Source organism: Corynebacterium sp. MSK008, from assembly GCF_030232585.1.
Taxonomy (GTDB): domain Bacteria; phylum Actinomycetota; class Actinomycetes; order Mycobacteriales; family Mycobacteriaceae; genus Corynebacterium.
In genome coordinates, this window is sequence record NZ_JASPJX010000004.1 from 168,407 (window position 1) to 216,257 (window position 47,851).

Annotated in this window: 42 protein-coding genes; 13 read left to right on the forward strand and 29 right to left on the reverse strand. The window is 64.1% G+C overall.

All coding sequences use genetic code 11. The features are described from left to right. On the reverse strand, positions 1-2,629 hold a 2,629-nt coding region (locus QP996_RS04810; protein ID WP_284871503.1), incomplete at its 3' end, for a YPDG domain-containing protein. A gap of 787 nt (positions 2,630-3,416) precedes the next feature. Between QP996_RS04810 and QP996_RS04815 the strand changes: the two genes are divergently transcribed. Further along, a complete protein-coding gene (locus QP996_RS04815; protein WP_284871504.1) occupies positions 3,417-4,721 on the forward strand; it encodes an AAA family ATPase in 1,305 nt (434 codons plus the stop codon). Positions 4,722-4,732: 11 nt separating this feature from the next. Beyond that, the gene (locus tag QP996_RS04820; RefSeq protein ID WP_284871505.1) at positions 4,733-5,383 is read left to right on the forward strand and encodes a retron system putative HNH endonuclease; all 651 of its coding nucleotides are present in this window, start codon (positions 4,733-4,735) and stop codon (positions 5,381-5,383) included. A 9-nt stretch (positions 5,384-5,392) separates the two neighbouring features. Here the strand turns inward: QP996_RS04820 and QP996_RS04825 are convergent, their stop codons facing one another. Then, entirely contained in the window at positions 5,393-6,682 is a 1,290-nt protein-coding gene (locus QP996_RS04825; RefSeq protein WP_284871506.1) for an adenylosuccinate synthase, read from the reverse strand. 52 nt (positions 6,683-6,734) lie between these two features. Between QP996_RS04825 and QP996_RS04830 the strand changes: the two genes are divergently transcribed. Together QP996_RS04830 and QP996_RS04835 are read left to right on the forward strand one after the other, a co-directional pair. Continuing rightward, positions 6,735-7,529 (forward strand): hypothetical protein, encoded by a 795-nt coding sequence (locus tag QP996_RS04830; RefSeq protein WP_284871507.1) that lies wholly within the window; start codon positions 6,735-6,737, stop codon positions 7,527-7,529. A 327-nt stretch (positions 7,530-7,856) separates the two neighbouring features. Beyond that, on the forward strand, positions 7,857-8,726 hold the full coding sequence (locus QP996_RS04835) for a PRC and DUF2382 domain-containing protein (protein ID WP_284871508.1): 870 nt from the start codon (positions 7,857-7,859) through the stop codon (positions 8,724-8,726). Between the two features lie 218 nt (positions 8,727-8,944). On the opposite strand, the gene QP996_RS04840 is transcribed toward QP996_RS04835, so the two are convergent. The 9 genes from QP996_RS04840 to adhP form a co-directional block, all read right to left on the reverse strand. Further along, positions 8,945-10,117: an FUSC family protein gene (locus QP996_RS04840; protein ID WP_284871509.1), complete on the reverse strand. Its 1,173-nt coding sequence runs from the start codon at positions 10,115-10,117 to the stop codon at positions 8,945-8,947. Between the two features lie 90 nt (positions 10,118-10,207). After that, positions 10,208-11,242: a class II fructose-bisphosphate aldolase gene (gene fbaA, locus QP996_RS04845; protein WP_284871510.1), complete on the reverse strand. Its 1,035-nt coding sequence runs from the start codon at positions 11,240-11,242 to the stop codon at positions 10,208-10,210. 48 nt (positions 11,243-11,290) lie between these two features. After that, positions 11,291-12,487, reverse strand: coding sequence for a glycoside hydrolase family 76 protein (locus QP996_RS04850; protein WP_284871511.1), 1,197 nt, complete (start codon positions 12,485-12,487; stop codon positions 11,291-11,293). 222 nt (positions 12,488-12,709) lie between these two features. After that, positions 12,710-13,381: a TrmH family RNA methyltransferase gene (locus tag QP996_RS04855; protein WP_502870114.1), complete on the reverse strand. Its 672-nt coding sequence runs from the start codon at positions 13,379-13,381 to the stop codon at positions 12,710-12,712. Beyond that, the gene (gene pyrE / locus QP996_RS04860; protein WP_284871512.1) at positions 13,374-13,901 is read right to left on the reverse strand and encodes an orotate phosphoribosyltransferase; all 528 of its coding nucleotides are present in this window, start codon (positions 13,899-13,901) and stop codon (positions 13,374-13,376) included. Before pyrE ends, QP996_RS04855 begins: the two co-directional genes overlap by 8 nt. A 5-nt stretch (positions 13,902-13,906) precedes the next feature. Beyond that, positions 13,907-14,815 carry a TtfA family protein gene (locus QP996_RS04865; RefSeq protein ID WP_284871513.1) on the reverse strand — a complete coding sequence of 303 codons (909 nt, stop codon included), beginning with the start codon at positions 14,813-14,815 and terminating at the stop codon, positions 13,907-13,909. 29 nt (positions 14,816-14,844) lie between these two features. Continuing rightward, on the reverse strand, positions 14,845-15,687 hold the full coding sequence (locus QP996_RS04870; RefSeq protein WP_284871514.1) for a sulfurtransferase: 843 nt from the start codon (positions 15,685-15,687) through the stop codon (positions 14,845-14,847). Between the two features lie 21 nt (positions 15,688-15,708). Next, positions 15,709-16,131, reverse strand: a complete 423-nt coding sequence (locus QP996_RS04875) for a DUF4265 domain-containing protein (protein ID WP_284871515.1) — start codon at positions 16,129-16,131, stop codon at positions 15,709-15,711. 10 nt (positions 16,132-16,141) lie between these two features. Then, complete coding sequence (gene adhP / locus QP996_RS04880; protein ID WP_284871516.1) at positions 16,142-17,173, reverse strand: alcohol dehydrogenase AdhP; 1,032 nt, start codon at positions 17,171-17,173, stop codon at positions 16,142-16,144. A 128-nt stretch (positions 17,174-17,301) separates the two neighbouring features. On the opposite strand from adhP, the gene panB reads away from it, so the two are divergent. After that, complete coding sequence (panB, locus tag QP996_RS04885; protein WP_284871517.1) at positions 17,302-18,120, forward strand: 3-methyl-2-oxobutanoate hydroxymethyltransferase; 819 nt, start codon at positions 17,302-17,304, stop codon at positions 18,118-18,120. Positions 18,121-18,277: 157 nt separating this feature from the next. Here panB and panC read toward each other — a convergent pair whose 3' ends face one another. The 3 genes from panC to QP996_RS04900 form a co-directional block, all read right to left on the reverse strand. Then, a complete protein-coding gene (gene panC / locus QP996_RS04890) occupies positions 18,278-19,072 on the reverse strand; it encodes a pantoate--beta-alanine ligase (RefSeq protein WP_284871518.1) in 795 nt (264 codons plus the stop codon). A gap of 206 nt (positions 19,073-19,278) precedes the next feature. After that, complete coding sequence (gene clpB / locus QP996_RS04895) at positions 19,279-21,825, reverse strand: ATP-dependent chaperone ClpB (RefSeq protein ID WP_284871519.1); 2,547 nt, start codon at positions 21,823-21,825, stop codon at positions 19,279-19,281. A 1,049-nt stretch (positions 21,826-22,874) separates the two neighbouring features. Continuing rightward, positions 22,875-24,203 (reverse strand): sodium/glutamate symporter, encoded by a 1,329-nt coding sequence (locus QP996_RS04900; RefSeq protein WP_284871544.1) that lies wholly within the window; start codon positions 24,201-24,203, stop codon positions 22,875-22,877. A gap of 80 nt (positions 24,204-24,283) precedes the next feature. Here QP996_RS04900 and QP996_RS04905 point away from each other — a divergent pair, with 80 nt between their 5' ends. Further along, the gene (locus QP996_RS04905; protein ID WP_284871520.1) at positions 24,284-25,297 is read left to right on the forward strand and encodes a ferredoxin reductase domain-containing protein; all 1,014 of its coding nucleotides are present in this window, start codon (positions 24,284-24,286) and stop codon (positions 25,295-25,297) included. On the opposite strand, the gene QP996_RS04910 is transcribed toward QP996_RS04905, so the two are convergent. Further along, entirely contained in the window at positions 25,287-26,117 is an 831-nt protein-coding gene (locus QP996_RS04910) for a carbon-nitrogen hydrolase family protein (RefSeq protein ID WP_284871521.1), read from the reverse strand. The genes QP996_RS04905 and QP996_RS04910 overlap by 11 nt on opposite strands. 91 nt (positions 26,118-26,208) lie before the next feature. Here QP996_RS04910 and QP996_RS04915 point away from each other — a divergent pair, with 91 nt between their 5' ends. The 3 genes from QP996_RS04915 to QP996_RS04925 are packed head-to-tail and all read left to right on the forward strand — an operon-like array spanning position 26,209 to position 29,425. Then, the gene (locus QP996_RS04915; RefSeq protein ID WP_284871522.1) at positions 26,209-26,460 is read left to right on the forward strand and encodes a hypothetical protein; all 252 of its coding nucleotides are present in this window, start codon (positions 26,209-26,211) and stop codon (positions 26,458-26,460) included. Continuing rightward, entirely contained in the window at positions 26,457-27,602 is a 1,146-nt protein-coding gene (locus QP996_RS04920) for an alpha/beta hydrolase (protein WP_284871523.1), read from the forward strand. The genes QP996_RS04915 and QP996_RS04920 overlap by 4 nt, the downstream gene beginning before the upstream one ends. 56 nt (positions 27,603-27,658) lie before the next feature. Further along, positions 27,659-29,425 carry a pyruvate dehydrogenase gene (locus tag QP996_RS04925; protein WP_284871524.1) on the forward strand — a complete coding sequence of 589 codons (1,767 nt, stop codon included), beginning with the start codon at positions 27,659-27,661 and terminating at the stop codon, positions 29,423-29,425. Between the two features lie 135 nt (positions 29,426-29,560). Here the strand turns inward: QP996_RS04925 and QP996_RS04930 are convergent, their stop codons facing one another. Continuing rightward, positions 29,561-29,722 (reverse strand): hypothetical protein, encoded by a 162-nt coding sequence (locus QP996_RS04930; protein WP_284871525.1) that lies wholly within the window; start codon positions 29,720-29,722, stop codon positions 29,561-29,563. Between the two features lie 232 nt (positions 29,723-29,954). On the opposite strand from QP996_RS04930, the gene QP996_RS04935 reads away from it, so the two are divergent. Next, on the forward strand, positions 29,955-30,536 hold the full coding sequence (locus tag QP996_RS04935; RefSeq protein WP_284871526.1) for a hypothetical protein: 582 nt from the start codon (positions 29,955-29,957) through the stop codon (positions 30,534-30,536). A 7-nt stretch (positions 30,537-30,543) separates the two neighbouring features. Here QP996_RS04935 and QP996_RS04940 read toward each other — a convergent pair whose 3' ends face one another. The 5 genes from QP996_RS04940 to exaC form a co-directional block, all read right to left on the reverse strand. Next, positions 30,544-30,954 carry a heat shock protein transcriptional repressor HspR gene (locus tag QP996_RS04940; RefSeq protein ID WP_284871527.1) on the reverse strand — a complete coding sequence of 137 codons (411 nt, stop codon included), beginning with the start codon at positions 30,952-30,954 and terminating at the stop codon, positions 30,544-30,546. 24 nt (positions 30,955-30,978) lie between these two features. Next, positions 30,979-32,160, reverse strand: a complete 1,182-nt coding sequence (dnaJ, locus tag QP996_RS04945; RefSeq protein WP_284871528.1) for a molecular chaperone DnaJ — start codon at positions 32,158-32,160, stop codon at positions 30,979-30,981. A 146-nt stretch (positions 32,161-32,306) separates the two neighbouring features. After that, on the reverse strand, positions 32,307-33,002 hold the full coding sequence (grpE, locus tag QP996_RS04950) for a nucleotide exchange factor GrpE (protein ID WP_284871529.1): 696 nt from the start codon (positions 33,000-33,002) through the stop codon (positions 32,307-32,309). 30 nt (positions 33,003-33,032) lie between these two features. Next, a complete protein-coding gene (dnaK, locus tag QP996_RS04955; protein WP_239307546.1) occupies positions 33,033-34,874 on the reverse strand; it encodes a molecular chaperone DnaK in 1,842 nt (613 codons plus the stop codon). Positions 34,875-35,118: 244 nt separating this feature from the next. Further along, positions 35,119-36,639 carry an acetaldehyde dehydrogenase ExaC gene (gene exaC, locus QP996_RS04960; protein WP_284871530.1) on the reverse strand — a complete coding sequence of 507 codons (1,521 nt, stop codon included), beginning with the start codon at positions 36,637-36,639 and terminating at the stop codon, positions 35,119-35,121. 143 nt (positions 36,640-36,782) lie between these two features. Here exaC and QP996_RS04965 point away from each other — a divergent pair, with 143 nt between their 5' ends. Both QP996_RS04965 and QP996_RS04970 read left to right on the forward strand, forming a co-directional pair. Then, positions 36,783-38,186, forward strand: a complete 1,404-nt coding sequence (locus QP996_RS04965) for an AI-2E family transporter (RefSeq protein ID WP_350309508.1) — start codon at positions 36,783-36,785, stop codon at positions 38,184-38,186. 45 nt (positions 38,187-38,231) lie between these two features. Beyond that, the gene (locus QP996_RS04970; RefSeq protein ID WP_284871531.1) at positions 38,232-38,756 is read left to right on the forward strand and encodes a type 1 glutamine amidotransferase domain-containing protein; all 525 of its coding nucleotides are present in this window, start codon (positions 38,232-38,234) and stop codon (positions 38,754-38,756) included. 296 nt (positions 38,757-39,052) lie between these two features. Here the strand turns inward: QP996_RS04970 and QP996_RS04975 are convergent, their stop codons facing one another. From QP996_RS04975 to QP996_RS05010, 8 genes are read right to left on the reverse strand one after another with little or no spacing between them, the layout of a single operon-like run. After that, positions 39,053-39,619 (reverse strand): nucleosidase, encoded by a 567-nt coding sequence (locus QP996_RS04975; protein WP_284871532.1) that lies wholly within the window; start codon positions 39,617-39,619, stop codon positions 39,053-39,055. Positions 39,620-39,625: 6 nt separating this feature from the next. Next, entirely contained in the window at positions 39,626-40,549 is a 924-nt protein-coding gene (locus QP996_RS04980) for a sulfite exporter TauE/SafE family protein (RefSeq protein ID WP_284871546.1), read from the reverse strand. Between the two features lie 10 nt (positions 40,550-40,559). Next, positions 40,560-41,198: a sirohydrochlorin chelatase gene (locus QP996_RS04985; protein WP_284871533.1), complete on the reverse strand. Its 639-nt coding sequence runs from the start codon at positions 41,196-41,198 to the stop codon at positions 40,560-40,562. Between the two features lie 5 nt (positions 41,199-41,203). Beyond that, positions 41,204-42,493 (reverse strand): sulfate adenylyltransferase subunit 1, encoded by a 1,290-nt coding sequence (locus QP996_RS04990; protein WP_284871534.1) that lies wholly within the window; start codon positions 42,491-42,493, stop codon positions 41,204-41,206. Continuing rightward, on the reverse strand, positions 42,493-43,407 hold the full coding sequence (gene cysD, locus QP996_RS04995) for a sulfate adenylyltransferase subunit CysD (protein ID WP_284871535.1): 915 nt from the start codon (positions 43,405-43,407) through the stop codon (positions 42,493-42,495). The genes QP996_RS04990 and cysD overlap by 1 nt, the downstream gene beginning before the upstream one ends. A 17-nt stretch (positions 43,408-43,424) precedes the next feature. Continuing rightward, on the reverse strand, positions 43,425-44,204 hold the full coding sequence (locus QP996_RS05000; RefSeq protein ID WP_284871536.1) for a phosphoadenylyl-sulfate reductase: 780 nt from the start codon (positions 44,202-44,204) through the stop codon (positions 43,425-43,427). Continuing rightward, positions 44,201-44,461 (reverse strand): hypothetical protein, encoded by a 261-nt coding sequence (locus QP996_RS05005; protein ID WP_284871537.1) that lies wholly within the window; start codon positions 44,459-44,461, stop codon positions 44,201-44,203. The genes QP996_RS05000 and QP996_RS05005 overlap by 4 nt, the downstream gene beginning before the upstream one ends. Continuing rightward, positions 44,458-46,122, reverse strand: coding sequence for a nitrite/sulfite reductase (locus QP996_RS05010; RefSeq protein ID WP_284871538.1), 1,665 nt, complete (start codon positions 46,120-46,122; stop codon positions 44,458-44,460). The genes QP996_RS05005 and QP996_RS05010 overlap by 4 nt, the downstream gene beginning before the upstream one ends. Positions 46,123-46,360: 238 nt before the next feature. Here QP996_RS05010 and QP996_RS05015 point away from each other — a divergent pair, with 238 nt between their 5' ends. Further along, entirely contained in the window at positions 46,361-47,728 is a 1,368-nt protein-coding gene (locus QP996_RS05015; protein ID WP_284871539.1) for an FAD-dependent oxidoreductase, read from the forward strand. Positions 47,729-47,851: the final 123 nt, after the last annotated feature.

The window sequence follows — 47,851 nt, forward strand, 5'->3', positions numbered from 1 at the left end:
CCTTGTCGGTGAAGGTCGGAGGATCGATCTTGACATCGCTGCCCGGCTTACCAGAACCATCCTCGTAACCAGGCTCGTAGATCGTGTCCTGGTTCGGAACCTTCGGGTTGCTGTCTTCCCCATCCGGGATGCCGTCGTTATCGTCGTCATCGTCCTCGAGATCCGACGTACCGTCACCATCGGTGTCCAGCTTGAAGTTCGCATCCGTCTTATCGGTGGTCTGGTCCGGGTAGGTCACCGTGACAGGAACATCGAACTCCTCAACGGTGTCCTTGTTCAGCTTGGACTCATCCGGGAACGTAACGGTGATCTCACCAGTGTTCTCGTCGATCTTGACGTCGTATCCCTCAGGAGCAGTGAAGCCGTCAGTGATCTTGAACTTCGAACCCTCAGGAGCGGTTACGTCCTTACCGTCCTTGTCAGTAAAGGTCGGCGACGACTTGGTTTCCTCACCCGGAACAACCAGCTTATCCTCATAAGCAGGGTCGAAGATCGTGTTCTGGTTCGGAACCTTCGGGTTGGTGCCGTCTTCTTCTTCCTTCTCGTCCGTGACGCCGTCGTTATCGTCGTCATCGTCCTCGAGATCCGACGTACCGTCACCATCGGTATCCAGCTTGAAGTTCGCATCCGTCTTATCGATGCTGCGATCCGGGTACGTCACCGTCACCGGAACATCGAACTCCTCAACGGTGTCCTCGTTCAGCTTGGACTCATCCGGGAACGTAACGGTGATCTCACCAGTGTTCTCGTCGATCTTGACGTCGTATCCCTCAGGAGCAGTGAAGCCGTCAGTGATCTTGAACTTCGAACCCTCAGGAGCGGTTACGTCCTTACCGTCCTTGTCAGTAAAGGTCGGCGACGACTTGGTCTCCTCACCAGGAACAACCAGCTTGTCCTCGTACGAAGGGTCGTAGTTCCTAGCGTTCGAACCGTCGACTAGCACGATGAACGAGTCAGCCGACAGATCATTCTCACCGTTGGTGACAACAGCCCAGTAGTAGCTGCCGTCGGCCGCATCATCCGGGACATCGAAGGTGGCGCACTCACCCAAATCATCCTTCGTCGTGCCAGAAATCTCACACTTCTTCAGGACCTTGCCCGAACCATCACGCCATTCCAGGACCCCGCCCGTGGCCGGCAAGTCACCCTTCAATTCGACCTCGGCGACATCGCCAGGCATCGCCGGGTTGGCCACATTGTCAAAGTTGGTGATGTCCAACTTCACCGTGTAGTACGGCACAGCAGCAAAGTTCACGTTGTTCATGCGGTTGAACTCAGCGCCGACCAGACCTGCGTTGTTCCGGACCGGCACCGAAGTCGGTGCCCACTGCGGGTTAAACGCCGGGTACTGGAACACCGGCTGGGTGTATCCACCCGTGTACGTCGGGATCTGGTTGCCCGCCGGATCCTCAACCCACATGTACATATTTTCCTGCGGATTCGAACGATCCTCAGAGTACTGATCCTCCGGGAAACGCAGCGTGTAATCACCGTTTTCATCCGTCTTGGCCGAGACAGTGCCAGCCACATACTCCGGGTGCTCAGCCAACATCTGCTTCGTCAAGGCCACGCGCTCTTCCTTGTTCGCCGCCTTGATCGCCTCGTTAGCCTGCTCGCCTTCCGGGGTCAACCACGTTGCATACACCGTGTAGCCTTGCGCCTTCGGATCAAACGCTGGCGACGCACCGGTAAACAGCTGACGCTCATTACCGGTTTCCAGCCACACGTTGCCCGACACCGTTCGCTTCGACGTGCGGTCATAATGTGCACCCGGGTTCGAGATCGGACCGCGATCGTCGACAATCCGCTTGCCCTCCGGTGCCAGCATGTACTTATCCGCCGGAATCTCAAAATTCCACGTAGCAGTGCGCTGCATATTGCCGTTCGTGCCAACCTCGCCCGGGAACTCTCCCATGCCAGAGCCAGAGCCTTTGTCATACGCGCGCGGAATCATGCCCGGAGCAGAACGCAACGGCACCAGTTCGTTACCGTCTTTCGACGTCGCCGCTTCCGTCCACACACGGTACTTCTGGGACGTCAAGGTCCGGAATTCGTGGACCTTGCCCTTCGCATCCGTCCACTGCGGCACTGCAAACGCATACATGCCACGCCCACCAGTACCAGCGGCACCCGGCAGCTCGTGCGTGACAGCCGAATAAATCGGCGAAACGGCACCATCATTGTCCACCCACTGGAAATACACCTTCTGGCCGTCGGGGATGGGTTCAAATGCGTCATACGTCGCTGTAAGCTGACCACCACGAATCGGGTTCACAATCATCGCGCGACCCGACACAACATTCTCTGCCACCGTCGTAGTAGCAGCGAACCTGTTGGCGTTATCGATCTGACCCGAGGCAATCGCGTCAACATCGTAGATATCCATCCCGGCACCGTCAGTCTCACCAGAATCCAACGTCGGCTGCGTCACACCCGGATTGCCATCGCCACCGATATAGACGTGGTTTGGATCAACACCGGCATCCTGCGCGAATGCAACCGGCACAGCCGCCGGGGCATCCTGCTGCGCGAATGCAACCGGCTGCGCAAACGGCGCAACCAACGCAAACGACAGTGCCGCTGCAGCCACGGACGTGCCGCGGCGACGAGCGATGTAGTTCTTCTTCATAAAAGTCCCTTTCGAGGAATCTCTGAAACAACAGAACGCTGATCCCATGACATTTGTATAGCTAGGCAACTGTCTATAAGGGCCAACATGGACAAGCGTACGGACACTCCCAGGGGGTTGCAATGGCGTTGCTATTCATATTTACGCACGCCACGAGGCGAAAGCCGTTGACGAAATTGGCGTACTTCCAGTGCAAAACGGTCAAATGTCCATGATCATCTCTACGTAAAGCCCAGGATCCCAACATGGTCAGTGTCCGAGAAGCACCGTTCTTAACAGACTGCTGAGCGGAAACAGGCGTGCCCACTTCCCCACCTATCCAAACCAGGTGAACGCTGTCCCGCCAGAAGAACCCCAGCTAGAAAGTTCGAAGCACAAAACTTCCTGGAAGGGGCTGTTTAACCACAGGGGCCGTGACCTCTCTTGTCGATACAATAAAACGAGGCGAATCTTAACTTTCCCTAAGAACGTGACGCGGTTCTGCGTTTTTCACACTTATGGGGGTGACCGGAGGGGCGTCGAGAGGCAAAGGCCACGCCCCATGGCGTGCTACTTCCTCCCGGAAGGACCCCTACTTCGCTGCAACCGCATAGACCCTGCGCTATCACAGCTTCCGTGAGCTAATTGCCCGGCGGCGGTGTAACCGGAACGCGAATGCGTCCAACACTGCCTCGACCGTTTACGCTACAGCTGTTCAGCGCTTCTGCGTGGTGTTCCATCGCCTCGCTGGATGTGCACCTGTGATTCAATTGGCCAACGAGATCATGCTGACGGCAAGGAGACCCGAATGAAGCTCAAATCATTGACCATGGTCAATTTTCGTCGCTTCGAAGAGCTCTCAGTCCGTTTCCACCCAAAACTGACCGTGATCGCGGCCAGGAACGGCAAGGGCAAAACCACGGTCCTCGAGGCAGCAGCACTAGCACTCGGGCCCTTTGTCGGTGCGTTCGATGAGAGTCGCGGAGAAAACATCAAACGCACGGATGCACGATTTACGGGTGACGAGACCCAGGGTCAGAACGAGCAAGCGTTTCCAGTCATCCTCGATGCTAGATTCGATGATCCTCGGATTCATTCACTCCGAGAGTTAAGAAGTGGGAAGGGATCCACTACCACTCGGGGTTCCAGGCCACTCGCGGACTACGGCAAACACCTGCAGCATGCCGTACGAAAATACGAAGACGTTGACCTGCCGTTGGTGTGCTACTACAGCTCCAAACGACTCTGGGTGCACCACAACAGCACTTCATCCAAAGCCGTAAGCAAGAGCCGCACCGCTGGCTACACCGACTGCCTGTCTGCGCTTTCCAGCATCAACCAGCTCACACAGTGGGTCCGGAAAGCAGAACTTGTAGATCTGCAACAGCAACAGCGCGCTAAAGGCGGAGTTATAGGACGATCCTCCAACCTTGCGGGCGTATCCCGAGCCGTGGCAAACGTGCTTGCTGACGAAGGGTGGACAGACTTCCACTACAACTTCAATTTGGACTCCCTGGCCATGCACCATCCAGACCACGGAACATTGCCGATCACCATCATGAGCGACGGCATCCGGGCCATGACCTCTCTTTCCGCGGACATCGCGCGACGCGCATGCCAGCTCAACCCACACCACGGTCCCGATGCGCCACGCGTAACCCCCGGCATTGTGCTGATTGACGAAGTCGACCTCCACCTGCATCCCGAATGGCAACAGCGCGTCTTGGGCAGGCTGCAGGAGACGTTTCCCCTTATACAGTTCGTCGTCAGTACGCACAGCCCACAGGTACTAAGCTCCGTCTCCAGCGCGAACATTAGAACGATCGACCGAGAAGGCGAGCACTCATGGAGCGCCGCTTCTCCCGTTGACGAAATCAAGGGGCTCTCCAGCGAAGTAGCCCTCTCGGAAGTAATGGAGGTCAGCCCCACCCCTCCCGTACCGGAAACCAAAATCCTGGACGAATACACCGAACTAATCGAGCAGGGGCTGGCCCAATCCGAACAAGCAAAGAATCTCCGAGCAGTACTGGAAAACACCTACGGAGATACCCACCGCGTCCTTCGAGATGCAGACCGCAGAATACGTTTTCAATCGCTGAAGTCGAGAAGCTAGAGGGGGAGCCCATGCGGCGTTTGGAACGACCAGAGGCACCAAAAATTCTGGAACAGCTAGCGAAACATAGCACCGAATGGGACGCGCTCAGCGCCGAGGATCGAGCGCCAATCCGGAAGGCACTCGATGCAATGTCCGAGCGTGGCAACCGAACCTTTTGCAACTATTGCGAACAGCTAATTGCTCACGCCAAAAAGGGGCATATTGAGCACCTAGCCTCTCGCAGCAAGCACTCAAAATTGATATTCGACTGGCACAACCTCTATCTCAGCTGTAAAGAACCGGAACACTGCGGTGAATTCAAGGATTCGGGCAAAGGGGTCCCATATTCCCCCGACCAACTTGTCCGTCCCGACCAGGAGGACCCTGAAGCCATCTTTCGATTCTTCTCAACTGGGAAGGTGCAACCGCGCCCCGGCCTCGACGAACAAACCCGAGAACGAGCGGAAAAGACCATTGAGGCTTTAAACCTCAATGCGAAAAAACTTGTCAACGCGCGCTCTGCAACAGCGAAACAAGCTGAAGCGGTTATTTTCGAAATCCTTGAAGACCTAGAAACCCTCTCCAACGAAGAACGCGCAGTATTCCTAGAGGATGAGATCCGCTCCTTCGAAGGGTCTCCCTTTCTCACTACCGCGCGTCAGTTCTTCCTCGAAAGTTAGCGCCACTGGCTATCGCTCCATTACGTCGTTGCGCACGATGGTCTGGTCGCGGCCCGGGCCGACGCCGATGTAGGAGATCGGCGCGCCGGAGAGCTCCTCCAGGCGCAGCACGTAGTCCTGGGCCTTCTGTGGCAGGTCATCAAAATTACGGCACTCGGTGATGTCCTCGTCCCAGGCCGGCATGGTTTCGTAGATCGGTTCGGCGTGGTGGAAGTCGGTCTGCGTTAGCGGCATTTCGTCGAAACGCTTGCCGTCCACGTCGTAGGCCACACAGATGGGGATCTCCCCGATGCCGGTGAGCACGTCCAGCTTGGTCAAGAACAAGTCAGTGAAGCCGTTGACGCGGGAGGCGTAGCGCGCGATCACACTGTCATACCAGCCGGTGCGGCGCACACGCCCAGTGTTCACCCCCACCTCGCCGCCGGTGACCTGGAGGAACTCACCCCACTTATCAAACAGCTCCGTGGGGAACGGGCCGGCGCCCACGCGGGTGGTGTACGCCTTAATAATGCCGAGCACCCCGGTGATGCGAGTGGGGCCGATGCCGGAGCCCACACACGCGCCGCCGGCGGTCGGGTTGGAGGAGGTGACAAACGGGTAAGTGCCGTGGTCCACATCCAGCATGGTGGCCTGGCCGCCCTCCATGAGGACGTGCTCGCCACGGTCCAGGGCGTCGTTAAGCACACGCTCCGCATCCACCACCATGGGCGCGAGACGCTCGCCGTAGCGGCCGAAGTAGTCCATCGTCTCCTCCACGGAGATCGCGCGGCGGTTGTACATCTTCACCAGCATCTGGTTCTTCACATCCAGCGCGGACTCGATCTTCTGGCGCAGGATGGACTCGTCGAAGATGTCCTGCACGCGCAGGCCCACGCGTGCAACCTTGTCCGCGTAGGTGGGGCCAATGCCGCGGCCGGTGGTGCCGATGGCGCGTTTGCCCAGGAAGCGCTCCTGCACGCGGTCCAACTGCTGGTGGTACGGCGCCACCATGTGCGCGTTTGCGGATACCTTCAGGCGCGAGGCGTTCGCGCCGCGGGCTTCAAGGCCGTCGATCTCCTCGAACAGTGCCTCCAGGTTCACCACCACGCCGTTGCCCAGGATCGGGGTGGCGTTCTCGCTGAGCACGCCGGCGGGCAACAGCTTCAGCTCGTACTTCTCCCCGCCCACCACAACGGTGTGGCCCGCGTTGTTGCCGCCGTTGGGTTTCACTACGTAATCGACCTTGCCGCCGAGGATGTCGGTCGCTTTGCCTTTGCCCTCGTCGCCCCACTGGGCGCCCACAATGATGATGGCGGACATCGCACACTCCTTATATATGGCGCAATAACGGCCATATTGTAGCGTGAGCGCCATGCGGCTCATCCACTGCGCGTGCAGCGACGCGCCCGTCATCCCCGGCGCCCAGCGCTTCGACCTTCCGCAGCACCCCAGCCAGCGGGACCTGAAGGTTTTGGCGGACATTGCGCGCGAGGTGCTGCCGAAGGACCCCACCCCGTCTCTGGACGAAATCCAAGCCAGCCCCAACGTCTCCCATCTCGGGGAACCGTCGTTCGCGCCGCAGCAGCCGGAAGAGCCGGTGCGCGTGGTGGTCTCCGGCGACGACCGCGCCCTGGGGCTCGTGCTCACCCGCCTGATGCGGGCGGATGTGATGTGGGTGGAGGTCGGTTACGTGCCCGTCGATAGGCAATCGCCCGCAGCTGTGATGTGGGGCGCTGGCGATGTGGCGCTCGCGGTCGAGGGCACGGTGCGGCCGATGCCCTGCGTGCGCACGGATTTCGGCGAGGTGGTCGCGGGGTCCGCCGAGCTTTCTACTGGCGACGGCTCCGCGCCGTACGTGGGCGAGGTCGTGGTGGACTCCGACGTGCTCGTCGGCGGCGGCGAGTACGGCGCGCGGCTCGTACCCACCGTCGATGCGCCCGGTCTGGTCGCGGTGCCGTTTGTCAGCCCGCTCGTGCCCACGCGCCGCTTCCTGCGGCGACAGCCCGTGCGCCGCACCGACGCCTCCCGGGTGCTCGCGGGCCGCGCACTGCAATCAGGGGGCGAGGAAATCGCCGTGCTTATCGACGGCATCCGTCGCCCCCGCCCAGTCTCCCGCGTCACGTTCTACCGCCATCTGCGCGACATCCAGAGCGTCCGCGAGGGCTAAATTCCAGAACGTGATTTATCTCACAGTGGGATTTTTGTGGCGATTGGTTAGCGTTTCGTTACCTCGCCGGTACTGAGCCTTGTTGTGGGCTTTGACGGTTTGCGTGGCGTCGATAGGCAAAAATGCACGTCAGGGGGCTGTGACGAGGACTACATGAACTCGACGGGTTTGTCGCTCGAACTTTCGTTCTAGAGGGCGGTTTTGGACGGTCGTCCAAACGCGGCACGGGGGACTCCCCTACATTCGGATTTGTTCCCGCAAGGACCGATTACACGGAAACCGCGGTAGCAAAACAAATTTACTAGCCAAAACCTTGAAGGAGAAATCATGGCTGACTTCAACCGCATCGAGGACCTCGCAAACGCAACCGCATACGACGTCGACGGCGACAAGGTTGGCGGCGTCAAGGACGTTTACGTCAACGACACCACCGGCCAGCCGGACTTCGTTTCCGTCAACCACGGCCTCTTCGGTGGCGGCGACTCCATCGTCCCGCTGCGCGGCCACACCCTGCGCGACGGCGAGCTGCACCTCGCATTCCCGAAGGAGCGCATCGAGGACGCACCGGACCTGGACGAGAACGGCCACCTCACCACCGAGGACCAGGACGCGTTCTACCGCCACTACGGCCTGGAGAACACCCAGGACGTGACCACCTACGAGACGGACAACCGCTTCGCACAGGCTGGTGCCGCTGGCGCTGCCGGTGCAGGCGCTGGTTACGCTGCTGGCGAGCGCAACGTCGAGACCGACGCTGAGCGCCGCGATGTCGTTGACGCTGACCGTCGCGACGTTGCAAACAACGACGAGATCGTCCGCTCCGAGGAGCAGCTGAACGTCTCCAAGGACCGCGTTGAGACCGGCGAGGTTCGTCTGCGCAAGTACGTGGTCAACGAGACCGAGACCGTCGAGGTTCCGGTTGAGCGCGAAGAGGTCCGCGTTGTCCGCGAGCCGATCACCGACGCTGACCGCGCTAACTACGACGGCAACATCGGCGAGCAGGAAGCTTCCGTCACCCTCTCCGAGGACCGCGTGAACGTGTCCAAGGAGTCCGTCCCGGTGGAGAAGGTTTCCCTGGAGAAGGACACCGTCCGCGACACCGAGCGCGTCTCCGAGGACGTCCGCAAGGAGCGCTTCGAGACCGACGGCGTTGTCGAGGGCGACGTCAAGGGCGACATCGACACCAACAAGCGCTAAACACTAAGCGCTAGACGCCTTAAACCCCGGCTGGGATTTCCCAGCCGGGGTTTTCGCTGTGCGCGAGGGCGGGGGTGGGCGAGGCAGCCACCACACCCAGACCGCCCCCTTTCACCGCGGATCCAGCTAGTAGGACCCAGCTATCTCGCTCTGAGAGGCGATTAGCTGGATCCTTGTAGCTGGATCCGCGGAAGACGGGGCGGGGAGACCCGAGCGCCCTAGTCGAAGTCGAACGTTTCCGGCTCCACCTTCGGCGTCTTCGAGGTGGGTGCGAGGGCCGCGAGCGCCGATTCGTGGGACATGCCGCACACCATTAGCAGGTCCACGATTAGCGAGCGAGTCTGCGCCAGGATCGCGTACGCGGACAGCACCCCGTCTTCCGGGATAACGTCCATACCCGCCTCCTGCGCGGCCTGGCGCAGTTCGTTGACGCACTGCGGAATGACGGTGGCTTGGGCAACGCGTGAATTGACGTCGTAGACCTCGGAAAGCTCCAGACACACCTGGGAAAGGGTGTCCAGGAGTTGGATTTGGGCGGGGGTGGCGGAATCGTTGTCGTCGGCAAGCACACGCGCCCGGCGTGCAAGCACTCGCGCCGTACGCACCGCATTATCGACGGGCGGGATCACGCGGGCGAGCGAGTTAATGTAGCGGCGCGTACCCCACAAGAACGGCGAGACACGCGACGTTTCCTGCCCGGCCTTCACCGCAGAGGCGAGGTCATCGATGCCGGTTTGGGAACCGCGGATGAGCTCGAGCGCCTCGTCGATGACGTCGGGGTTGTTGTCGCGCAGGCCGTCCGAGACATCGTCGAGCACCGACGACATAATTCCCAGCACCTTCGACACCTCGGCGCGCGCCGACTGCATCGGCGCCTGCGGAATCAGCGCAATCGTGACCATCGCGACCAGGCAGCCGATAATCGCGTCCACGGTGCGGTCCAGGCCAGTGACCTCCGCGCCCGGCGGCATGATTGTGGCGATCAGGATCGCGCCGATCGCGGCCTGGTTGTTCACAAGGACTGAGCTAGAGAAGAACGACGCGATCAGCAGTGAACCGGCGACGATGACCGCGATCTGCCAGCCACCGTCGCCGAGCCGGTAGAAGATGAGGTCTCCAACCAGGACACCGAGAATGCAGCCAACAGCCATATCCACGGACTTAGAAACACGGTCTCCGCCCGTCATGCCGATAATGATGACCGTCGAGATCGGGGCGAAAAACGGGCGCGGGTGGCCGGCGACGTCACGGGCCAAGAAGTACGCGAGGCCGGCCGCTAAACCGATCTGCAGGATCGGGAGCAGACGCTTGCGCACACGTTTCAGGCGCGCCTGCAACGATTTGTCCACCAGCTGGAGACGCTCGCGCGTACTCATCCTCTGCTTCGCCATGGTTAGACAGTTTAGGCGGGAAGGCAAACAGAACCGGGGCAAAAGGAAAACCTCCGGGGAGGGCCGGAGGTTTCGTCGAGAAGCAAATGCTTACTTGGACACAGACTTGCCCACGGAGTGCAGATCCTGGCACGCCTCGATGACGCGCTCGGACATGGCCTGCTCGGCCTGCTTCAGGTACGAGCGCGGATCGTAGGTCTTCTTGTTGCCCACCTCGCCGTCGATCTTGAGCACACCGTCGTAGTTGGAGAACATGTGGGCCGCGACCGGGCGGGTGAACGCGTACTGGGTGTCGGTGTCCACGTTCATCTTGATCACGCCGTAGCGCAGGGACTCCTCGATCTTCTCCTTCTCAGAGCCGGAGCCGCCGTGGAAGACGAAGTCGAACGGCTGGGCGCCCTCGTCCAGGCCGAGCTTGCGGGCGGCGACCTTCTGGCCCATGTCCAGGACCTCCGGGCGCAGCTTCACGTTGCCCGGCTTGTACACGCCGTGGACGTTACCGAAGGTGGCGGCCAGCAGGTAGCGGCCGTTCTCCCCGGTGCCCAGCGCGTCGACGGTCTTTTCAAAGTCGGCCTCGTTGGTGTACAGGTTCGCGCCGGCCTTCGCCTCAACGCCGTCCTCCTCGCCGCCGACAACGCCGATTTCCACCTCGAGGATGATGTTCGCCGCGCGGGCCTTGGCCAGCAGCTCCTGAGCGATCTCCAGGTTCTCGTCGATCGGCACCGCGGAGCCGTCCCACATGTGGGACTGGAACAGCGGCAGCTCGCCGGCGTCCACGCGCTCCTGGGAGATGGCGATGAGCGGACGAACGTAATCGTCCAGCACTTCCTTCTGGCAGTGGTCCGTGTGCAGCGCGATGTTGACGTCGTAGTACTCCGCCACCTCGTGCGCGAACGCCGCCAGCGCCTTTGCGCCCGCAACCTTGTTCTTCACGCCCAGGCCGGAGCCGAACTCAGCGCCGCCGAGGGAGAACTGGATGATGCCGTCAGACTCCGCCTCGGCAAAACCCTTGATCGCCGCGTTGATGGTCTCCGACGAAGTGCAGTTAATCGCCGGGAACGCGAAGCCGCCCTTCTTGGCGGTGTCCAGCATCTGGTTGTAGACCTCGGGGGTTGCGATAGGCATGGGAATCCTCCTGCTAGGGGTTGCAGTTACGCCCCCAGTATGCCCCTTTTACGGCTGCGCTGCAGCCACCCTCGCCGCCGCCTCCAGCAGCATCCAGCCGGACAGCTGGACGGACAGGTCGCGCTCGTCGATACGCACGAGCCCCACCGCCTCGCTTATCGACGAAGGCCCAAGCCCGTAGTTGTGCGGCAACTTCGCATCCTGCGTCCACTCCGCGGCAAAAACCGGCAGGCCGTCGACCTCCAGGCGGTGCGACCAGAGCGACTCCGCCGACTGCATGACCAGCCGCGCCGCGATCTTGCGCGTGGCGATATTCTCCTTCGAATCCTCCGGCAACCGCAGCGCCACCTCCGCCAGATAGCGCGCGAGGATGCCCTTGAACAGGCCGCCGTCGCCCTCCCCGGACTCCTCCGGCGGGCTCAGCAGCACGCCCTGCGGGGTGGCCAAGTGCAGCGTAATGGCCTGCACGATCGCGCGGATATGGGTGATGTAGAACATCGACGCGTCCGCACGCTCCGAGTAGACGAAGGAATCGATCTGCTCGTCGTGCGCCAGGCCCACGTCCTCACGCAGCGCGAGTGCGATCTCAAGGCTCGCGCCGAGTGCGGTGCCCTGGTTGTAGGTGTACACCTTATCGACGACCTCCGGTCCGCTCATGCGCATCCGGATGCCGTCGTCAAGCAGACCGTCCTCACGCACCAGATTGTCAAAGATCCAGTCCACAATCTCGCGCGCCTTATCCAGGCGGCCGGTGCGGGCGAACAGCAGCGCAGCGGTGGCGTTCGACGGCACGTTGTAGAACGTCTCTCCGCTCCGCCAGGGCAGCACACCCGTGACCGGATCGATGCCAGCGAGCAGGTCAAACTCCAAGTCGTCCAAATGGCGGTTGCGCTTGATCCCGCCGATCTGGGTCGCCCGGTTCCACGCCAGGGCCAGCCACGCTTTGTCGTCGTAGTGCACGTTAGTGAGCAGCTTGCCCCGGTTGCGGCGCTGCACCCCGCGCAACGTGTCCGCGATCCGGCGGCGGCGCGATTTTGTCTCCCGGCGGGCTGCGGCGTCGACCTGGCAGTCCAGGTACTGCGCCTGCCACCAGTAATGCCAGTGCCAGAAAGAGCGATCCTTCGGACCCGGCGGCCACGCCACCACCGCTAGATTCGTCTTGGGCAGGCCCCAGAGCTTTTGCGCGTGGCGTTCATTTACGGCAGATTCAGCCAGGTCAGCGCGGTGCGCCCACGTTTCCGGCACAGGGGACTCCTCAGGTTCAAACGGTTCGTACCTATATTGCCAGAAGCGTTGGTTTCGTTTCACCGGTTCCGGCGGGTTTTAGGGGGTGGCGGCCGCCTACCTAAACGAAACATGCAAAAGTTGACATTTGGGACGGTCGTTCAATTTTAAACGTGCAGGTCAGAATCTTATCAGTTTTGACGCATGTAAAGTTTTACAAAACCGGGGCGGGAAGGGGCACCGCTACCACGCCTGGGAGAGGTCCGCGTGCTGACGGATCCAGGCGTGCATGGCGATGCCGGCCGCCACGCCGGCATTGATGGAGCGGGTGGAGCCGAACTGGGCGATCGAGCAGGTCATCACCGACGCCTTTTGGGCTGCCTCGGTCACTCCCGGGCCCTCCTGGCCGAACAACAGGACGCACTCGCGAGGCAGCTCGGCGGTCTCGAGCGGAACGGAGCCAGGGGTGTTGTCGATGGCGACCACCGGGATGTCCTCCGCGGCGGCCCACTCCATGAGGCCGGCAACCGTTTCGTGGTGGCGGATGTGCTGGTAGCGGTCCGTGACCATCGCGCCGCGCCGGTTCCACCGTTTCCGCCCGACGATGTGCACCTCGCGGGCCAAAAACGCGTTGGCGGTGCGCACCACGGTGCCGATGTTCATGTCGTTTTCGAAGTTCTCGATGGCCACGTGGAACGGGTGCCGGCGCTGGTCAAGGTCGGCGACAACCGCGTCCAGCGACCAGTAGCGGTACGCGTCGACGACGTTGCGGCGGTCGCCGTCGCGGAGAAACTCCGGGTCCAGGCGGGGGTCGTCGGGCCACTCCCCTTCCCAGGGGCCGACGCCGTGGCGGCCCTCGTTCCATTCAGTGGGGCCGCGGAGCTCCCCATTAGACGAGTCAGACAAGTTAGGCAAGGCCCAGGTCTTCGAGTCCGAGGAGGAAACGGTACTCCAGGCCGGCGTCGCGAAGCACCTGGTCAGCACCGGTTGCACGGTCGACGACGGTGGCCACGGCGACCACCTCAGCGCCCTCCTCGCGACAGGCCTCGACGGCGGTGAGCGGGGAGTTGCCGGTGGTGGTCGTGTCCTCGACCACCAGCACGCGCTTGCCTTTGATAGCCGGGCCCTCGATGCGGCGCTGCATGCCGTGCTTCTTGGCCTCCTTGCGCACCACAAAGGAATCGATCGGGCGGCCGGGGGCGTGCATGACGGCGGTGGCGACCGGGTCGGCGCCCAGGGTGAGGCCGCCGACGGCGTCGAAGTGCAGGTCGTCGGTGAGCTCGCGCAGCAGCTTGCCGATCAGCGGGCTGGCCTCGTGGTGCAGCGTCGCGCGGCGCAGATCCACGTAGTAGTCCGCCTCCTTGCCCGAGGACAAGGTCACCTTGCCGTGCACCACTGCCAGCTCTTTGACCAGCTCAGCGAGTTTTTCCTTCATCGTTTCTACTCCTTGTCGTCGAAAATTGAGCTCGGGCCCTGCATGCGGCGCACCCGGGTTAAGTCCACCACGCGGCGCTCGTCGCCGGCGATGGCTTCCACGTCATCGCCGCCGATGGTGTGGTCGGCCACCTCGCCGCGTTCGCCGCCGGTGGTGCGGGTGGGCAGCTCCACGGGGTCCTCGGGGCGCTGCATCACCGGCTCGTCCTCCGCCTCAGGTACGACCGCGGGGGCCTGGCCTGGGATGTCGCGGGTGGGGAATGGGAGGGTGAGCGGAGCGTCGTCGAGAGGCGGGAGCGTCCGGGCCGCATCCGCGAGCAGCGCCAGCGGCGCCAGCGTGGCGTCCCAGTCCTGCGGGGTGGCGTCGCGGCCCAGCTGCGCAATCGCCCACGCGCCCTCGAACCAGACGGCCTGCACGGCTGCAGGTAAACGTTCGAGTGCGGTGAGCACTCGCCTATCGACGAACCTCCGGCCCGCCCCCGCCTGCGTCGCAAAACACGTGAACCCGTGGTGCGTGTCCAGCTCCACCAGGTCGTCGGAGCCTTCCGCCGCGAAGTCCGTGCGGCGGAAATCCACCACCGCGCTTGATTCGGCGCCGGTGCCCATGGCGATGACAGTGGCCTCGCCCAGGTCAGCCACGTGCGCGTCGTGCCCGTAGGCACTGCCTGTGGCCACGTTGCGGGCGGACGCTCCCCCGGCGGCGGCGCCGCGCGACCACTCGCTGGCCAGCATGTCGTCGCTGGACGCGAACGCGTAGCCGTGCTCGCGGGCCCAGGAGCGGCGGGTGCGCTTGCTGGGCTTGGCCGGTTTAGCGGACTTTTCGGGTTGTGTGCTGCGCTCGCGGGCGTCGGATGCGAACAGCGCCGCGGCGGCAAGCAGCGCCGCGAGTGCGAGAACAAACAGCAGGATGACCATCGCGGCCTATGCTACCGCGCGGCCCGACACTAAATGTCCGTCGCCACCGGGTTGTCGCGGTTCGCGCTCCACTGGGACCACCCGCCCACGTAATGCGTGAGCAGCGGCAGGCCGGCGTGCTCCATCGCGGCCAACAGCAGGGCGGAGTGGTTGCCGGAGCCGGAGTAGGTGATCACGCTGGCCGGGTCCGTGTTTTGGGTAACCCCCAGCTGGGAGAAGCGGTCGCGGATCTCGTCGGTGCCCTTCACCTTGTGGGTTTCCGGGTCGAACAGGTCGTTCACCGGCAGGTTCCGGGCACTGGGGATGTGCCCGGCGCGCAGATCCAGGATCTCGCGGCGGCCCTGGAAACGGCGGGCCCCTCTGGCGTCGATAAGCAATCCCTCGAATGCCCTGACGTCCTCCATGGTTGCGGACGGCAAGCTGCCTTCGGTGAGCTCGACGTCGCGTGGGACGACGATACCACCCGGGCCCGCGACCGTGGGGAAGCCTTCGCCATCCCAGGTGGCGAAGCCACCGTCGAGGATGTGCACGTCCTCGACCCCAGCCCAGCGCAGGATCCACCACGCGCGGGCGGCGAACAGGCCGTTGCCGCCGTCGTAGATGAACACCGGGCGGCCGTCCTCAATGCCCCAGCCCGCCGCGGCTTTGCGCACCACGTCGATGCTGGGCAGCGGGTTGCGGCCCACAGTGCGGCCGGGCATGCCGGCGAGCTGCACCGACGGGTCGCAGTACAGCGCCGTCGGGATGTGCTCCGATTGAAATTTGGACCACGCTTTGCCCTCTTTCGGCTCCCACAGCGCGGCGATGATGGTCTGTTTTTGGCCAGTCTGGATTCGCTCGTTGAGTTCAGCGGCGGAGACAAAGACGCTCATGGCCGCAAGTGTAACGGTGATTTACGCCATGTACCCGGGAGCGAGCTGGATTGTGCCCTGCTCCTCCAGGCCGCTGAGCCACTCCGTGATCCCCTCACGCGGGCAATCCGCGCCTATGCTGGCCGCGAGCATGCCGCCCGGGCCGAGCTCAACCCGGCACCCGAACGCCAAAAGCGTCCCGGCGATCTCGTCCGGGTCCAGGCCCTCCGGGTCCTCCGGCAGCACACGCACCGTCGACGCGCCGCCGCGCACCACCACGCGATCCACGTGGAACGCCCCACCGACCGTCACGCACTCCACGATGTCGCCCATCGCGAGCGCCGTATCGACGAACGGCACGCTCGCCACCACAAAATGATTCTGCCCAATTTGGTGCGCCTGCAGCTGCTCGCTCTCAACGCCCGGGATTGCAACGCGGGTGAGGATCGTGGTGGTTGCCTGCATGCACGGCAGTCTAGTACTTGATCGACATACGGCCAGCAATCTTGCCGTTGCGCATGTTCTCAAACACCTCGTTGACATCATCCAGCTCACAAGCGGTCACGTGCGGCTTGACCTCGCCGCGCGCGTAGAAGTCCAGCGCTTCCGCCATATCCTGGCGGGTGCCCACCAGGGAGCCGCGGATGGTGATGCCGCGGAGGACAATGTCGAAAATCGGCGCGGGGAACTCCCCCGGCGGCAGACCGTTGAAGACGATGGAGCCGTTGGAGCGGCACATCGCAATCGCCTGCCCGAACGCGTCCGGGTGCACTGCGGTGACCAGCACGCCGTGGGCGCCGCCCTCGGTGTACTCCTGCACCGCCTCACCGGGGTCCGTGGTCTTGGCATTCACCGCAAATTCTGCGCCCAGGTTCTTGGCCAGCTCAAGCTTGTCGTCCGCAATATCTACAGCGATGACGCGCATGCCCATTGCCACGCCGTACTGCACCGCCAGGTGACCCAGACCGCCGACACCGGAGATCACCATGAACTGACCCGGCTTAGTCTCAGCTTCCTTCAATCCCTTATAGACGGTCACGCCAGCGCACAAGATCGGTGCAGCCTCAACCGGGTCCGCCCCTTCTGGGATGCGCGGCGCGTAGCGGGTGTCCACCAGCATGTACTCACCGAAAGAGCCGTTCTGGGTGTAGCCACCGTATTCTGCCTGCTTACAATACGTCTCCCGGCCGGTGCGACAGAACTCGCACTCGCCACACGCAGACCACAGCCAGGCATTGCCAACCATGTCGCCCACCTTCACCGAATGCTCACCCGGGCCCAGCTCTACAACCTCGCCCACTCCCTCGTGCCCCGGCACGAATGGCGGCTGCGGTTTGACGGGCCAATCCCCTTCAACCGCGTGGAGGTCGGTGTGACAGATCCCGGAAGCGTGAAGTTTCACCAGTGCTTGAAACGGGCCCGGCTTAGGCAAATCGATCTCTTTGACATTGACGCTGGGACCGAACTGTTCAGCCACTGCCGCGCGCATTGCTGTTGGGGTGGACATGGGAACTCCTTTCCGACGAAATGCAGTTACAAGTCATATGGTACAGATCACATCGAACTGCGAATGGAGCCGCAGATAACATTTTGGTATTTGGCCGGGCTATAGAAGTGTCGGCCTAGACTGCATGCGTGACTGGATACTTAGCCCCCACCAAGAAAGTGCGCGTCGCGGACTTCGCGCGCAAGAAAGCCGCCGGCGATAAGTGGGCGATGCTCACCGCGTACGATTACGCGACCGCCAGAGTCTTCGCCGAAGCCGGCATCGAGTGTCTCCTGGTCGGCGACTCCGCGGCCAACGTGGTCTACGGCTACGACACCACCAACCAGGTCTCCGTGGACGAGATGGCGTTCCTCGGCGCGGCCGTCGTGCGCGGCGCAGGGAATGCACTGGTGATCATGGATCTGCCGTTCGGCAGCTACGAGGCTAGCGACGAGCAATGCGTCCGCACCGCCACCCACCTGATCAGCCGCACCGGCGCCCACATGGTGAAGCTGGAAGGCGGCGTGCGGATCGCCCCGCGCATCCGGGCGCTGAAAAACGCAGGTCTTGCGGTGTGCGCCCACGTGGGGTTCACCCCGCAGTCCGTGGACAACTTAAGCGGGTTCAAGGTCCAAGGCCGCGACGCCGGGGCGGAGCAGTTGCGTGACGACGTCCACGCGGTCGTTCAAGCCGGCGCCGACATGGTGGTCTTCGAAATGGTGCCCGCACAGTTGGCGGCGGAGCTTACAGCTTCGTGCCCGGTCCCGACCGTCGGCATCGGCGCGGGTGCAGGCACCGATGCCCAGGTGCTGGTCTGGCACGACATGGCGGACGTGCCGGCGGGTGACCACCGCGCGAAGTTCGTGCGTTGTTTCGGAACCGTCGGCGCGGACCTGGCCGCCGCGGCAGCGGACTACAAGCGCGCCGTGCACACCGGTGAGTTCCCGGGGCCGGAGCACACGTTCTAGGCGGGTGCGCGGGTTGTCGGCGCTCGTTTGCACAGACCCTGGGAGGCTTACCCTGGGTTCGCGCAAAAATCGGCCATTCCCAGGCTAAGGCTCCCAGGGTTTGCGGATCGAGGCGGGCGGAAGTGGCGCGAGGCATGCAGCGGGACCGCGCCCGGCGCTAGAGCTCGACCGGGGCGTTGTCGAGCAGCCTCGTCGATCCGACCTTCGCCGCCACGAGCAGGCGCGCTGGACCCGTGTACCCCTCTGGCAGTTCGGACATATCGGGGGCGGTGGCGACGAGGTAGTCGAGGTGGAGGCCTTTGGTGGCGTCGAGAAGCGAGCGCGCTTCGGCGAGGCTGCCGGTGGCCAGCGCCCGCGGGATGGCAAGGGCAACCTCGCGCTCCTCGACGGAGAGGTAGCGGTTGCGCGAAGACAGCGCGAGGCCGTCGGTGTCGCGCACGATCGGACAGCCGTGGATACGCACGGGAAGGTGCAGGTCATCCACCATCTGATGGATCAGCGCGAGCTGCTGGTAGTCCTTTTCGCCGAAAAACGCGTCCGTGGCGCGGGTCAGAGCGAACAGCTTCGCCACCACCGTGAGCACGCCCGCAAAATGCGTCGGCCGGGTTGCGCCCTCCAGCACCGCGCCAAGCGGGCCCGGCTGGATCGTGGTGCGCGGGCCGTGCGGGTACATCGTCTCCGCCGCCGGGGCGAAAACAGCGTCGACGCCTTCCGCCTCAAGCTTTTCGACGTCATCCGCCAACGTCCGCGGATACTTCTCCAAATCTTCCCCCGGCGCGAACTGCAGCGGGTTGACGAAGATGCTCACCACCACTGGGTTGCCCAGCGCCTTGGCGGCGCGGACGAGGGCGAGGTGGCCGTTATGCAGCGCGCCCATTGTGGGAACGAGGGAGACGGGGCCGTCCGGAAGCGCTCTGTCCAGCGCTTCCGGGGTGTGCATGAGTTGAGTCATGCACCCATTATCTACCTCTGCATATCCGCTCAAACGAATAGAGGACCCTGCAAGCATTCAATCTGCTTCAACAGAGTCCTCACCGCCGAAGACAAGGTCGTTCGACGGTCTGGCTGTTAGAGTATTAGCTCATTGGGGACATTGCAATTGGTTTGGGAGGGCATAAAAGGCAGACAACCGACTTGATCTAGAACCGTAGGTCTGGGCTACCTCGCGGTGACGTCCAGGCCTTCGCCGCCGCCGGCGACGTCCACGTGGACGGTGTCGCCGTCGACGATCTCGCCCGCGAGCAGCTTCTTGGCCAGGCGGTCGCCGATGGCCTGCTGGATCAGGCGGCGCAGCGGGCGCGCACCGTAGGCCGGGTCGTAGCCGCGCTCGGCCAGCCAGGACTTCGCGGAATCCGACACGTCCAGGGTCAGGCGGCGGGCAGCGAGGCGCTCGGCCAGGCCGTCGAGCTGGATGTCCACGATGCCGACGAGCTGGTCCTGGCTCAGCGGGTCGAAGACCACCACGTCGTCGAGACGGTTGATGAACTCCGGCTTGAAGTGGTGCTTCACCGCGTCCATGATCTGCTCGCGGTTGCCGCCGGCGCCCAGGTTGGAGGTGAGGATGACCACGGTGTTGCGGAAATCCACCGTCCTGCCCTGGCCGTCGGTGAGGCGGCCTTCGTCCAGGACCTGCAGGAGCACGTCGAAGACATCCGGGTGCGCCTTCTCGACCTCGTCGAAAAGCACCAGCGAGTAAGGACGACGACGCACGGCCTCGGTGAGCTGGCCGCCGGCGTCGAAGCCGACGTATCCCGGAGGGGCGCCGACCAGGCGAGCGACGGAGTGCTTCTCGCCGTACTCGGACATGTCGATGCGGATCATGGCCGCCTCGTCGTCGAAGAGGAACTCCGACAGCGACTTGGCCAGCTCCGTCTTACCCACGCCGGTGGGGCCGAGGAAGAGGAAGGAGCCGATCGGGCGGTTCGGGTCCGCCACACCGGCACGCGAGCGGCGCACCGCGTCGGAAACCGCGACGACGGCTTCTTTTTGGCCCACGACGCGCTCCCCGAGCACGGACTCCATGTTCAGCAGCTTCTCGGTCTCGCCCTGCATCATCTTGCCGGCCGGGATGCCTGTCCAGGAGGACACGACGTCCGCGATGATGTCCGGGGTGACCTCCTCTTCCAGCATGGTCTTGTTGCTGGCCTCGGATTCCACCTTGGCCACCTCAGCCTCAAGCTCCGGAATGCGGCCGTAGCGCAGCTCGGAAACCTTGGCGTAGTCACCCTCGCGCTCCGCGATCTCGGACTCGTTGCGCAGGCGCTCGAGCTCCTCCTTCGCGGACTGGACCTTGTTCACCTCCGCCTTTTCGTTCTCCCAGCGCGCCTTCATCTCGCCGAGGCGCTCGCGCTGGTCCGCGAGCTCCTCGCGCAGGTGCTCCAGACGCTGCGCGGAGGCGGCGTCGGACTCCTTCTGCAGGGCGATCTCTTCGATCTCCAGGCGGCGCACGATGCGCTCAAGCTCGTCGATCTCCTGCGGGGAGGAGTCGATCTGCATGCGCAGGCGCGAGCCGGCCTCATCCACCAAGTCGATGGCCTTGTCCGGCAGGAAGCGGTTGGTGATGTAGCGGTTGGACAGCTCCGCCGCCGACACCAGCGCCGAGTCCTGGATGCGCACGCCGTGGTGCACCTCGTAGCGCTCCTTCAGGCCGCGCAGGATGCCGATGGTGTCCTCCACCGTCGGCTCGCCCACGTACACCTGCTGGAAGCGGCGCTCCAGGGCGGCGTCCTTCTCAATGTACTGGCGGTACTCGTCCAGCGTGGTCGCACCGACCAGGCGCAGTTCACCTCGGGCGAGCAGCGGCTTGATCATGTTGCCGGCGTCCATCGCGGAGTCGCCGGAGGCGCCGGCGCCGACGATGGTGTGCAGCTCGTCGATGAAAGTGATGATCTGCCCGTTGGACTCCTTGATCTCGTCCAGCACAGCCTTGAGACGCTCCTCGAACTCGCCGCGGTACTTCGCGCCCGCGACCATGGAACCAAGATCCAGCGAGATCAGCGTCTTGCCCTTGAGCGACTCCGGCACGTCGCCAGCCACGATGCGGCGGGCCAGGCCCTCGACGATCGCGGTCTTGCCCACGCCCGGCTCACCGATGAGCACCGGGTTGTTCTTCGTGCGGCGCGAGAGCACCTGCACCACGCGGCGGATCTCCGAATCGCGCCCGATCACCGGGTCGATCTTGCCCTCGCGCGCACGCGCGGTCAGGTCGGTGGAGTACTTCGCCAGCGCCTGGAACTGATCCTCCGGGTTGTCCGAGGTGACGGTCTTGCCGCCGCGCACCGAAGAGAAGGCCTCCTTGAGCGCGTCGAAGGTGGCGCCGCGCTTGGTCAGCAGCTCAGCGGCGTCGTCGCCTCCCTTGGCGATGCTGGCCAGAAGGACGTCGGCGGACACGAACTCGTCTCCAAGCTCGCCCGCGAGATCCTGCGCGTGCTGCAGGGCCGTCTGCAGGTCCCGGTTGATGCCCGGGTTCGCCATGTTCTGCCCCTGCGCGCTGGGGTAGGTGCTAATCAGCTCGCCGGCCTCGCGCGCGACCGTGGCCGGGTCCACGCCCGTGGCCTTGAGCACCGGGGCGGCGATGCCGTCTTCCTGCTTCAACAGCGCCTCCAGCACGTGTGCTGGGCGCATTTCCGGGTTGCCGGCGGCAGAGGCGCGCATCTGCGCCTGCTGCAGGGCCTCCTGCGTCTTCTGCGTGTACTTGTTCGCCATGATTCCATGGTCCTTTCTTGCCTAATGTTTGTTTCGCACTAGGTGTAACGCACAAGAAGTTGAGTCTGTTCCTGTCAACGGCAAAAAAGTTGCGCGGGGTTGGCTCAAATGGGCAGGACTACAAGAGTCCAGTGCGGGTGTCTCAGAGGTCGAGGCGCAAAGACCCGCAACCCGCAAACCCCGGGTACCGGCCACCAGCAAAAAGAAACCCGCTGGGCGTGATGCCCAGCGGGGATTCTTATTGATACCGGATTTTAACCCGTCTTGTACCTGAAAGTGTATACATGGCACCGTGCAGGCGCAAACTATCTCAGCAATCACCAATGCCTTGTCCGATGCACGGTCCGACACCTACCGGGCTGCTGCAGGAGGATCCGAAGCGAAGGCGCTGAAGCTGTACTTATGGAACATTACGATGGCCGGTGCCGTCACTGCCACAACCGGAATTGTTGAAGTGCAGCTGCGAAACAGCATCGACACGAGGCTCCAAAGCTGGAACGAAACTGAGCCTGTACACGAGCCAGGTAGGTCAAGCTCCTATTCACGAGATTGGTTGATAGACCCCGCACCCAAACTCAAGCAAATTATCGCGCCAACCAACAGGCAGCCTTTATGGAAGAAAGCTGCGCCTGCATTACTCGGAGAGGATGGCTCCGCCAGGAAAACGAACCCCACGCATGACGATCTTGTAGCAGCGCTTCCCTTCGGGGCATGGCTCTTCTTACTCCCTCAGCCTCAAGTGTCATCCCCTAACAACCCAAGGATGAGGCTCTGGAATGAGGCGCTGAGCAACGCTTTTAATGCGAGGGCAGGTTCTCCATTTCGATACGCAAATCATTCAGTCATCTATCGGTGGGCAAACACAGTGCGATTCGCTCGAAACCGGGCGAGCCACTTGGAACCGCTACTCGATTCCAGGGAGCTCTTGCGGTACCACAGGGTCTGCCTCCGATTGATGAATTCGCTAAACCCCGCAGCAGCTTCCTGGCTTGCAGGGCAGCAGTACATTCCAACCGCGCTACGTAACCGCCCGTGATAAGCATCAAGCTTTACGACGATCTCTTGGCCGGTATCCACTTCATCACGTAAGCCAGCACGACCACCCCGACCGCAACGGCGAACGCGATCCAGCCAAAGATGGCGGTAAACCCAGCGATCACCGCGATCGGCGCGAGGATGGTCATGCCGATTTCGAACGGGGCGAAGCCGACGTAGGCCACGCCGTACTCGTTGAGCGTGCCAGATTTCAGCTTCGGGTCCACCATCTTCAGCAGCGCGATGCCGGTGGCCACGGCGGCGGTAGCCCAGCCCCAGCCGAACAGGCCACGCTCGAGCCATTTCTCGCCGAAGAAGGTCGGGCCGGCCCAGAACATCCACACCACGCAGAACAGGGTGCCCAGCAGGAAGAGCAGCAGAAGCGCCTGCCAGTAGCCCGCCAGTGCTGCGGGCACGATGGAGGCGATGCCGAAAGCGATCATGTAGTCCGTGGCGGCGCCGGAAACGGAGCTGATGGTGGAGCTGTCCAGGTAATTCGGACGCCCAGCGAGCTTGAGCACCAGGCGGCCGATGAGCCCGATGACGAACGACATGGCGAACAGCGGGATGGACACGTTCGACCACTGGCCCTTGATCAGGCTGTTGACCGCGTAGGCGATAAGCACCGTGAACACGATGAAGCCGGCGTGCAGCGCCAGCGGCTCAATGGACGACGGGTTGGTGGTGGCCTTGCCGATCGAGGGGCGCTCGGCTTCGTTGTCGATGTAGCCGGTGCGTAGGTCGTCAGGCAGGGTGCCGGCAAGCTGGGACGACTTGCCCTTGCGGATGCCCCAGTTGGCCATGACCACGCCGCCGACGATGGCCACTAGGGTGCCCACGGTGGCGGAGGTAAAACCGATGGAGGACGCGCCTTCTACGCCGATTTCCTCGAGGGCGGAGCCCACGGCCGCCGCGGTGCCGAAGCCGCCCACGAAGCCGACCGGCAGCATCATGCCGAACCACGGCTCTGTGCCGAACACCGGGGCAAATACGTACAGACCGAGCAGGATGAACAGGCCCCACTGGCCCATGAACATGGCGGTGGAATAACCCCACATGTTGCGGGCACCGGAGGCGACGGAACCACCGAGCTCCATCGAGTAGGCCATGGAAGCGAACACCACCGCGATCAGCAGCGTGGTGTAGGTGCCCACCTGGTCCGACCAGTGGATGACACCCAGGATCTCGTCGCCCAGCAGCAGCCCGAGCAGGCCCGCGGTGATCGGGGCAGGCAGCAGCAGCGCCTGCAGCACCTTCAGCCGGTTGCGCAAAATGTTGCCGACGATGAGCAGGACCGAGATCCAGCCAATGTCCGTGAGCAGCGTATACGGGGTGAAATCCACCACAGCACCTCTTTTCTATCCACTTATCACAGTCAAACCGGGTGCAACTTTAGTCCACAACCGCTAGGTACCCTGTTTTCATGCCTTCCGCCCACTTTGCCGAGATATTGCGCACCCGCGGCGCGCAGGTCAGCCGCGCGTGGCGCGCCCGGTTCTCCGAGGCGTACCCGCAGGCAGAGATGATGCTGCCGCCCGGCGATGAAATGCCGCCTGTCCTGCTGCGCGCCGCCCTCGCCGTGATCGAGCGCCCCGCCGAGGATGTCCGCGACGAGCTGAAAGCGCTGGCGCTGGATCTGCGCCGCACAGGGTTCCCGGCCGAGGAGTACCCCAACGCGGTGCACATGCTTATCGACGTAGCCGGGGCCGACGCACCCGAATTGTCAGAGGCGGCGGAGCTCATGCGCGATGCCGCGTCACAGGCCGACTACGCCGGTGTGCCCGCCGCCACCGCCGCGCAGGTCACCAGCGTGGAGCACCGCGGCGGGGTGCAGGTGGTGCGCCTGGAGGCCGGCACGCCGGTGCCCTACTCCCCCGGCCAGGTCATCCCTGTGATGCCGCCGAACCGTCCCGGCGAGTGGACCGGCCTGGTTCCGGCGCTGCCGTCGAACCCGCTCGGGCAGCTGGAGTTCCACGTCCCCGGCGAGATGCAGTTGCAGCCGGGCGACTGGTTGACGTTGGGGGCGGCGCGGGGCGGGGTGCGCGCAGGCGTCGATAGGCAATTGCTTCTGGTTGCCGCCGAGGGTGGGTTCGCGGCGGCGAAGGCGCTGGTCTTCCACTATTTGGAGCAGCCCGAGCCGCCGGAGGTGCACCTCGTTGTCGGCGCGCGCGAGCCCAGCGAGTGGTACGACACTGCTGCGCTGGACGCGCTGGCCAATGCCCAAAACTGGCTGGATATTACGTGGATTGCAGAGTCGCGCGTGGGTGCGCCGCTGGAGCAGGTGGTCTCCGGCGTCGGCATGTGGTGGGGCCACGAAGTCATCGTGTGCGCGCAGGAAGAGCGCGCGGTGAGCCTCGCCGCAGCGCTGGAGGTGGCCGGGGCGCGGGACGTGCAGACCGTCGCCCCCGATGCGGCGCCGGAGTGGTTTAGCGCATAGCGCTGTGCTGCCTAATCGCCTCCAGCGGCAGCTGCTTGCGCGCCTCGTCTGCGTCAGTCGGGTCAATCTCCACCACCAGGGTTTCCGGCCCGTAGCCAGCCTCCGCGAGGCGTGTGCCAAACGGGTCCACCACCACAGAATGCCCCGCACCCGTGGGGCCGGATGGCTCACCGGCCTTGGTCTCGAAGTCCGGGCGCGCCTGGTCGGCGGCCGCGATGAACACCCCGGCATCCAGCGCACGCGCGGCGGTGAGGATGCGCCACTGCTCCACCTTCCCCGGTCCGTCGGCCCAGCTCGTGGGCACCACAATCACCTTTGCGCCGCGTTCAGCGAGCTGTTGGAACTGCTCCGGGAAGCGGATGTCGAAGCAGGTTGCCACGCCCACGGTTACGCCGTCGTGGACGAACGTGACCAGCTCCCCGCCCGCGCGCACCGTGTCCGATTCCCTGTAATTAAAGGCGTCGTAGGTGTGGATCTTGTCGTACCCCTTATGCACCTCGCCGCCGGTGATCAGCGCGGTGTTGTAGACGCGGTTGAGTTCCTTGCCGTCCACGGTGTTCGTGTCTGCGGGGCGGAACATGCCGGCGACGATGGTGACGCGGAGCTCGTCGCTAAGCTTTTTCAGCCCTGTGGCGAACGGGCCGTCCAGTTCTTCTGCCTGCGTATCAAGCCTCCCCTGCCCGAACGCCTGGCTGGCGGCCTCGGGCAGGACGATCAGCGTTGCGCCTTGGGCGGCGGCGTCGCGGATACGCGGTTCGATGGCGGCCAAATTTTCCATCTTGTCGCCGCCGGCGGCGATTTGCAATAGCGCGATCTTCATGTGGATAACTCTAGGTGCGCCACTGGGGAGTTATCCACAGATTTAAAAAGGGGTATTGCGTCGACTGTTGCGTTCGCGGATGGTTTGTTGCATGACATTTCTTCAACTGACCACAGAGACCGCACCCGCCGCCCGCAGCTGCATCCGCAGCTTCACTTCCCTTCCCACCGCCCACTTAAGCCCCTCACGCTCTGCGACCGCGCTCGCGTCGCTGCAGGACACGGAGCATTTGCTTATCGACGGCACCACGTCCCGCCTAGACACCCACCTCCACGATGTCGCCGCGTTTGCGTCCGAAGTGGAGCAGGCAGATGCCCGATTTGGCAAGGAGTTGGCGCCGTGACGTACAAACCAGCACTGATCGCATCCGAATTGTTCGACGCGGCCACCGCCACCAGATTGGCTGCCGAAGGTGCGCGGGAGCGGGCGGAACATGCACCATATTCCGCCGCCGTTATTGCGGATTCCGGGTTTCGCGGACCCGCGTTCGAGGCTTCTGCGGCTCGGTTTGCGGACTACGGCTCGTCGCTAAGCGCAAGCACTGAGAGGCTGGAACAGGCGTCGGTGGCCTTGCTGGCCGCCGCTGGCCTGCAGCAGCAGCTGGACGAGGCCGCCGAGTTCATCGGCATGTACGCCCATTCGCGCGTTGTGCTGTGGCTCAACGCCACGTCCATGATGCTGGACCTGCAACTCTCCAGGACGCTGTTAGGCGCATCCGGCAAGGAGCAGGACTACGACCCGTTGTTCGACCACCCGGACGAGTCCTTCGAATCGCTGCATGCCCGGCACGCGCAGACGGTGCCCGCATCCACGCTGGCGCTGGTGGAAGACGCCGGCGGTGTACTCCTGGAGGCCGGGCCGACCGCGAGCACAGTGCTCGTCGGCGACGCAGTGGACCCGGCGCGCGTGATCACCATGGTCGCGGGTGCGACCACCGGCACACCAGCGAAGCTGCCGGGCGAGTTGGAAAAGGCCCGGATGTTGTCGGAACAGACCGGGGCCGCGGTGGTGGTGTGGCAGGGCTACGCCCCTCCCCCGCTGCTCACGGACGCGGCCTCGCCCCACCGCGCCCACGCCGGCGCGGATGACCTCGCCATGTTCCAGGCCGCGTTAGAGGAGCGCTTCCCCAACGCGCAAAAGACCGTGGTCTCCCACAGCTACGGCACGCTTTTGGCCACGAAGGCGGCGCACCAACACGGGTTGCTTGCGGACGACCTGTGGATCTTGGGTAGCGCAGGCGTCTCAGGCGAGCACGTCTCGGAGTTGATCCTGGCTGGGCCCGAAGCGACGGTGCACGTGGTGGATTCCCCCGAAGACCCGATCCTGCTGCTGCGTTCCGGGCCGACGGCGGCGATCGGCTCCTCGCCGTCGTACATCGGCTGGGGCGGCGAGCGTGTGCTGGGGGTGCGGGGCGGGCACACGGATTACTTCACAGACCCCGCGTTTCTGTCTGCTTTGCAACAGCGCTCCGACCCAACTGAGTGAATGTCGTTACCATGGCGCACGTTGAATGAAACCACCAAAGGAGATTTAGGTAGACAATGCCAAATTTTGCTGAGCAAGTAGTCAAACGCCTAGAGGATCAAGGCGTTAAGCGCATTTACGGCCTGGTGGGCGATTCGCTCAACCCGCTTTCCGATGCCGTGCGTCAAAGCGACATCGAGTGGGTGCACGTGCGCAACGAGGAGGCGGCCGCGTTTGCCGCCGGCGCCGATTCCCTCGCCGCCGACGAGCTCGCCGTATGCGGCGCTTCCTGCGGCCCGGGCAACACCCACTTCGTGCAGGGCCTGTTCGAGTCCCACCGCAACGGCGCGAAGGTGTTGGCCATTGCGTCGCACATCCCCACCATGGAGATCGGTTCCTCCTTCTTCCAGGAGACCCACCCGGAGCTGCTGTTCCAGGAGTGCTCCTCCTACTGCGAGGTTGTCCACGAGGCGGACCAGGGCATGCGCGTGCTGCACAACGCCCTGCAGAACACCCTGGCCGGCAACGGCGTGTCCGTGATGATCGTGCCTGGCGACGTCTTCGCCGCCGACACCGCCGAGGGCCCGCACACCGCCGATTCCGTGTACGCCACCGGCGCCAACAAGCGCGTCTACCCGGACCCGCACGAGGCCGCCCGCCTGGTGGAGGCGATTAACAAGGCAGACAAGGTCACCCTGTTCTGCGGCTACGGTGCACGCGACGCCCGCGATGAGGTCTTCGCCCTGGCGGAGAAGATCAAGTCCCCCATCGGCCACTCTTTCCGCGGCAAGATGTACTACGAGTACGACAACCCGTATGACGTAGGCATGTCGGGCCTGCTCGGCTACGGCGCCTGCCTGGACGCGATGGAAGAGTCCGACCTGTTCATCATGGTGGGCACCGACTTCCCGTACACCGATTGGCTGCCGGACGAAAACGTCGCGCAGATCGACATCGACGGCACCCACATCGGCCGCCGCACCAAGGTGGACTATCCGGTTGTCGGCGACGTCAAGAGCGTCATCGAGAACATCCTCCCGCACATCGAGGAGAAGTCCGACCGCAAGTTCCTGGACAAGATGCTCAAGCGCCACTACCAGCTGCTGGACCACGTGGTGAAGAGCTACACCTCCAAGGCTGTCGAGTCCAAGAAGCCGATCCACCCGGAGCTCGCCGCATCCGTGCTGGACGAGCTTGCGGACGACGACGCCTACTTCACCGTCGACACCGGCATGTGCAACGTGTGGTCCTCGCGCTACCTCACCCCGAACGGCAAGCGCGACGAGGCAGCCTCCTTCCTCCACGGCACCATGGCGAATGCCCTGCCGATGGCAATCGGTGTGCAGGCCGCGTTCCCGGACCGCCAGGTCATCTCCTGGTCCGGCGACGGCGGACTGGGCATGCTCATGGGCGAGCTACTCACCATCAAGCTGCACCAGCTGCCGGTGAAGGTGATCTGCTTCAACAACTCTTCGCTGGGCATGGTGAAGCTGGAGATGATGGTGGCCGGCATGCCGTACTTCGGCACCGACCACGAGCAGGCCAACTACGCCGAGATTGCCAAGGGTGTGGGTATTAAGTCCTTCCGCATCGAGGACCCGGACGACCTCGAGCCGGTGCTCAAGGAAGCCCTGGCCTACGACGGCCCGGTGCTCGTGGACATCGTCACCGACCCGGAGGCACTCTCTCTGCCGCCGGGAATCACCTGGGACATGATGAAGGGCTTCACCAAGTCCGGTGCCCGCACCGCCTTCCTCGAGGGTGGCGTCGGTCGCCTGTTCAACCTGGCCAAGTCGAACCTCCGCCACATCGGCGGCGCCGCGGCCATCGAGTTCGGCGGTTAAGTCCGGCCAGGTAGCCTCCTCAATGCGGAAACACATCGGCGTATGTAGTGTTGTGGAGGCTTCAAAAGGCCCCTAGCCCTCCATGGCTAGGAAGCGTTTCGAATTTTTACAGCACAAACGCCCGCGCTTGAGTGTTCATTGCGCGGGCGTTTTGTCATTCGGTGTCCGACTTCCACTGTTCGCATCCTCAGCCACCATCCACACGAACGCCGCAACCAGCAGGATGACTTCCGGGAAACGGAACCGCCACGGACTGGTCTCTTTGAGCAGCGACGGAGAGCCAGCCTTGGCCATCATGCGGCCGAGTTTAAGACTCCGACTGCTATCGTGCGCTGCGCCGGCGGCGTCGAGAAGCAGCTGGCTCCCAGTCCTTAGGAGCAGAGCTTGCTAGAATTTCAGTAACCCCGGCGATTTGCTTTCGCAGGGATCGTTCCGGGGCTTTCGGGGGAGAGTATACAGGATGCAAACGTCAGATGCGAACAGTCACACGAGCTTGGAACAGCTAGCCGAGTGGTTTTCACCAATCAGGATGTCTACCTTTGCGTTTCATTCGAATCCCGAGGCTCTTTATGTCTGGAACACCCAAATTACGAAGGCCTTGCTTGAAGACATTCAGCATGTAGAAGTTCTCCTGCGCAATAAGGTAGATGCAAGTCTTCGCGACACAATTGGTGAACTGTGGTTCATCTCGAACCAGCTTCCACATGCCCCAGCGACACGCGATTCAGTGATCAAGGCGATCAATCGGACCGGCCAGACTCCGGACTGCGTTCTTTCCCGTGACAAGGTAATCGCCGAGCTGAGTCTCGATTTCTGGTTCTACCTATTTACAAAGCGGTATTCGACCACGGTCTGGCCAAGGTTCATCGCCCAAATTGGTGCTAATCCAGAGCGCAAGCAGTTCTATCAACAACTTGGCCGGATATACAGGTTACGAAACCGCTGCGCACACCATGAACCAATAGTGAAAGCTGATTTCGAAACTGAACGGAAAGCCATCGCCGCAGACCAGTTTGCGATGCATCAGATCGCAAACTGGATAGACCCACTTGCCGCGGAGTGGATTAAAGCCCAATCTCGTGTCGATGGGCTCCGAGCGAAGCGTCCGTGAAGAGCGCCTACCGCGCGCTGCGCCGGCGGCGTCGAGAAGCAGCTGGCTCCCACGTGACCACCGCTGTGGAGCGGGGCACGTGCACGAGCTCGCCGCCCCGGCGAGTACCGGACTGCAGCTTCTGGCGCAGTTCCTCGTTGTGGCCGCGCTGGGTTTCCAGCTCGTCCTGGAGATCCTCGATCTGTTGGGAGAGCTCGATGATCGTCTTGATGCCGGCGAGATTGACGCCTTCCTCCTGGGAGAGGTACTGGATGCGGCGCAGCATGGAGATGTCGCGGCGCGAGTAGCGGCGGCCGCCGCCCTTGGTGCGCATCGGCGTGACCAGGCCGAGCCTGTCGTAGGTGCGCAGGGTCTGCGCGTGCATGCCGGTCAGCTCGGCGGCAACGGAGATGACAAAGTACTCCTGCTTCTCATCCATTGTCTACACCTCCTTCCTGGGGGGCTAGAGCCCGGCCCACCCGGCGCGCGGGTCGAAGCCAGAGTCCTTCTCAGCCTGGGCGTAGGCGCGAAGCGCGGAGGTGGCGGACGGATCCAGGTCCTTGGGCACCTTCACCTCGACGGTGACCATCAAGTCGCCTGCGCCGGAGCGCTTCGGGATGCCGCGGCCCTTCACGCGCAGGGTGCGCCCGTTTGGGGTGCCAGCCGGGACCTTGACCTTCACCGGGTTATCCAGGGTGGGCACCGTGATGGTTGCGCCGAGGGCGACCTCGGAAAACGCGACCGGGACGGTGACCTCGAGGTCGTCGCCGGAGCGGGTGAACACCTCGTCGCCTCGCACGTGCACGGTGACAAACAGGTCGCCGGCGGGCGTGCCGTTCGGGCCCGCCTCACCCTGGCCTGCCAGGCGCACCTTCTGCCCGTCGATCACGCCGGCGGGGATGCGCACGGTGATCGAGCGGGTGCGCCGCACGGTGCCGGTGCCGCCGCAGGTGGTGCAGGGGTCTTCGATGACCTCGCCGGTGCCGCCGCAGTTCGTGCAGGGACGTGCCATGCCAAACGCGCCGGAGTTCTCGCGGATGTAGCCGGAGCCGGAGCACATCTGGCAGGTGTGCGTCTTGCCGTCCTTGGAGCCGGAGCCGTGGCAGGTGGTGCACGGCGCGTCGCCGGTGAGCTCGACCGGGATGGTCGTGCCCTTGGCTGCCTCGCGGAAGTCGAGGGTTATTTCCGTTTCGACGTCGGCCCCCCGCGACGGCCGAGCGTTCCTGCCAGCACCGCCGCGGCCGCCAAAGAAGCCACCGAAGATATCACCAAGGCCGCTGTCTCCAGCTTGTCCACCAGCGGCTGATCCGAAGATGTCGGAGAGGTCGAATTCCGCTTCCGTGCCGCGAAACCCGCCCGGAAAGCCGGACCCTCCTCCCCGCCCGAAGCGGCCGAAGCCGCCCGAGCTGATCATGGATTTCAGCTGGTCGTATTCCTTGCGCTTCTGCTCGTCGCCGACAACGTCGTACGCCTCAGCCACCCGCTTGAACTTCTCCTCCGCCTTCTTGTCGCCGGGGTTCGAGTCGGGGTGGTTTTCGCGTGCGAGCTTGCGGTATGCCTTCTTAATATCGGCAGCGCTTGCCGACGAGCTCACGCCCAAGTCGCCGTAATAGTCCTTATCGGCCCATTCTTGCTGCATAGCCATCTCGCACCCTCCTTTCCTCTACAAAGAGTATTGAGTCTGTCTCGCTAAAGTTTTGTTCACTAATTTATCTAAGTACAAAGGCCGGGGACGAGGCCGCGTGGGTCCGCGCTACCTCATTCCCCGGCCCTGGCATCCGAGCGTGTTGACTACTCGGTGGTGTCGGCTTCTGGCTCGCCGGCCGGCTCGGCGGGATCGGCGGGATCCGCAATGATCACCATGGCGTTTCGCACCAGGCGGTCCCCGATCATGTAGCCCTTGCGCAGCACCGTGCCCACGGCCTTGGTGTCACCCTGGGACAGGTCCTGCACTGCCTCGTGGATTTCCGGGTTGAACGCGTCGCCCTCGGCGCCGAACTCCTTGATGCCCTGGCCGGCAACGATCGTGCGGAACTTGTCGGCGAAGGCCTTCAGCGGGCCCTGCTCCAAGTCGCCGTGCTGCTCGGCCAGATCCAAGTCGTCCAGAAGCGGCAGCAGCTGGGTGGCAAACTTCGCCTTCGCGGTGTTGGCCAGCTCGCCGCGCTCGCGCTCGGTGCGGCGGCGGTAGTTCGCGTACTCCGCGCTGACTCGCTGCAGCGACTCGGTGCGCTCCGCCAGCTGCAGTTCAATGTCGCTGACTGCGCCGTCGCCGTCCGCGTCCGGGTCGATCTCGTTCTCCGCGATCTTCGCGGCGTCCTCGAGCTCGGTGTCTGCGGCTAAGAGGGGGTCTTCGTCCGCGGCAAGCGCCTCGGACTCAGCGGCCTCGTCGGCGAGCGTTTCCGCCTGGTCGGGGGACACGTACTGCTCGTCCGTGGCCTCCGGAGCACCCGGGTTGTCCGGCATCTGCTCGTTCTGGGGGTTCGTCATCAGACGTCGCCTCCTTTCGCTGGGTCAGGGTTACTTGTTGTCGGAATCGGTTGCGTCGTCGTCCTCGACAACCTCGGCGTCGACCACGTTGTCGTCGCCTGCGGCGGCGTCAGCCTGGGTTGCGCCCTCGTTCGCCTGGGACTCGTAGAGCGCGGTGCCCATTGCCTGGGACTCGGTGGTCAGCTTCTCCACTGCGGACTTGATGGCATCCAGGTCCTCACCCTTGAGCGCCTCGTCCACAGCGTCGGCGGCCTCGGTCACGCGGCCCTTGATGTCCTCCGGCAGCTTCTCGCCGTTTTCGTCCATGAACTTGCGGGTCTGGTACGCCATGGTCTCCGCGTTGTTGCGGGTCTCCTGCTCCTCGCGGCGCTTCTTGTCCTCGTCGGCGTGAGCCTCGGCGTCCTTAATCATGCGATCGATCTCTTCGTCGGACAGACCGGAGCCGTCCTGGATCTTGATCGTGTTCTCCTTGCCGGTGGCCTTGTCCTTCGCGGACACGGACACGATGCCGTTGGCGTCGATGTCGAAGGTGACCTCGATCTGCGGCACACCGCGCGGAGCCGGTGCGATGCCCGCCAGCTCGAAGGAGCCGAGCAGCTTGTTCGCGGACGCGATCTCGCGCTCGCCCTGGAAGACCTGGATCTGCACGGACGGCTGGTTGTCCTCAGCCGTGGTGAAGGTCTCCGAGCGCTTCGTCGGGATGGTGGTGTTGCGCTCGATGAGCTTGGTCATCACGCCGCCCTTGGTCTCGATGCCGAGGGAAAGCGGAGTGACGTCGAGAAGCAGCACGTCCTTGACGTCGCCGCGCAGCACACCAGCCTGCAGAGCAGCACCCAGCGCCACGACCTCGTCCGGGTTGACGGACTTGTTCGGCTCCTTGCCGGTCAGTTCCTTGACCAGCTCGGACACGGCCGGCATACGGGTGGAGCCGCCGACCAGGACCACGTGGTCGATGTCGCCGACGGACATGCCGGCGTCCTTGACCACCTGGTTGAACGGGCTCTTGGTGCGGTCCAGCAGGTCGGAGGTGATCTTCTGGAACTCAGTGCGGGTCAGCGTCTCATCCAAGAACAGCGGGTTCTTCTCGGAGTCCACGGTGATGTACGGCAGGTTGATGGAGGCCTGCTGCGCGGAAGACAGCTCAATCTTGGCCTTCTCCGCGGCCTCGCGCAGACGCTGCATAGCCATCTTGTCCTTGGACAGGTCAACGCCGTTCTGGGACTTGAACTTGTCCACGAGCCACTCGACGATGCGGTTATCCCAGTCGTCGCCGCCGAGCTCGTTGTCGCCGGCGGTAGCCAGCACCTCGACGACACCGTCGCCGATCTCCAGCAGGGACACGTCGAAGGTGCCGCCGCCAAGGTCGAAGACCAGGATGGTCTCTTCCTTCTCGTTCTTGTCCAGGCCGTATGCCAGGGCAGCCGCGGTCGGCTCGTTGACAATGCGCAGCACGTCGAGGCCCGCGATCTGGCCGGCCTCCTTGGTGGCCTGACGCTGAGCGTCCTCGAAGTACGCCGGGACGGTAATAACAGCCTCGGTGACTTCCTCACCGAGGTACGCCTCAGCGTCGCGCTTCAGCTTCTGCAGGGTACGGGCGGAGATCTCCTGCGGGGTGTACTTCTTGTCGTCGATCTCCACGGTCCAGTCCTCGCCCATGTGGCGCTTGACGGAGCGGATGGTGCGGTCGACGTTGGTCACCGCCTGGTTCTTGGCGGACTGGCCAACCAGGACCTCGCCGTTCTTCGCGAAAGCGACGACGGACGGGGTGGTGCGGGAGCCCTCTGCGTTAGCGATCACAACCGGCTCGCCGCCCTCAAGGACGGAGACAACCGAGTTCGTGGTGCCAAGGTCAATACCAACTGCACGTGCCATAAGATTTATTCCTCCTGTTGAGAAGTGGTTTATCAGTAAGTTGATGTGCTTCGACTCAACTTGACGGCCACCACTATAACACCGGCGGCGACGTTCTTGAGTCTGTCGCACTCATGGGTAACAACGGCACGTGCGGCAAAGTTGTTCCCACCCGGCGCAACTTTCTTTGTTTCCGCAGTTCAACGCGGAGAAAAACCTCCGGTTGCGAGGGCAACCGGAGGCGTGTTCGTCGATAAGCAACTGCTTAGAACAGGCCAGTCTCCTGCTCCGAGTAGGACACCAGAAGGTTCTTGGTCTGCTGGTAGTGGTCCAGCATCATCAGGTGCGTCTCGCGGCCGATGCCGGACTGCTTGTAGCCGCCGAACGCCGCGTGAGCAGGGTAGGTGTGGTACTGGTTCACCCACACGCGACCAGCCTGAATGGCGCGACCGGCCTTGTAGGCCGTGGTGCCGGAGCGCGCCCACACGCCCGCGCCCAGGCCGTAGATGGTGTCGTTAGCAATGGAGATGGCCTCGTCGAAGTCCTTGAAGGTGGTCACGGACATCACCGGGCCGAAGATCTCCTCCTGGAAGATGCGCATGTCGTTGGTGCCCTTGAACACGGTCGGCTCGATGTAGAGGCCGTTTTCCAGGCCCTCCACCTTGTTCACGCCGCCGCCGGTGAGCACTTCCGCGCCCTCCTGGGGCCCAAGCTCCAGGTACGACTGGATCTTGTTCATCTGCTCGGTGGACGCCTGCGCGCCCATCATGGTCTCGGTGTCTAGCGGGTTGCCGGTCTTGATCTGCTTGACGCGCTGCACGCCGAGCTCCAGGAACTCGTCCGCGATGGATTCGTGCACCAGCGCGCGCGACGGGCAGGTGCACACCTCGCCCTGGTTCAGCGCGAACATGGCGAAGCCCTCGACGGCCTTCTTCTTGAAGTCGTCGTCCTTTTCAAAAATGTCCTCAAAGAACAGCGCCGGGGACTTGCCGCCGAGCTCGAGGGTGACCGGGATGATCTTGTCCGCCGCGGCCTTGTTGATGATCTTGCCCACCTCGGTGGAGCCGGTGAAGGCGATTTTGGCGATGCGGTCGGAGCCTGACAGCGCGGCGCCCGCCTCGTCGCCCATGCCGTTAACGATGTTCAGCACGCCCGCCGGGATCAGGTCGCCGACGAGATCCATCAGGTACAGGATCGACGCCGGGGTCTGCTCCGCCGGCTTGAGCACGATCGCGTTGCCCGCAGCCAGCGCCGGTGCGAGCTTCCAGGCCGCCATGAGCAGCGGGAAGTTCCACGGGATGATCTGGCCGACCACGCCGAGCGGCTCGTTGAAGTGGTAGGCGACCGTGTCCTCGTCGATCTGGCTCAGGCGGCCCTCCTGCGCGCGCAGCGCACCCGCGTAGTAGCGGAAGTGGTCGATAGCAAGCGGGATGTCGGCGGCGAGCGTCTCACGCACGGCCTTGCCGTTCTCCCATGTCTCCGCCACCGCGATCTCTTCGAGGTGCTCTTCCATGCGGTCCGCAATCTTCAGCAGCACGCCCGCGCGCTCCGCTGGGGAGGTCTTGCCCCAGGCAGGCGCGGCCTTATGCGCGGCGTCGAGCGCGAGGTTGATGTCGGCCTCCTTGCCACGTGCGACCTGGCAGAACACTTCGCCAGTGACGGGGGTGATGTTGTCGAAGTACTCGCCATCGACCGGGGCGACCCAGTCGCCACCGATGTAGTTGTCGTAGCGCTCGCGGTACTTGACGTTTGAGCCTTCGGTTCCGGGGTTTGGATAGACGGTCATGTCCAGGCCTTTCTTACATCGGGGTCGCAGTGTGGCCCACACTACACTTATTTCACCTTGTGGTCTAGAGCATTTTGCTTTGCGACGCCCCTCCGGCTCCCACGACGCATGCATCAACCAGCATCTCTGGCACAATGAGCCGCGTGACTAACCACAACAACAACGAATACGTGGGCGCCCTGGACACCGCCGTCGACGATGTCCGGATGCTGCCCACCCCCGCAGACGCGGCCCAGGAGCTTTCCAAAGAGCCCGTGGACCGCGGCGACATCATCGCCTCTGACGGCCGCACCGCTGCCGCCTGGGCGCTGCGCTTCATCATCGTCGTCGCCGCCACCGCCATCCTGCTCTACCTGCTCAAATGGGTCTGGATGGGCCTCCTGCCCATACTGCTCGCCCTGATCCTGGCAACCGTGCTGTGGCCGCCGGTGCGCTGGATGCGAAACCACAAGATCCCCTCCGCCCTCGCCGTGTTCATCACGCTGATCGGCACCTTCGGCATCCTCGGCGGCATCATCGCCGCGATGGCGCCGACCGTGAAATCGCAGGGCATCGAGCTCGGCCACCAGGCGGAACAGGGAATCAACCAGATCATCGCCTGGCTGAAAGAACAGGACTTCACGTTCCTCGAGCCGGAGCGTATCCAGCAGGCCGTCGACCAGGCCACAGCATTTGTGAAGGGCCAGGCGTCGAACATCGCCTCCGGGGTGTTCTCTGGCATCGGCGCGATTACGTCGGTAGGCACGACGCTCGCATTGACGCTCGTGCTGCTGTTCTTCTTCCTCAAAGACGGCGACCGCTTCCTGCCCTGGGTACGCAAGTACACCGGCGTGCGCGCCGGCTGGCACCTCACCGAGGTGTGCATGCGCTCCTGGAACACCCTGTCCGGCTTCATCCGCACCCAGGCCATCGTGTCTTTGGTGGACGCCGTCTTCATCGGCCTGGGCCTGCTCTTCCTCGGCGTACCTCTGTGGCCGGTGCTGGCAGTGGTGACGTTCTTCGCCGGCTTCATCCCCATCGTCGGTGCAGTTTCCGCCGGCGCGCTGGCCGTGATCATCGCGCTGGTGTCCAACGGATTCATGAATGCAGTGTTCGTGCTCATCCTCATCATCGCCGTGCAGCAGCTGGAGGGCAACGTCCTCTCTCCGATCCTGCAGTCCCAGGCCATGGGCCTGCACGCCGCCGTGGTCCTGCTCGCCGTCGCGGTCGGCGGCACCCTGTTCGGCATCGTCGGCGCATTCCTCGCCGTGCCGGTCGCCGCCGTCGCCGCTGTGTGGCTGCGCTACTGGGCCGAGATGGTCTCGTTGCGCTCCGGTGAAATTACAGCCGACGAGATAGCCATGGCCACCCAACAGACCCAGACCATGGACTCCAAGGAGTCCTTCTTGGCCGTGCGCGACCACATGATGCGCATGGCAAAACGCGACAAGACCAACACGAAGGTCCCCGTCAAGGAAGGCCTCGGCTCCACCCGCGTCCCCCTGGGCGACACCAAAGGCGACACCGAGGTCCCGGGCCGCACCCACGCCATCAAAGACGAAGAATAGGTACGGTGGGCGCCGTACTTACTCATCGACGAAAGGACGTAGACCATGGCCGACCTCAACGGCAAGAACATCGCGATCATCGCCACCGACGGCTTCGAGGATTCGGAGCTGACCTCCCCGAAGGAGGCCGTAGAGTCCGCCGGCGCGACCACCAAGGTCGTCTCCACCGAGACCGGTGAGATCGAGGGCAAGAAGGGCGCAAAGGTAGCTGTCGACGCCACAACGGCCGACGCCTCCGTCGACGAGTTCGACGCCCTTATCCTGCCCGGCGGCACCATCAACGCCGACACCATCCGCACCGATGCCGACGCCGTGGCCCTGGTCAAGGCGTTCAAGGACGCCAGCAAGCCGATCGGCGTGATCTGCCACGGCGGCTGGATCCTCGCCGAAGCCGACGTGCTCAAGGGCGTGACGCTCACCTCCGTGGCCAACGTGAAGACCGACCTGGCCAACGCCGGTGCCAACTGGGTCGACGAAGAAGTTGTGGTCGACTCCGGCTTCATCTCCTCGCGCACCCCAGACGACCTGCCGGCGTTCAACGCCACGCTCGTGGAGGAGTTCGCGAAGTAGGACTCTGTTCTCTCCGCCAGACCCCCAGTACGAAACCCCTATTAAGCGCCATTTTCGCGCTTAATAGGGGTTTCGTTCTCTGGGTTTGTGGTGCCTCCACACCGCCTGCGGGCTGATCTGCTAGTTGCCCGAAAGTGGAACTAGCAGATGAGCTCCTTACTGGCACCTGGTTCCAATATCACCTGGGGCAACAGAAAGTTGGACACTTGATCTGCTAGTTGGGTGTGCGGGGCAACTAGCAGATTCGCAAAATGGGGAGCGGGAGCGGCCCCCGGGAGCGCAGCGGCCAGCTCCGATTACCGCAGGTGCTCGCGCAGCGCCTGCTCAAGCTCGACGCGGGCACGCTCGAGTGCGGCCTCCCATACCTCGGAGGCGGACTCGTCAGCGGAGTCGGAGACCTGCTTGAGCAGGGTCAGCGGCACGCCGAACGTGGAGCACACCGCGGCCAGGGCGTAGCCCTCCATGTCCACGAGCTGGCATTCACGGGCGAGCTCGTCGCGCAGGTCGGAGCGGTTGACAAATGCGTCGCCGGTGGCGAGCTTGGCCTTGGGCAGCTCGGTCAGCGGCTCGAAGGTAAACCAGCGCGGGTAGACAAAATCGGTGATCTCGGAGGTGCCGCCGACTTTGAAGTCGTGCTTGACGGCACCGGAAACCTCGTAGACGCCCGGCTGCAAGTCCACCAGGGCGCCTGCGGTGCCGACGTTGATCACGCGCGACGGCAGCGGCCCGGAAGACAAGCGGCGGGTCAGCGCGATCGCGGCGGGCAGGGTGCCGATGCCGGTAATGAGCACCTCGTGGTCGCCGCCGGACATGATGTCCGCGGCCTCTTCCTTCATAGCTGCGACAATAAGCAAGTCAGACATGGTTGCTTATCGTAGGCGGGCCGGCTGAGGCTCCACCACTGTCGCACCCTCACGCTCGCCTGCGGCCCGGGAGTTCTCCCGCGCCTTCAGCACGCCGCGCACGGACAGCGCCGCGCCCACCACCAGCACCGCAACGCGCACGACCCACAGGCCGGAGTCCATGCCGAGGAACTTCAGCACCACCGGCAGGTTCAAAAACACGATCAGGGTGCCCACGACCCCGCCGAGCGCGATGGGGTTCATGCGGGTGACTACCCACGCGCCGATCGGCGCTGCGATCACCCCGCCTGCCAGCAGCGCGAGCACGCCGGCGAGGTTGGCTATCAGGTCGTTCCACATGCCCACCGCGAAGCCGAGGGTGGCGGCCAGGGTGACCAGGAACTCGGCCGTGTTGACGGTGCCGACGATGCGGCGTGGCTCTGCGCGCCCGGCGGACAGCAGCGTCGAGGTGGTCACGGGCCCCCATCCTCCGCCGCCGGTAGCGTCCACAAACCCGCCGAACAGGCCCAGCCCGGCCAGGAACCCGCGCGAGTGCGGCTTCTCCGCGAGCTTGCGCTGGGTCAGCCCGCGGGCGAAGCGCAGCATGAGGTTCAGCCCGATCAGCGCCAGGATCAGCGACATCACCGGCCGCGCGGCTTCGGTGGACAGGCGCACCAGCACGGTCGCGCCGAGGAAAGCGCCGATTGCTCCGGGGATGCCGATGGCGAAGGCGGTGCGCCAGTCCACGTTGCCGAAGCGGGTGTGCGCCACGCCGGAGGCCAGTGTGGTGCCCAGCTCCGCGGTGTGCACGACTGCGGACGCGGCCGCCGGGGTGAGCCCTGCGAGTGCGATGAGCATGGTGGATGAGGTGGCGCCAAAGCCCATGCCGAGGCCGCCGTCGACAAGTTGGGCGGCCAGGCCGGCCACGGCGATGAGCAGCAGCGTCTCAATCTTGTACATTTCAGGCGTCCTTTTCGGCGGTGCGGTAACGGTCGGCAACGACGTCCGCAAGATCAGTGGTTAAGGGTCCGGAGGCCGGCAGGTGCGGCGGGATCCGGTCCAGAAGTGTTCCGTGGGTGACAAAAAGCGGCAGCACATGCGTGTGCTTATCGACGAACCTCCGGTCGCCCCTCGTCGCCTGCACCACCGACGCATCGATCCCTGCCAAACGCGCCAGGTCATCCGCGAGACGGGTGTAGTTCGCCGCCTGCTCGGGGTCCGATGTGCCGACGGGGAAGATGGTGGCGTGGGGGGCCGAAGGTGCGTCGATAAGCAAGCGCTCATGCAGCACCTCGGCAATGTCGGGGCCGGTGCCGAGCGGCTCGGCGAGGGTGAGGTCGCAGCGGCCTCGCGCCTCGGCGAGGTGCGCCGGCACGTCCACCTTCGCGTGGAACGCGCGGGTAAAAAGCAGGGGCACGACGACGGCGCGCGGGCTGTCTAACGCGGCGGCTGCTTCGGCGAGGGTGGGGCGGTCGAACTCGAGGTGCGCATCGGCCCACTCCACGCCCAGTTTCTCCGCCGCGACCTGTGTGAGCGCGCGGATGCCCTCCTTGGCGCGCGGGTGGCGCGAGCCGTGGGAGAGGGTGATCAGCGCGGTCATGGTGGCTACCGCAGCCTGGTTCCGACGAGGCCCGCGGCCAGCGTGTTGCCGGAAGACTGGTCCACGAGCAGGAAGTTGCCCACCGCGCCGCGGGCGGCGTAGGGCTCAACCGGCAGCTCGTCGGCGGTCTGGATGGTCACGTGCGCGATCTCGTTGAGGGCGACGGCCTCGGGCGAGGTGTTGTCGCCGGCGGCGCCGTCGATGTCGAGGACGCGGTCCACACTGGCCACGCGGGCGCGGACGAACGCGGTGCCGATGCGCAGCTTCACAGCCTGGCCTGCGCGCAGCTCCTTCTCGGTGAGCCCCACGACGGTGGCGGCGAACTCGCGTGTATCCTCCGGCCGGGTGCCCGAGGCCAGAAGGTCGCCGCGGGTCAGGTCGATCTCGTCGGCGAGGCGCAGCGCGACAGAGTCGCCGGCGTGGGCAGTGTCCACCGGGCCGTCGGAGGTGTCGATGCCGGCCACGGTAGTTTTCCGGCCGTAGGGGGCGAGGATCTCGTCGCCGACGGAGACGGAACCGGCGCCCACGCGTCCGGCGTAGGCGCGGTAGTCGCTGGCGTGCTCGCGCAGCACGTACTGGATGTTGAAGCGGAAATCCAGGTCGTCGGCGCGGCCGTGGTGGACCGGGATGGTCTCCAGCAGCTCCAGCACGGTCGGGCCGGTGTACCAGGGGGTCGCGTCGCTGCGCTCCGCGACGTTATCCCCCTTCAACGCGGAAATCGGCACCACGTGCGGGTCCTCGATGCCGAGCTCGGCGGCCTTGGCGTCGAAGGTGGTCTTGATCTCGTTGAAGGTCTCCTCGGAGTAGCCGACCAGGTCGATCTTGTTCACCGCCAGGATCACGGTGCGCACGCCCAAAAGCTTGGCCACGGTGAGGTGGCGGACGGTCTGCTCCACCACGCCGTTGCGGGCGTCCACCAGCAGCACGACCACCTGGGAGGTGGACATGCCGGTGACGGTGTTGCGCGTGTACTGCACGTGGCCCGGGGTGTCGGCGAGGATGAAGGTGCGCTTGTCGGTGGCGAAGTAGCGGTAGGCCACGTCGATGGTGATGCCCTGTTCGCGTTCGGCGCGAAGCCCGTCGACAAGCAAGGAAAGATCAAGCCCCTCGAAGCCGCGGTCGGCGGAGGTGCGCTCCACGGAGGCGAGCTGGTCCGCGAGCACGGACTTGGTGTCGTGCAGGAGGCGGCCGACGAAGGTGGACTTGCCGTCGTCGACGGAGCCGGCGGTGCACAGGCGCAGCGTTTCGCGGTCTGCCAAAGCGGCTGCGGCGGAGGCGGTGGTGGGAGCAGTCATCAGAAGTAGCCTTCCTTCTTGCGGTCTTCCATGGCGGATTCGCTCAGGCGGTCGTCGGCGCGCGTCGCGCCGCGCTCGGTGAGGGTGGAGTTGGCGATCTCGACGAGCACCTCGTCGATCGTGGACGCGTCCGAATCAACCGCGCCCGTGCAGGACATGTCGCCCACGGTGCGGTAGCGCACGCGCCGGGTCTCAAGCTGCTCGCCGTCGCGCGGGCCGCCCCACTCGCCCGGGGTCAGCCACATGCCGTCGCGGCCGAACACCTCGCGGTCGTGCGCGAAGTAGATCGACGGCAGGGCGATCCCGCGGGCGCCGATGTACTCCCACACGTCCGCCTCGGTCCAGTTGGAGATGGGGAACACGCGCACGTTCTCGCCCGGCAGCGTCGCGCCGTTGTACAGGTCCCACAGCTCGGGGCGCTGGCGGCGCGGGTCCCAGCCGCCGAAGGAGTCACGCACGGAAAACACGCGCTCCTTGGCGCGGGCGCGCTCCTCATCGCGGCGCGCGCCGCCCAACACGGCGTTGTAGCCGACCTCCGCGATGGTTTCCACCAGCGGCACGGTCTGCAGCGGGTTACGGGTGCCGTCGGGGCGTTCCTGCAGGTCGCCGCGGTCAATCCAGTCCTGCACCTCGGCCACGCGCAGGCGCAGGCCATGCTTCTCCACGAGCTCGTCGCGGAACTGAATCACCTCCGGGAAGTTGTGCCCGGTGTCCACATGCAGCAACTCGATCGGCATTGCTGCCGGCGCGAACGCCCGGCGCGCCAGCTCGAGCACCACGCACGAGTCCTTGCCGCCGGAAAACAGCAGGCCGATCTTGTCAAACTGCCCGGCCACCTCGCGGATGATGTGGATGGACTCGTTTTCCAAGTCCTTCAGGTGCGGCGACAGCTCAGGTGTCGTTGCTTGCGTCATCTTCTCTAACACTCCTTTTATTCGTGCAGGCCGCACTCGGTCTTGGATGCGAACGCCCAGCGCCCGGCGCGCGGGTCCTCCCCCTCGGCCACGGGCATGGTGCAGGTGGCGCAGCCGATGGAGGGGTAGCCCTGACGGGTCAGCGGGTGGATGATCAGGTCGTTGTCCTCTTCGAAGGCCTCCGTGTCCTCCAGCGACCAGGTCACCAGCGGAGAGATCTTCAGCCGGCCGGTGTTATCCAGGCTCAGCGCGGGCGCCTCGGCCCGGGTGGGGCCGTCGGCGCGGCGCAGGCCGGTGATCCAGCCGGCGTACGGGCTCATGTGCACCGCCAGCGGCTCCACCTTGCGCATGCGGCAGCACGCGCCGGGGTTGCGCAGGTACAGGTTCGGGCCGTACACCTTGTCCTGCTCCGGGCGGGAAAGCTGCGCTTTTGCGCGCACCAGCGTGTGCGAGGGGTAGCGCGCCTCAACTGCGTCGGCCACCTCGAGGGTCTCCGGGAAGTGGTACTCGGTGTCCAAAAAGAGGAAGTCCGCGTCGGGCAGGTGGCGCTCCGCCAGCTCCGCCAGCACGGTGTTCTCCATGGACAGGGTCACCACCAGCTTGCCGGGGGCGTGTTCGTGGGCCCAGCCGAGGATGTCGGCGGCGGATGCGTCGTAAAGCTTGGGTGCCCACTGGTCTACTAGTTGGGCGTTTTGCTTCGCGACGTCCTCCGGCAACGCCGCCGTCTCCCTCGGCCCCTCCGGGCTGGTGTCGGGGTCGCGGAAGTTTCCTCCCGGCTGGTTGAGCAGGTTGGTCATCGCTTCTCTTCCTTCACTACTGCGGTGTGACCGTGCCGTTCCAGGGAGGCCTGCAGCGCCTCCTCCGTCGACGGCGCGGGCGCGTGCGGGGTGTCCGGATCGTCCTGGCCGTGGTACTTCACCTCGAAAACGCGCAGGCACTCCCCGCATTTCCAGGCAAAGTCTGTTTCTTCGTTCGGCCAGAGATCCTCCCCGCCACAATAAGGGCAAAACGAGGGGAAATTGCGGTTCGGATTCGGCGCACGGCGAAAGCTCATCGCAGGTCATCCTCGTCCGCGCGGGCGACCCATTGACGGAATGTTTCGCCGTCCTCGCGCTTGTCCACGTAGTGCTGCACCACGCGCGTGACGTAATCCGTCAGCTCCGTGGAGAGCACCTTGTGGCCGCGCAGCTTGCGGCCGAAGTTCGCGCCCTCGCCGATGGTGCCGCCCAGGTGCACCTGGAAACCCTCGACCTTCTCGCCGGCATCGTTGGCCACCATCTGGCCCTTCAGCCCGATGTCGGAGACTTGGTGGCGCGCGCACGCGTTCGGGCAGCCGTTGAGCGAAATGGTGATGGGCGAATCCAGGTCGCCGAAGCGCTCCTCCAGCTCATCCGCCAGCTCGATCGCGCGGGACTTCGTGGTCACGTGGGCGAGCTTGCAATACTCCAGGCCGGTGCAGGAAAGCAGGCCGCGGCGGAACTCGGAGGGCTTCGAGTACAGCCCCATTTCCTCCAAATCAGCCTGCAGCTTCTCGACGTCCTCCGGTGCGACCCCGAGCAGCAGCACCTCCTTGAACGGAGTGAAGCGCAGGTCGGTCACGCCGTAGCGTTCTGCGAGGTCAGCCAGGGCGATGAGCTGCTCGCCGGACATGTGGCCCAGCGTCGGCTTCACGCCGATGTAGACGTTGCCGTCCTTCTGCTCGTGCACGCCGATGTGGTCGCGGTCGACCAGGTTGTTGGGGGCCTTTGGTCCGTCGGGAAGCGCATAGCCCAAGTAATCCTCTTCGAGGATCTGGCGGAACTTCTCCACGCCCCACTCTTTGACCAGGAATTTCAGGCGCGCGCGGTTGCGCAGGCGGCGGTAGCCGTAGTCGCGGAAGATGCGCACCACGTTCGCCCACACGTCCGGCACCTGTTCGAGGGTGACAAAGGCGCCGAGCGACTGCGCGAGCATCGGGTTGGTGGACAGCCCGCCGCCGACGTAGCACTCGAAGCCGGGGCCGAGCTCGGGGTGCTCGACGCCGATGAAGGCGAGGTCGTTGATCTCGTGGACGACGTCCTGGCGGGCGTTGCCGGAGATCGCGGACTTGAATTTGCGCGGCAGGTTCTGGAACTCGTCGTCGGTGACGATCTGCTGGATCTTACGGATCGCCGGTGTGGCGTCGATGATCTCGTCCTTGGCGATGCCGGCGACCGGGGAGCCCAGGATCACGCGCGGTACGTCGCCGCAGGCGTCCCAGGTATTCAGACCGTTGGCCTCGAGCTTCTCCCAGATCGCGGGGACGTCTTCGATGCGCACCCAGTGGAACTGGATGTTCTGTCGGTCCGTCAGATCCACGGTGGAGCGGGCGTAGTCGCGGGAGAGCTCGCCGACGGCGCGGGCCTGCGCGGTGGAGCAGATGCCGCCGTCGAAGCGGATGCGCATCATGAAGTACTTGTCTTCGAGCACACTGTTGTCCTCGCCGGTGAACTCGCCGCCCAGGTTCTGCTTGCGCTGGGTGTACAGACCGAGCCACTTAAAGCGCGGGTAGAGGTCCTCGCGGTCGATCGAATCGAAGCCGCCCTTGGAGTAGATGTCGATCACGCGCTGTTTCACGTCCAGGACCGGGGATTCCTGTTTGATCTCCTCGTCGTGGTTCAGCGGCGCGGAGCCGTCGATAAGCCACTGCCCCTCAGGCTTCTTGGCGCGCGTCCTGGGCTTTGTGGGTGCGCTCATCTGCTCTCCCTAACTAGACAACTCTGTACACATCCGGGCGGCCCGGAGCTATTGCTGGCCAATAGTGCCGGACTACTCGGTCTAAAACAACCGGACTGCCGAAAGTGCCGGTTAACGCAGTGAATGTAAAGAGTTTGCGAGGGTTGAGAATGAAAATGCGGGTAGGTTTAAGACCACTCGGTCTATACGCTATAGTATCCAACATCAACACACCCTTTTGCGAAAGGACTATGAACTTATGAGCCTGCGCGTCGCCGTAGTTGGCGCCGGCCCAGCCGGCATTTACGCCTCCGACCTGCTAATCCGCAACGAAGAGCACGACATCCACGTCGACCTCTTCGAGCAGATGCCCGCCCCCTTCGGCCTGATCCGTTACGGCGTGGCACCCGACCACCCGCGAATCAAGGGCATTGTGAAGTCCCTGCACAACGTGCTGGACAAGGACAAGCTGCGCCTGATCGCCAACGTCACCGTCGGCCGCGACATCACCATCGACGACCTGCGCGACTACTACGACGCCGTCGTTATCTCCACCGGCGCCGTGCGCGACCGCGAACTGCTCATCCCCGGCGGCGACAAGTCCATCGGCGCCGGCGAGTTCGTCGGCTTCTACGACGGCAACCCCCGCTTCGAGCGCAACTGGAACCTCGAAGCCAAGGAAGTCGCCGTCATCGGCGTGGGCAACGTAGCCCTCGACGTCTCCCGCATCCTGGCCAAGACCGGCGAGGAGCTCACCGTCACCGAAATCCCGGACAACGTCTACGAATCCCTGAAGAACAACAAGGCCGAGACCGTGCACATGTTCGGCCGCCGCGGCCCTGCCCAGGCCAAGTTCACGCCGAAGGAGCTGCGCGAGCTCGACGAGTCCGACACCATCCAGGTGCTCGTGGACCCCGAGGACATCGACTACGACGAGCTGTCCGAGCAGGTCCGCCGCTCCGACAAGTCCATCGATCTGAACTGCCAGGTGCTGGAACAGTACGCCATGCGCGAGCCGGACGACGCCCCGCACAAGATCCACATCCACTTCTTCGAAGAGCCGGTGGAAGTGCTCACCGAGGGTGACGCCATCGTGGGCATCCGTACCGAGCGCCAGGAGCTCGACGGCAACGGCGGCATCCGCGGCACCGGCAAGTTCACCGACTGGCCGGTCCAGCAGGTCTACCACGCCGTGGGCTACCGCTCCGAGCCGGTCGAGGGCGTGCCGTTCGACCTCGAGCGCCACGTCATCCCCAACGACGGCGGCCGCGTCCTGGTCACCGCCGAGGAAGGCGCCGCACCGGAGGACAAGCTCTACGTCACCGGCTGGATCAAGCGCGGACCCGTGGGCCTGATCGGCAACACCAAGTCCGACGCCAAGGAAACCACCGACATGCTCATCGCCGACGCGGACGCCGGCAAGCTCGCCGCGCCGACCCACACCGGCGCCGACGACATCTTTGACCTGCTGCGCGAGCGCGGCGTGGACTACGCCACCTGGGAAGGCTGGTACAAGCTCGACGAGGCCGAGCGCGCCCTCGGCGCCGCCGACCCCAACTTCCCGCGCGAGCGCAAGAAGATCGTGGAGTGGGAGGACATGCTCGGCCACTCCCGCTTCCAGGGCTAGGCGCGGCGGAGACTGGGCACCTCGATGCTGATCTGCTAGTTGTTCGATGTTATGTCTATGGACATTTTGGACGCGGAGTCTGGTCACTTATTGGACATGGAGTCTGGTGACTTATTGGACACG

Coding starts and splice junctions, on each gene's coding strand:
- QP996_RS04865 (WP_284871513.1), bottom strand. CDS start 14,815: ATGGTCATCCTGCTGTTTGTTCTCGCACTCGCGGCGCTGCTTGCCGCC.
- QP996_RS05010 (WP_284871538.1), bottom strand. CDS start 46,122: ATGAGCGCACCCACAAAGCCCAGGACGCGCGCCAAGAAGCCTGAGGGG.
- QP996_RS05015 (WP_284871539.1), top strand. CDS start 46,361: ATGAGCCTGCGCGTCGCCGTAGTTGGCGCCGGCCCAGCCGGCATTTAC.
- pyrE (WP_284871512.1), bottom strand. CDS start 13,901: ATGAAGGAAAAACTCGCTGAGCTGGTCAAAGAGCTGGCAGTGGTGCAC.
- QP996_RS04935 (WP_284871526.1), top strand. CDS start 29,955: ATGTCTACCTTTGCGTTTCATTCGAATCCCGAGGCTCTTTATGTCTGG.
- grpE (WP_284871529.1), bottom strand. CDS start 33,002: ATGACGAACCCCCAGAACGAGCAGATGCCGGACAACCCGGGTGCTCCG.
- QP996_RS05000 (WP_284871536.1), bottom strand. CDS start 44,204: ATGACCAACCTGCTCAACCAGCCGGGAGGAAACTTCCGCGACCCCGAC.
- dnaJ (WP_284871528.1), bottom strand. CDS start 32,160: ATGGCTATGCAGCAAGAATGGGCCGATAAGGACTATTACGGCGACTTG.
- QP996_RS04825 (WP_284871506.1), bottom strand. CDS start 6,682: ATGTCCGCCATCATCATTGTGGGCGCCCAGTGGGGCGACGAGGGCAAA.
- cysD (WP_284871535.1), bottom strand. CDS start 43,407: ATGACGCAAGCAACGACACCTGAGCTGTCGCCGCACCTGAAGGACTTG.
- QP996_RS04905 (WP_284871520.1), top strand. CDS start 24,284: ATGCCTTCCGCCCACTTTGCCGAGATATTGCGCACCCGCGGCGCGCAG.
- QP996_RS04970 (WP_284871531.1), top strand. CDS start 38,232: ATGGCCGACCTCAACGGCAAGAACATCGCGATCATCGCCACCGACGGC.
- QP996_RS04840 (WP_284871509.1), bottom strand. CDS start 10,117: ATGGCGAAGCAGAGGATGAGTACGCGCGAGCGTCTCCAGCTGGTGGAC.
- exaC (WP_284871530.1), bottom strand. CDS start 36,639: ATGACCGTCTATCCAAACCCCGGAACCGAAGGCTCAAACGTCAAGTAC.
- QP996_RS04815 (WP_284871504.1), top strand. CDS start 3,417: ATGAAGCTCAAATCATTGACCATGGTCAATTTTCGTCGCTTCGAAGAG.
- QP996_RS04925 (WP_284871524.1), top strand. CDS start 27,659: ATGCCAAATTTTGCTGAGCAAGTAGTCAAACGCCTAGAGGATCAAGGC.
- QP996_RS04835 (WP_284871508.1), top strand. CDS start 7,857: ATGGCTGACTTCAACCGCATCGAGGACCTCGCAAACGCAACCGCATAC.
- QP996_RS04830 (WP_284871507.1), top strand. CDS start 6,735: ATGCGGCTCATCCACTGCGCGTGCAGCGACGCGCCCGTCATCCCCGGC.
- QP996_RS04940 (WP_284871527.1), bottom strand. CDS start 30,954: ATGGATGAGAAGCAGGAGTACTTTGTCATCTCCGTTGCCGCCGAGCTG.
- QP996_RS04985 (WP_284871533.1), bottom strand. CDS start 41,198: ATGACCGCGCTGATCACCCTCTCCCACGGCTCGCGCCACCCGCGCGCC.
- panC (WP_284871518.1), bottom strand. CDS start 19,072: ATGACTCAACTCATGCACACCCCGGAAGCGCTGGACAGAGCGCTTCCG.
- adhP (WP_284871516.1), bottom strand. CDS start 17,173: ATGTCCACCCCAACAGCAATGCGCGCGGCAGTGGCTGAACAGTTCGGT.
- QP996_RS04910 (WP_284871521.1), bottom strand. CDS start 26,117: ATGAAGATCGCGCTATTGCAAATCGCCGCCGGCGGCGACAAGATGGAA.
- QP996_RS04915 (WP_284871522.1), top strand. CDS start 26,209: ATGACATTTCTTCAACTGACCACAGAGACCGCACCCGCCGCCCGCAGC.
- QP996_RS05005 (WP_284871537.1), bottom strand. CDS start 44,461: ATGAGCTTTCGCCGTGCGCCGAATCCGAACCGCAATTTCCCCTCGTTT.
- clpB (WP_284871519.1), bottom strand. CDS start 21,825: ATGGCGAACAAGTACACGCAGAAGACGCAGGAGGCCCTGCAGCAGGCG.
- QP996_RS04870 (WP_284871514.1), bottom strand. CDS start 15,687: ATGAGCGTCTTTGTCTCCGCCGCTGAACTCAACGAGCGAATCCAGACT.
- QP996_RS04820 (WP_284871505.1), top strand. CDS start 4,733: ATGCGGCGTTTGGAACGACCAGAGGCACCAAAAATTCTGGAACAGCTA.
- QP996_RS04875 (WP_284871515.1), bottom strand. CDS start 16,131: ATGCAGGCAACCACCACGATCCTCACCCGCGTTGCAATCCCGGGCGTT.
- QP996_RS04990 (WP_284871534.1), bottom strand. CDS start 42,493: ATGACTGCTCCCACCACCGCCTCCGCCGCAGCCGCTTTGGCAGACCGC.
- dnaK (WP_239307546.1), bottom strand. CDS start 34,874: ATGGCACGTGCAGTTGGTATTGACCTTGGCACCACGAACTCGGTTGTC.
- QP996_RS04930 (WP_284871525.1), bottom strand. CDS start 29,722: ATGATGGCCAAGGCTGGCTCTCCGTCGCTGCTCAAAGAGACCAGTCCG.
- fbaA (WP_284871510.1), bottom strand. CDS start 11,242: ATGCCTATCGCAACCCCCGAGGTCTACAACCAGATGCTGGACACCGCC.
- QP996_RS04975 (WP_284871532.1), bottom strand. CDS start 39,619: ATGTCTGACTTGCTTATTGTCGCAGCTATGAAGGAAGAGGCCGCGGAC.